We start from the raw sequence: 57,671 nt of genomic DNA, 5'->3' as shown, positions 1-57,671 counted from the left end.
GCCAAGGTCACCATCTTCCTGCCGACAAGGCGTGCCGCGCGCGTGCTGCGTTCGGAATTCGTCGATCTGCTCGGCGGTCGCTCCGCGATCCTGCCGGTGATCCGCCCGCTCGGCGAGACCGACGACGATAGCGGCTATTTCGAAGAGGCACTGCCCGCCACCGCCGATCTGGCGCAGCCGCTCGCCAATACCGCGCGGCTCCTGGAACTGGCGCGGCTGATCCTTGCCTGGCGTAACAGGCTGCCGCAGATCGTCCGTGACATTCATTCGGATTCGCCGCTCGTCGCTCCGGCAAGCCCGGCGGATGCCATCTGGTTGGCACGCAATCTGGCCGAACTTATCGATTCCATCGAGACCGAGGATCGCGACTGGGCCGATCTTGGCAATCTCAGCGCCGAAGACCATGCGCTTTGGTGGCAACTGACGGCCGAATTCCTGCAGATCGCCAGCGCCTTCTGGCCGGCACGGCTGGAAGAACTGGGCAAATCCTCGCCCGCCCGGCACCGCAATGCCATCCTGCGTGCCGAAGCGCAGCGGCTCGCCACGGTGCAGCATGCCGGACCGATCATCATCGCCGGTTCCACCGGTTCCGTGCCGGCAACGGCAGAGCTGATTGCCGCCGTCGCCTCGCTGCCGCAGGGCGTCATCGTGCTGCCGGGCCTCGATCTCACGATGCCGGAAGAGGATTGGCGGCTTGTGGCCCCGGAGACGAGCACCAGCGGAAGGGTCGATCCGACAACGCGCAGCCATTCGCAATATGGCCTGTCGCTGCTGTTGAAGCGGCTGCGCGTGGAACGAAGCGACGTGGAAACCGTCGCCGAAGCGCCGGAGAGCATGCAAATGCGCGCCGAGGTCCTGTCGCGCGCGTTGGCGCCGGCGAAAGCGACCAGCGGCTGGGGTGCATGGCAAAAAACACTGGCGCCGGACGCTATTGCACGAGCCTTCGCCGAGGTCGCGCTGATCGAGGCTACGAACGAGCGCGAGGAGGCCACGGCAATCGCCATCGCCTTGCGGCTCGCGCTGGAGAAACCGGGGCGCAACGGCGGCGAGAGCCAAGCGGCATTGATCACACCGGACCGCAACCTCGCGCGGCGGGTGACGGCGGAGCTCGCCCGCTTCGGCATCACCGCCGACGATTCGGCCGGCACGCCGCTTGCCGCCACGCCGCAAGGGGCGCTGCTGCAATTGCTGCTGGAGGCGACGCTTCGCCCGGGCGATCCCGTTGCTATCGTCTCGCTCATCAAGCATCCCCTCGCCCGTTTCGGCCTTGGCCCGGATGCGTTGCAGCTTGGCGTCGATGCGCTGGAAATCCTCGCCTTGAGAGGCGGCATCGCCGATGTCGATATCGGCACGCTGGAGTCCCTGCTCGACCGGCAGCTCACCGAACAGGCGATGGACCGTCATCCGCCGCAGTGGCGCAAATCCCTGTCCTCGGAAGCCGTAGGGCACGCACACGCGTTGGCTCGAAAGATCACTATGGCATGCGAGCCGCTGGCTTCCGCGCTATCGCCCTCATCCGCCGGACTTCCCACGCTGTCCGAATGGGCCGACCGGACGGGACGCGCCCTTGAGGCCGTTGCCGCTGATGAGCGTGGCAATCTGGCCGGACTCTGGTCCGGTGAGGCCGGCGATACGCTGGCGAGCTTACTGAAGGAGGTCATGGACACCGACGGCCAGCTCGAAGCGGATGGGCCGCAGTGGATCGATATCATGGCTGCGCTCTCCGCCGGTCAGGCAGTCAAGCCGCGGGCGCTGAGCCATCCTCGCCTATTCATCTTCGGTACGCTGGAAGCGCGCCTGCAAAGCGTCGATACGCTGATTCTCGGCGGGCTCAACGAGGGCTCCTGGCCGGGCCAGACCGCCAACAATCCCTTCATCTCCCGCACGATGAAGACCGAGATCGGCCTGGAGCCGCCGGAGCGCCGCATCGGTCAGCTCGCCCACGATTTTGAAATGGCGAACGGGACGCGCGACCTGATCTATTCGCGTGCACTGCGACAGGGCTCGACCCCGACGGTGGCGTCGCGATGGCTGCAGCGGCTGATGGCGCTGGGCGGCAAGACATTTGCCGGAGAATTGAAGGCGCGCGGAGATCAATACCGCCACTGGGCCGGCATGATCGACGAGGGCGAAAACCAGGCCCCGGCGGCAAGGCCCTCTCCGAAACCGCCGGCCGAGCTGCAGCCGAAAAGCTATTCCTTCAGCGAGGTTGGCCGCCTTCGCCGCGATCCCTATGCGATCTACGCCCGACGCGTCCTGCGGCTCGACCCGATCGCTCCCTTCAACCGCGATCCCGGCCCGGCGGAGCGCGGCACGCTCTATCACAAGATCATCGATCGCTTTATCCGTGAGGGTCATATCGCGGGAACACCGGATGCCTCGCTGGCTATGGATCGTATCGTCGCCGAGCTTTTCGATGCCGAACAACTGCCTGTTCATATCGACAGCGTCTGGCGGCCGCGTTTCCGCGAAGTGGCCCGCGCCTTCCTCGCCTGGGAAACGGAACGGCGACCGGAGATCCGCACGACGGCAACGGAAGTGCCGGCCGGCGTCGAGATCGAGCCGATCGGCATTCGCCTGACCGGCGTTGCCGACCGCATCGATTTCAAAGGCAGCAAAGCCGCCGATATCATCGACTACAAGACCGGCTATAATCCCTCCCCGGCGCAGGCCCGCGCGCTGCTCGATCCGCAATTGGCGCTGGAAGCCTATGCCCTCAAGGCTGGCGCTTTCCGCAATGTCGGCCCGCTCGTTCCGGAAAACCTGCTCTATGTCCGGCTGAGGCCTGGCGACCGCTTCAAGGTCGATCAGGTCAACAACGAACTTTCCGGCCGCGGCGGCAAGACGGAAACAAAGTCGGCTATGGATCTGGCCGAGGAGTCGATGGACCAGCTCGTCAAATTCGTCACCCTGCTACAATCCGGCGAAAAGGGCTTCTCGTCACGGCTGATCCCTGCCCAGCAATTCGAATATGGCGGCGACTACGATCACCTCGCCCGCGTCTCCGAATGGTCGACGGCGGAGACCGAGCAGGAGGGAGGCGGCGATGAATGAGCTTTCCAACGGCGAGCTGGCCGCCCTGCCCGACAGCGACGATCCCGGCGTCTGGATCGGCTGGACGACGGTGCAGCAATCCATTGCCTCCGATCCGGAACGATCCGCCTGGGTCTCGGCCAATGCCGGTTCCGGCAAGACGCATGTCCTGACGCAGCGCGTCATCCGCCTGTTGCTTGCCGGCGCGCGGCCGTCGGCCATTCTCTGCCTCACCTACACCAAGGCCGCCGCTTCCGAAATGTCGAACCGCGTCTTCGATCGGCTGGCCGCCTGGGCAACGTTGCCGGACGAAGAGCTGAAGGCGCGGATCGCCGAGATCGAAGGTGCGGAACCGGGTCTCTTGAAGCTTGCCGAGGCACGCCGCCTCTTTGCCAAGGCATTGGAGACGCCGGGCGGTCTGAAAATCCAGACGATTCACGCCTTCTGCGAGGCGCTGCTGCATCAATTCCCGCTGGAAGCCAATGTCGCCGGCCATTTCTCCGTTCTCGACGATCGGGCCGCGGCAACCCTGCTGGATGATGCCCGTCGATCGCTGCTGACGGCAACGCCGCAACATCCGAATGCCGAGCTTGCCGAGGCCTTCGCCTATGTGCTTGATCTCGGTGATGAATCAGGCTTGGAGACATTGCTTGGCGAGATCGTCGCCAACCGCAACGCTATCAGGCGCTTCACGGCGGAAGCCGAACGAAAGGGCGGCGTCGAGGCTGCGTTGCTCGCCCGGCTCGGTCTTTCTCCTGAGGATACGGAAGCCGGGATCGCGGAGCAATATTGGCCGCTGCCCGGCCTTTCCGGCTCGACGCTGGAGCTTTATCTCAGCCTTGCCGATCTGAAGGGCGGGGCTAAAGCTCAGGATATCGCCTACGGGCTACGCCTTGCCAAACGCGAGGCAAACCCGATCGCCCGCGCGGAGATCCTCGAAAAGGTCATGCTGACCGCCAAGGGCGAACCGAAGTCGGATAGCCAGTTTTTCGTCAAGGCGATGCTGGCGGATGCGCCTGAGCTGGCCGACGCCGTTGCCGCCGCCCGCGCCCATGTCGTCGCCTGTCGCGACCGGCTGAAGCTGATGCGAATGTATCGCGCCACACGGGCAGCGCTCACACTCGCCGACCGGCTGAACCGCGACTATGAGGAATTGAAGAAGCGGCGCAGCCAGCTCGATTTCGAAGACCTGATCACCCGCACCGCCGATCTCCTGACCAAGAAAGATGTCGGCCCCTGGATCCACTACAAGCTGGACCAGGGCATAGACCATATCCTCGTCGACGAGGCGCAGGACACTAGTCCTATCCAGTGGAGCGTCATCCAATCGCTGGCAGAAGACTTCTTCTCCGGCGAAAGCGCGCGCCCGACCCTCAGGACCATCTTCGCAGTCGGTGACGAAAAGCAGTCGATCTATTCCTTCCAGGGCGCGCGGCCCGAGCGGTTCTCCGAGGAAAGCGATCGCACGCGGAGGCGCGTGGATAGCAGCGGCCAGCAGTTTTCATCGATCCGCCTGCCGCTCTCCTTCCGTTCGACCGCCGATGTGCTGGCTGCCGTCGACCATGTCTTCACGGCGCCCGAGAACGCCCGCGGCCTCAGCGCCGCCGCCGAGCCGGTCGTGCACCGCTCCAGCCGCATCGGTCATCCTGGCGCCGTCGATCTCTGGGAGATGATTGCGCCGGAGCCACTGGCGAAGGAAGAAGACTGGACGGCTCCCTTCGATTCGGCGCCGGAAAGTGCGCCGGCGGCGATCCTGGCGCGGCGAATGGCTCAGACGATCGGCAACATCATTGGCCGCGAGACGATCATCGAGAAGGGAAAGGCCCGCTTCATCGAGGCCGGCGATATCCTTGTGCTGGTGCGCAAGCGCGACAGCTTCGTCAACGCGCTGACCCGAGCATTGAAGCGGCGCAACAATATCCCCGTCGCCGGTGCCGACCGTCTGGTGCTGACCAGCCACATTGCTATCCAGGACCTTTTGGCGCTTGGCCGTTTCCTGCTGCTGCCGGAAGACGATCTTTCGCTGGCGGCACTTTTGAAAAGCCCTCTGTTCGATCTCGGCGAAGACGATGTTTTCGCGGTCGCGGCCTATCGTGGCGATGATGAAAGCGTCTGGAGCCATCTGCAGAGATTCGCCGACGACGGCAATGAGCGCTTCCGCCATGCGGTCGACCGGCTGAAAACCTTCTTGGCACTGTCTAAAAGCCTGTCCGTGCATGACTTCTACGCGCGCGTTCTCGGCAGCTTCGGTGGCCGGCGGCAGTTCTTGGCGCGGCTCGGCACCGAAGTCAGCGACATCCTCGATGAATTCCTGACCTTCACACTGGACCACGAAACCTCCGGCCTGCCGGGCTTGCAATCCTTCATCTCGACGCTGGAGCTGGAAGCGCCGACCGTGAAGCGTGAGCAGGATAAGGGCCGCAACGAGGTGCGCATCATGACGGTGCATGCCTCCAAAGGCCTGGAAGCGCCGATCGTCTTCCTCGTCGATGGCGGCGGCAAAGCCTTTACCCATACGCATCTGCCCAAGCTGCGGCTGATCGAGACCGGCAAGGGCGAAATCCCGCTGCCCGTCTGGGTGCCGGTCAGCGCGCTCGCCAACTCGCTGACACAGGCCGATGCGACGAGGCTGCAAGCGCTAGCGGAGGAGGAATATCGCCGCCTGCTCTATGTCGGCATGACCCGGGCTGCCGATCGGCTGATCGTCTGCGGTTATCGCGGCATCCGCGAAAACGCCGATACATGGCATGCTATGATTTCCCGGACGCTGCGCCAGGATGGCGAGCGCTGCACCCCTGTCACCTTCTCCGGACCGGACGGCGAATGGCAGGGATTGAGCTGGCGGGTCACCCAAGTCGAGCGCAGTTTCGAGCATATGGAACAGGTGGAAGCGGCTGTGGACCGAGGAGCGTTGCCGGCGGGACTGTGCCGGCCGCTGCCGGCGCAGCGAAACCTGCCCAGACCGCTCAGCCCTTCCGGTGCCGGCACCATCATCGACGACGAGGCCGACAATCTGCTTGTCGCCTCACCCTTGTTCACCGAGAAGGCCAAATCGGATCGCTCCTTGGAGAAGGGGCGTTTCATTCACCGCATGCTGCAGACTTTGCCGGAGATCGCGCCGGCGGGTCGCGCCGATGCCGCGCGGCGCTATGCCGAGCGAGCCGCGCGCTTCTGGCCGCAGGCCGAACGCGAAGCGCTGATCGGCTCGGTGATGGCGCTGCTGTCGCACCCAGAGCTGCAGGGCGTTTTCAGCGCCCATGCCCAGGCCGAAGTCTCGATCATGGGCACGCTGACGCTCGCCGATCAGAACTACGCCGTCTCCGGCCGCATCGACCGGCTGACCGCACTCGACGACCGTGTGGTCATCCTCGACTACAAAACGAATCGCGTGCCGCCGCGTGTCGCCGAAGAGATTCCCTTCGCCCACCGCGCACAGCTTGCCATCTATCGCGAGATCCTTTCGCCGCTTTATCCCGGCAAACGCATCGATTGCGTGCTTGTCTATACCGAGAACGCCTCGATCCATACGCTCTCCCAAGAAGCGCTCGCATTGGCGCTTGCGGAGCTCAAAACAAAGTGAAATACCAAATATTGAAATTTGGGCACCGCACCATCACATATCTAGCAACCCGCAAATCCTGGTAAGGAGCAGCCTATGGCTACCGTTAAAGTCGATACCTCCAACTTCGCTGCCGAAGTCCTGCAGTCCGCAGAGCCTGTCGTCGTTGATTTCTGGGCCGAATGGTGCGGTCCGTGCAAGATGATCGCGCCTGCTCTCGAAGAGCTCGCTGTACAGTTCGAAGGCAAGGTGAAGGTCGCCAAGCTCAACATCGATGAAAACCCGGAACTGGCTGCCCAGTTCGGCGTTCGCTCGATCCCGACGCTTGCCATGTTCAAGGCCGGCGAAGTTGCCGACATCAAGGTTGGCGCCGCTCCCAAGACCGCCCTGCAGAGCTGGATTTCCAGCGCCGCTTGATCGGTATCGACTGAGAGAATGAAAAAGCCCGCTTCGTGCGGGCTTTTTGTTGGTCGGAGAACACAGACCATCCTCGCCCTTCGAGGCTTCGCACCTCAGGGTGAGGATGGAGCGGGCTCGTCGCAACGGCAACGCAGAGATGAATGATGAGCCCTAGTGCGGCTGGGCGAAAAGGTCAGCCCTCATGCCGAGGAGGCCCGCAGCGCTCGTCTCGAAGCACGAGGGCGGGTGGTTGATGACCACCTCACCGGAATCATTTTGGCGGTGTGCCGTTATCGGCAAGGACATCGCCGACGAGATAGAGCGAGCCGCCGATCAGAATGCGCGGCGCCGGCAAATCGGGCATGGCCAGCTCTCTGATTGCATCCAGCGCCTGACCGACGCTCGACATCGGCTCGGCCACCAAGCCGGCATCGTAGGCCGAGCCCGCCAGAACCACCGGGTCGATCATCGACTCGCTGCCGCGGATCGGTACGCAATAGACCTTTTCCGCCAAGCCGGTGAACGCCTTGAAATAACCGACGGGATCCTTGGTGTTGATCATGCCGGTGATCAGGAATAGCGGCCGCGGCTGACGCTCTTCGAAATTGGCCATGGCTTCGGCAATGACCTCGCCGGCGCCGGGATTGTGACCGCCATCGACCCAGATTTCCGCGCCTTGCGGCGCGTGCGGCAGCAAATTGCCCTCCGTCAACCGCTGCAGACGACCCGACCATTCGATCGACATCATCGCCTTTTCCATCATCACCTCGGTAACGATGAAGCCCGCGGCCTTGACGGCGCGGATGGCGGCGGCGGCATTGGCATATTGATGCCGGCCCAGCAGGCGCGGCAGCGGCAGGTCGGCGAGCCCGAACTCGTCCTGATAGACCAGCCGGCCATATTCCTCATGGGCGGAAAAATCCTGGCCGAAAACCGCGGTCGGGCAGCGCAGCCGCTCGGCCGTCGATATCAGCACGTCCAGGGCGGCATCATACTCCTGATGGCCGATGACGACCGGACGACCAGGTTTCATGATCCCCGCCTTCTCGGCGGCGATCAGCTCGACGCGGTCGCCAAGATAGGGCTGGTGATCGAGCGAGATCGGCATGATGACCGAAGCGGCCGGGTCGGAAATAACGTTGGTGGCGTCGAAACGGCCGCCGAGGCCGACTTCGATAATCGCGACATCTGCCGGATGCTCGGAAAACAGCATGAAAGTGGCCGCGGTCAGGATTTCGAAGACCGTGATCTTCTCGCCGGCATTGGCGTCGGCAATCCGCCGCAGCACATCGGCGAAGACCGCGTCGTCGACGAGCTTGCCGCGGCCGCCCTTGACGCCGATGCGATAACGCTCATGCCAATTGACGAGATGCGGCGAGGTATGGACATGCACGCTCAGGCCGCCGGCCTCGAGAAGCGCGCGGCAGAAGGCCGTCACCGAACCCTTACCGTTGGTGCCGGCGACATGGATCACCGGCGGCAACTTTTTTTGCGGATTGCCAAGAATGTCGAGCAGCCGGGTGACTCTGTCCAGCGAGAGATCGAAGCCTTTGGGATGCAGCCCCATCAGCTTGTCGATTTCCCGTGCCGCCTCGCTCATTGCGGATTGATCCATAGCCGTCATCCCGCACCCTCCGCCTTTCGGCCATTCCGTTTTAGGTCAGGCTCTCGCCACCATCGGCAGTGCTGCGCCGTTCAGGTCCTTGGCAGATACGTCATTCGCCGGCTTCTTGGTCAGTATCCTCAGCAGCGTTGCCAGGGTGTCGGGGATATCATGGCGCTTGACGACCATGTCGACCATACCGTGCTCAAGCAGATATTCCGAGGTCTGGAAGCCTTCTGGCAGCTTTTCGCGAATCGTCTGTTCGATGACGCGCTTGCCGGCAAAGCAGATTTCCGCACCCGGTTCCGCAAGATGGACATCGCCGAGCATGGCGTAGGAGGCCGTGACGCCGCCGGTCGTCGGATTGGTCAGCACGACGATATAGGGCTGACCGGCTTCCTTCAGCATGTCGACGGCGACCGTCGTGCGCGGCAACTGCATCAGGGACAAAATGCCTTCCTGCATGCGCGCACCGCCCGATGCAGGGAACATCACCAGCGGGCACTTTTCGGAAATGGCGCGTTCGAACGCCTTGACGATCGCTTCGCCTGCAGCGATGCCGAGCGAACCGCCCATGAAATTGAACTCATGCACGACAGCGACGAGCTTCAGGCCTTGAACCTTGCCGACGCCGGCAAGAATCGTGTCTTCCTGCTCGGTCTTGACGCGGCTGTCCTTCAGGCGGTCGGTATATTTCTTGGAATCGCGGAACTTCAGCGGGTCCTGCGCGACCTTCGGCTGCGACAGCGCTTCATATTCACCATTGTCGAAGAGATCGGCAAGGCGAGCCTTGGCCGGCATCTTCATATGAAAACCGGAAGCGGGAATGACCCACTTATTGTCTTCCAGATCCTTGTGGAAGACCATCTCGCCGGTCTCCGGGCACTTGATCCAGAGATTTTCCGGCACTTCGCGGCGGCCCAGCATGGAATTGATCCGCGGGCGGACGTAATTCGTGATCCAGTTCAATTCGAAAACTCCTGATCGACTGAATTAACCGATATGGGCATAGGCCGTTTCTTCAACCTGTTCCGGTCGAAGCTTCCGCCTATGTGGGAAAACTATTCGGCAGCAACAAGGCGCGCCGAACGCGTTCCCGTCGAGAGACCGCGCACCAGCGTCGCGACGGCCTGGATGGTGTCAGCGGTCGCCTTGCCATCCTTGGTCAGGCTGGTGGCGATCTGGTTGACGATGGCCGTGCCCACGACAACGCCATCGGCGGAAGCGCCGATCAGCTTGGCGTGCTCGGCCGTCTTGACGCCGAAGCCGACGCAGACCGGCAGGTCGGTATGCTGTTTGATGCGCTTGACGGCGCCGGAGACCAGCGACGGGTCCGGCAAAGCAGAGCCGGTGATGCCGTTCATCGAGACGTAGTAGACGAAGCCGGACGTATTGTTCAGCACGGTCGGCAGGCGCTTGTCGTCGGTGGTCGGCGTCGCGAGACGAATGAAATTGATGCCCTTGCGGATCGCCGGGATGCAGAGCTCGTCATCCATTTCCGGCGGCAGATCGACGACGATCAGGCCGTCGATCCCGGCGGCTAGCGCGTCGTCGAGGAATGTCTCGACGCCGTAGATATAGATCGGATTGTAGTAGCCCATCATCACGATCGGCGTATCGCCATCCGTCTTGCGGAAATCGGCGGCGAGCTGCAGCGTCTTCTTCAGCGTCTGCCCGGCCTTGAGGGCGCGCTGGCCGGCAAGCTGGATCGCCGGGCCATCGGCCATGGGGTCGGAGAAGGGCATGCCGAGTTCGATGACGTCGGCACCGGCTTTCGGCAGCGCCTTCATGATGCCGAGCGAGGTCTCGTAATCGGGATCGCCACCCATGAAATAGGTGACGAGTGCCGGGCGGCCTTCAGCCTTCAGAGCGGCAAAGCGTTTGTCCATACGTGCGGTCATGGTGTCTAACTCACATTCCCAGAATCTTGCCGACGGTGAAGATGTCCTTGTCGCCGCGGCCGGAGAGATTCATCAGGATGATCTCGTCCTTGCCCATCTTCGGCGCGCGCTTGATGACTTCGGCGAGCGCGTGGCTCGGCTCCAGCGCCGGGATGATGCCTTCGAGGCGCGTCAGGGTCTGGAAGGCTTCCAGCGCCTCGTGGTCCATGATCGGCACATATTCGACGCGGCCGATATCGTTCAGCCAGGAATGCTCCGGGCCGATGCCGGGATAGTCGAGGCCGGCCGAGATCGAATGTCCCTCTTTGATCTGGCCGTCGCCATCCTGCAGAAGATAGGTGCGATTGCCATGCAGCACGCCGGGCGAACCGGCGGTGATCGAAGCGCAATGCTCGTCACCTTGCAGGCCCTTGCCGCCGGCTTCGACGCCGACGATCTTGACGTCCTCGTCATCGAGGAAGGGATGGAAGATGCCGATCGCGTTCGAACCGCCGCCAACGGCAGCGACGACGAGATCCGGCAGGCGGCCCTCGGCCTCCAGCATTTGCTGCTTGGCTTCCGTGCCGATCACCGACTGGAAGTCGCGGACCATTTCCGGATAGGGATGCGGGCCGGCGGCCGTGCCGATCAGGTAATAGGTGTCGTCGACATTGGTGACCCAGTCGCGAAGGGCCTCGTTCATGGCGTCCTTCAGCGTGCCGCTGCCGGCGGTGACCGGAATCACCTCCGCGCCGAGCAGCTTCATGCGGAAAACGTTCGGCGCCTGACGCTCGACGTCGGTCGCGCCCATGTAGACAACGCAGGGGAAACCGAAGCGGGCGGCGACTGTCGCAGACGCAACGCCATGCTGGCCGGCACCGGTTTCGGCGATGATGCGGGTCTTGCCCATGCGCTTGGCGAGCAGGATCTGGCCGATGCAATTGTTGATCTTGTGCGAGCCGGTATGGTTCAGCTCTTCGCGCTTGAAATAGATCTTGGCGCCGCCAAGCTCGGCCGTCAGCCGTTCAGCGAAATAGAGCGGGCTCGGGCGGCCAATATAATGGGCGCCGAGCGATTTCAGCTCCGCCTGGAACGCAGGGTCATTCTTCGCCTTGTTCCATTCCTCCTGCAGATCCAGGATTAGCGGCATCAACGTTTCGGCCACGAAACGGCCGCCATAAATGCCGAAACGGCCGTCCTCATCGGGGCCGGCGCGGAAGGAATTCAGTTTTGGCGTCTGGTTCACTCTCTACTCCCTGCTGCCGGTTCCGGCAGACATGCTTCTGCAAAAGCGTCGAAAAACTGGTCGATCTTGTTCAGATCCTTCACGCCCGGCGCACTTTCAAGGGCGGAGGAAAGATCGATGCCCGTAGCCTTGGTGGATGCTAAGGCCTGAGCGACATTGTCCTTGTTGACGCCGCCCGACAGCATGTAATCCACCCGATCGTCGAGCCAGCTCATCAGGCTCCAATCGAAGGACATGCCGTTTCCGCCCGGCAGCTCGGAGCCGGCGGGCGGCTTGGCATCGAACAGGAAGCGGTCGGCAATGCCGATATAGGATTCCACCCGCTTCAGATCGTCGGCGGTGCGCACCGCCATGGCCTTCATGACCGGCACATTATAGACCGCTTTGATCGTCAGCACACGCTCCGGGCTTTCATTGCCATGGAGCTGCAGCATATCCGGACGCACCAGCGAGATGATCTCATCCAAATCGTCATTGCTGGGATTGACCGTCACGGCGACGATCTTTGCCTTGCCGCGCGCGCGTTCCGCCAACTGGCCGGCCACATCCGGCTCCACATAGCGCGGGCTCTTTTCAAAGAAGATGAAGCCGATATGGGTGGCGCCGCGCTCAAGAGCGCGATCTACCGCTTCCGGCGTCTTCAGGCCACAAATTTTGATATCGGGGTTCATGGCAGCGGAGTGACATGAAATTGCAAAAGAGTCGAGCCTAAAGGCAACGAACGCGGAATTTTACGCAGCTCGGCAGCGAAGCTCATCAATGGGCCTTTGACCAGCAATATAGCTGCTCCCAGCCGTTCGAACGCCACTGGTACCACGCTGCACGGAGGCGACGGCAGCGCCTGCCCATTTCGAACGATGAGCGCCGATGCAGCGGGAGACTATCGGCAACCAGAGCGATTGGTGCTATGACTCCCATGAGGCAAGACCACAGCGCAGCGGACGAACGTGCATGTCGACAGCAGTCGCCATTCTCGGCGGGGTCGGGCTGTTTCTGCTCGGCATGACCGTCATGACCGACGGCCTAAAGGCGCTGGCAGGCTCCGCTTTGCGCGTTGCCTTGGGCACTGCGGCGGCCACGCCACTCTCGGGTGCTTTCTGGGGTGCGATCGTCACGCTTCTCGTGCAGTCGTCGAGTGCGGTGACGATGACGACGATCGGCCTCGTCAATGCCGGCCTATTGACCTTTCCGCAGGGGCTTGGGATCGTTTTCGGCGCCAATGTCGGCACGACGGGAACGGGCTGGCTGGTGGCGCTGATCGGCGTGCGCGTCTCGCTTTCGACCTATGCGCTGCCGATGATCTTTATCGGCGCACTTGCCAAGCTACTGGGCGGCGGGCGGATCGCGGCGGCGGGCAGCGCGCTGGCGGGTTTCGCGCTGGTGCTTTATGGGCTGACGACGCTGCAGCAGGGCATGGGAGGTCTTGCGGAGAGCCTGCATCCCTCCGACCTGCCCGCAGTGCTCGGCGCACCGGGGGTTGGCTGGGGCGCGGGGTTCGTCGGGCTGATGGCGCTCATCGTCATCGGCTTGGCGATGACTGCGGTCATGCAATCCTCGACGGCGGCAATCGCCGTCACCATTGCGGCTTTCTACGCCGGAGCGGTCAGCTTGGAGCAGGGCGCAGCGCTTATCATCGGTCAAAATATCGGGACGGCGACGAGTTCCGCATTGGCGGCGCTCGGTGCCAGTACGACAGCCAAGCGTCTCGCCCTTGCCTATGTGCTGTTCAAGATCATCGCAGCGTTGATCGCGATCGTCGCCTTTCCGTTCACAGCCGCGCTGATGAACGGCTTCTCCACGTCGGTCGACGGAATGACGCTGCTTGCCGCCTATCATACAGCCTACAATGTGGTCGGCGTCGCGGCGCTCCTGCCGGCTACGCAATGGTTCGCCCGCATCGTCGAGCGCCTGCTACCCACAAAGCAGACAGGGCTGCAGCGCGCGCTCGATCCGAGCGTGCTCGCCAGTCCGGTGATCGCGGTCGAGACCGTGCGGCGTGTCCTGGCGGATATGCTCGCAACAAGCGCCGCTTCGGTTTCCGCGGCACTTTCGGGTGCCAAAGCAGGCCCCGCGGCGCAGGGCACTCCGGCAGGTGTCGCGCTTCGGGAAGTGCGGGATTTCCTCTCCGAATTGAAGGAGCCGCCCGAGACGGAGGCCGAACGGCTGCGCATGACGAGCACGCTGCACGCGCTCGATCACGCCTCGCGCCTTGTAGACGTTTTGGCAGAGGGCGAATTTCCCGATCTGCCGGCCGAAGCCACCCTTGATCGTCATGCCGCTGTGCTGTGCGCACGGGTCATGCGCGCGGCACAGACGGTCGGGCACTCGATCACCGCCGAATCCGCCCTCAGCGCGCAAGCCGCGCCCATTGGCTGGAGCATTTCGCCCGAGGTGATCACGGCGCTCTCTGAAGCAGAGGAGGCCGCAAGAGAGCTCAACGCTTTGAAACGGGACCATCGCGCCGCAACGCTTGCCTCCGTCGCACCGGGAAAGCTGGTCGCCACCGAAGCCTTCACGCGGATCGATACCGTCAGACGGCTCGACCGGATCGCACATCACGCCTGGCGGTCGGCAGCGCATCTTCTCGGGCATGGAGGGCCTGCGGACTAAGGTCCGGGCTCAATCAGGCCCACCAATTGCCGTGCAGCGCTATCAGTCGGGAAGCCTGCTGAACTTGCGAAGGTTCTTGTCGACGAAGGACTCCGGCAGGAAGCGGCGTATGAAGCGGACCTGCCCCGCTGCCTTTCCTGCGGTGTAGCGCCTCTTCGGCGATGCGGCGTTAGCGGCTTTGAGCACCATATCGGCAACCACTTCCGGCGCATCGCCCGTCCCAATAACGTTGCGCATCAGATCCTCCGCATTGGTGCGCGCTGTGTCGTATACCGGAAGCGGATGATCCGGTCGCGTCAGGTTCTCTTCGAAGGACGTGCGGGTGACGCCGGGCTCCACGAGCACGACGCGGATTCCCTGCGTGCGGACTTCGTGGTCAAGGGATTCGGAATAGCCCTCGACCGCGTGCTTGGTCGATGCATAGAGTGCGTTGTAGGGAGCGGGGATCAGCCCAAGGATGGAACTCATATTGATGATCCTGCCCTTTCGCTGACGTCTCATCACCGGAAGTATTGCATTGGTCATCCGCAGGACGCCGAAAAAGTTCACGTCGAACAGAGCCTTCGCCTGCGCCTCGGAGGATTCCTCTGCCGCGCCGAGCAATCCGATGCCGGCATTGTTGACAAGAAGATCGATCCGACCGGCGCGGGCCAATATCTCATCGACCGTCCTTTGCACCGAACCATCGTTGGTAACGTCGCATACCAGCATCGCAACGCCGTCCGGAGTATCCGGCATGGGCTTACGGCTGGTTCCGAATACCCGGTATCCAGCGCGTCGCAACGCGCGTGCAGTCACCAACCCGATACCGGAGGAAGCGCCCGTGACCAGGGCGACGCCGTTTTCTGTCTTGCTCATCAAGCTCTGCCTTTATTTTATCGTGGAACATTGATGAACGCTGGATTACTATCAAATCAGTAGTTAGTCACTATCAAAAAGATATCGACATGAAGAATCTTTCAAACCAACCATGTCTGATCGCCCGTAGCCTTGCATTGGTGGGCGATGCGTGGACCATGCTGATCATGCGGGATGCCCATGCGGGGCTCACTCGCTTCGACGAATTCCGCAAGAGCCTGGGTATTGCGCCGACAATGCTGACCGCTCGCCTCTCCGCGCTTACGGAACACGGGCTATTGGAGAAACGGCGCTACTCGGAACGACCGCCGCGCGATGAGTATGTGCTGACGGTCGCGGGCCAAGACTTCCTGCCGGTGCTATTTGCGATTGGGGCATGGGGGCGGAAGCATCGGTCTGTTGGTGGCGATGTGACACGCTTCTTTGACGCTGAGGCCGGTACCGAAATCGATCCCGTCACCATCGACCGCGCGACCGGCGCCCCGATCGGAACACGTCCCATCCGCGTTGCCATGCCTGAATGAACCTTAGCGCGAGAGACAACGTCGTCGCGTGCGGAAATTCAGGCGCCTTCGGTAAGTTCGGGCGTGCTACTCAATCGAAGTCGATGGCGTGTAGCTGGCTGCCATGACGCTTCAGCCAGGCCTTGGCTTCGTCCATGTCCGGGCAGAGCTTGCGGCAGAGCGCCCAGAAGCGCGGGCCGTGGTTCATTTCCCGTAAGTGCGCAACTTCATGTGCAGCGAGATAGTCGATCACCAGCGGCGGCGCCATGACGATGCGCCAGGAGAAGCTCAGATTTCCCCCCGAGGAGCAGGAACCCCAGCGGCTGCGGGTATCCTTCATACTGATGGAGGAGACGGTCGCGCGGATCGCTTTCGCATGCACCGCCACCAGCTTTTCCAGATCGGCACGGGCCTCCTTCTTGAGGAAGGTCGCGATGCGGCGGGTGGCATGTTCCGGCAGGCCGCTGACGCGCAGCACCGGCACGCCGTCGGCGATGACCGCCTCGGTCAGGCCGCGCAGGCTGCCGGTGTGCTCGATCCGATGACGGATGCCGCGCAGGAGGATTTCGCTGCCGCTCTGAAGATTTCCCTGTGTGGAGAATTTCGCAAGCTTGGTCAGCAACCAGCCCTGATGCCGGTCGAGGAAGGCATTGACCTCACGGGCCGCCAGGCCGCGCGGAATGGTCATCTTCAGCGCCCGCCCACCGGGCTCGATCCTAAGCGTGATCCGCGTCGCCCGTTCATGCTGGCGGATCGTCAGTGGCATCAGCCTACCGGCCACGTCCAACGTGCGCGTTTCCGGCGCGGGCGGCTTGGGAACAGGTCGGCGGGATCTGGACGAAAGCGGAAACATGAAAGCAGTTTTATACGATTCGCGTGGGTTTCTGGCAAAGAAAAACCGGCATCGCCGGATGCCGGTTCTGACTGGAAAAGCTGTTGCAATTACGGCGTCTTAAATTCGGAAGCCGGGCCGTTCTCATCATTGCGCTTGACGTTGTTGCGGTCGCGCATGAAACGGTCGAACTCTTCCTGATCCTTGGCGCGTCGGAGTTCGCGGACATAGGTGTCGAACTCGGCGCGCATTTCATCGAGTTTGCGGCGCTCCTCTTCGAGGCGCTCCAGCTCTGCCCGCCGCCAATCGTCGAAGGCGACATTGCCGGTGGAGAAATGCTGGCGATAACGACCGCGGTGGCGGCCGCAGCCGGCAAACATGCCGTCGGCCCTCTGGTTCACATCCCGTTTGAAATCTCTCAGGCGTTCGCCGAAGAGAATATAGGCAAGCATGGCGAGACCCAGAGGCCAGAAGACCACGAAGCCAAGTATCATCAGGGCAATGGTAGCCGGAGTCCAATCCGGGCGAAGCAATGCTGACTGGTGGTTCATCGTGAGGTATCCTCGCAGTAGAGCGGCCCGGCCACATGCCGAACCGCTGGAATCGAGATGGTAACCTCTTCGTGAGCCTTCAATGCCTTTTAGCCGGAAAATCGGACAAGCCTTTGAATCCGGCCCAATAATTCAACAAAAGCTAATTCTTTGCAATTTCAGGCGGATTTTCCGCCCTTGATCACACGTTTGACGACCGGCTTTCCGGTGCGGCTGTGTTCCCGGGTGAAAGCGACGATGCGCGGCGCGATTTCGCGACGGAAACGCGAGCCGTTGAAGACGCCGTAGTGTCCGACATCCGGCTGCAGATAGTGCATCCGCATATCCTCAGGGATATTGGTGCAGATGGTCTGCGCCGCCTTGGTCTGGCCGACGCCGGAAATGTCGTCGTTTTCGCCTTCTACCGTCAGCAGTGCCACATTGCGGATCGCCGTCGGATCGACGCGCTGGCCGCGATGCGCCAGCTCGCCCTTCGGCAGCGCATGCTTTATGAACACCTGATCGACGGTTTGCAGGTAGAATTCCGCCGTCAAATCCATGACTGCCAGATATTCGTCGTAGAAATCGCGGTGTTTCTCCGGCTCGCCGTCGTTCTTGACGAGGTGCATGAAGAAGTCCTTATGTGCAATCATGTGCCGGTCGAGGTTCATTGACATGAAGCCGGAGAGCTGCAGGAAGCCGGGATAGACCGGGCGCATGAAGCCCGGCTGCGGCCAGGGCACGTTCATGACGACATTGTCGGCGAACCATTCGAGCGGCCTGTCCTTGGCGAGCTGGTTCACGGCTGTCGGATTGATGCGCGTGTCGATCGGGCCGCCCATCAGCGTCATCGACGAAGGCGACAGCGGATCGCCGGCCGCTTCCATCACCGCGGCTGCGGCCAGAACCGGCACGGAGGGCTGACAGACGGCAATGACATGGGTGTCCGGCCCGAGATGATGCAGCATCTCGATGACGTAATCGATGTAGTCTTCCAGATCGAAGGTGCCCTCGGTCATCGGCACCATACGGGCATCGATCCAGTCGGTGATGTAGATATCGGCGCTCGGCAGCAGCGCTTCCACGGTGCCGCGCAGCAGCGTCGCATAGTGACCCGACATCGGCGCGACGATCAGGATACGCGGATCGCTGCCATGGCCGGCCGGCAGGCTGCGCTCAAAATGGATCAGATTGCAGAAGGGCTTGTTCCAGACGATCTTTTCGTGGACCGAAACCTGCTTACCCCCGATCGAGGTTTCATGCAGACCGAATTCCGGCTTGCCATAGCGCCGGGTGGTGCGCTCGAAGACTTCGAGACTTGCGGTCACCGTACGGCCGAGCATCGTATGGGACAGCGGATTGAGGGGATTGGCATAGGCCAGGCGCATCATGTCGGCAGCGGCGCGGAAAGGTGCGAGGGCGGCATGATTGAGTTCATAGAGCTGATAAAACATAAAATCATTACCTTTCGAGGTGATCAGACGAAGAACGCTCCCCCAGCGCGACCCTCATCCATGAAAAACTCTTTTATCGAGACTAGCAGCTTTTGTTGCAGGGCAACATAACCCTTTCGGAATCTTGCGCACGCAAAAATGCCGGAGAATTACGTCTCCGGCATCAATAATGGTCTCAAAACGTTAAAGTTCCTGATCGTGCACGTTCATCAAGCGTCGGCCAGGAAGGTTTGGCGCTGCGCGCCGAGACCTTCCATGCCGAGTTCGACGACGTCGCCGGGCTTCAGATATTGCGGTGGCTTCATGCCCATGCCGACGCCCGGAGGCGTGCCGGTGGAGATGACGTCGCCCGGATGCAGCGACATGAACTGGCTGAGATAGGAGACGAGATAGGCAACGCCATAGACCATGGTCTTGGTCGAGCCGTTCTGCATCGTCTTGCCGTTGACCTTCAGCCACATGCCGAGCTTCTGCGGATCGGCGACTTCATCCTTGGTGACGAGCCAGGGGCCGATCGGGCCGAAGGTGTCGCAGGACTTGCCCTTGGTCCACTGTCCCGAACGCTCGGTCTGGAAGGCGCGTTCGGAGACATCGTGGGAGACGCAGTAACCGGCGACATAATCCAGCGCATCGGCTTCGTTGACATATTTCGCCGTCTTGCCGATGACGACGCCGAGTTCGACTTCCCAATCGGTCTTTTCCGAGCCACGCGGGATCAGCACGTTGTCGTTCGGGCCGACGATGGCGGAGGTGGCCTTCATGAAGATGATCGGCTCCGGCGGTACGGTGGCGCCGGTTTCGGCGGCATGGTCGGAGAAGTTCAGGCCGATGCAGATAAACTTGCCGGTGCCGGCGACGCAGGCGCCGATACGGCCTTCGGCCAGTTCCGGCAGGCTCTTCGGATCGAGGGCGGCGATCTTCGCCAGACCGGCGGGCGAAATCGCCTCGCCGCCGATATCGGCGACATGAGCGGAGAGATCGCGGATCTTGCCGTCGCTATCCAGAAGCGCCGGCTTTTCCTTGCCGGCTTCGCCAACACGCAACAATTTCATGGGTCTTCCTTCCCTGCATTTTCAAAGACGAGATTGGTTTCACCGTATATGAACGAATTATTCACCAGTGTCACCCATCGATTTCGGAGAGCCTAGTATGGCTCTCCGCTGGAAAAACAGCGCCCCTAGCTTGTAGGCAGCGATCTAGCGATTTCGACGATGACGTCGAAGGCCGTATCGATGTCCTCCGTCGTCGCCTCGAACTGGCCGGCCTGGAAACGGATGACCAATCGACCGCCGACACGGGTCTGCGTCAGATAGATGCGGCCGTCATTGTTGATCGCCGCGATCAGGCGTTGCGTGTGCTCTTCTTGATCCATGCCGGCAGGCGCCTTGTGATCGAAGGAGAACAGCGACAGGAATGGTTGGGTGACGATCTCGAAATCCAGCTCGGCGGCCAGACGCTTAGCCAGATTCTGCGACCAGGAGACATGATTGCGGATCATCGTCCGCAACCCTTCGAGGCCATGATAGCGCAGCAGGAACCAGAGTTTCAGAGCACGGAAGCGGCGACCGAGCGGCACCGACCATTCCGAATAATTGGTAATGCCATCATGGCCATGGGTGCGCAGAAATTCCGGATGGATTGCCAGCGTACGCACCAGGGATTCCGGTTCGCGGATGAACTGGACTGAGCAATCGAACTGGGCGCCAAGCCACTTATGCGGATTGAAGACGACGGAATCGGCTTGCTCGACACCCTGCCACAGCGTCCGGAATTCCGGGCAGATCATCGCCGAACCGGCCCAGGCAGCGTCGACATGCACATAAAGCCCATAACGGTGAGCGACGTCGACGACCGCAGCGATATCGTCGCAGCCGCCGATGCTGGTGCCGCCGACGCAGGGAATCACGCCGGCCGGCAGCAGGCCCGCCGCGCGATCGCGCTCGATCGCCGCCGCCAATGCCTGCGTGTCCATCGCGCTGTTCGGGCCGCCGGAGGGAATGCGGACCAAGTTCTCCGACCCGACGCCGGATATCCAGATGGCGCGATCGATCGACGTGTGGACCTGATCGGTGCAATAGATCCGCACCGCTTTGTTCGCCGCGAGGCCTTGGCTGTTGCCCTGCCAGCCAAGCGCCCTTTCGCGCATGACCAACACGGCCGCCAGCGTCGCCGTGGAGGCGGAATCCTGGATGACGCCTGTGAAACTGTCGGGGAGGCCGAGGGCTTGGCGCAGCCAATCGACCACCTTGGTTTCCAACTCGGTGGCGGATGGCGAGGTCTGCCAGAGCATGCATTGGGCAGCGATCGCGCTGACGAGATATTCGGCAATGACCGAGACCGGGGCGGCATTGGCGGGGAAATAGGCGAAGAAGCGCGGATGCTGCCAGTGCGTCATACCGGGAACGAGGATATCCTCAAAATCCTTGAAGATATCCTCCATCGCCTCGCCGGTTTCGGGTGGAGAGCCGGCGATATGCGCGGCGATTTCGCCCGGCGCCGTCTGGGCCCGCACAGGCCGGTCGCGGAGCGATGCGCGATAGTCCGCACCCCAATCCGCCGCCTTTTCCGACCAGCGCCGAAATTCCTCCCAGTTCATGACCGCCTCCTGGCTCCGTCAGACAGAGGCTGACCTTAGACCGGTTTTCGGAGCCGGTCGAGTATCAGAAAAGCTCGTCGAGCGCCGGGCCTGCCGGCACAATTCCCGTCGGATTGAGCGCGGCGATCGAATAGTAACCGCGCTTGATATGATCGAAGCTGACGGTCTCGGCAACGCCCGGCCAGTCGAGCATGCGACGGCAGAAGGCCTGGAGATTGGCATAGTCCGACAGCCGGTGGAGATTGCATTTGAATAGGCCGTGATAGGCAACATCAAAGCGAACGAGCGTGACGAAAAGCCGGATATCGCTTTCGGTCGGGTGACCGGCAAAGAGGAAATCCTTGCCTTCCAGCTCGCCTTCGACCCGATCGAGGCAATCGAAGACATCGCGGAAGGCTTCCTCATAGGCGATCTGTGTCGTCGCAAAGCCGGCGCGGTAGACGCCATTGTTGAGGACCGGATAGATGCGGGCGTTGAAAGCATCGATGGCTTCACGCTGACCGGCCGGATAAAGATCGATCGCATGGCGGGCGAGATCGCCGAAACCGTCGTTCAACATGCGCAGGATATCGGCGGATTCGTTGTTGACGATCGTGCTCTTCCGCTTGTCCCAAAGCACCGGCACGGTGGCACGGCCAGAGAAGAGCGGATCGGCCTTCGTATAGATTTCATGCATATAGCTGGCATCGTTGACCGGATCGTCGGTCGCGCCGGGGTAATTGCCGAAGCGCCAGCCTTGCTTGCTCAAGGCCGGCTCGACCACCGATACGGAAATGGCATCTTCCAAGCCCTTCAACTTGCGGCCGATGAGCGTGCGAGAGGCCCAGGGGCAGATGAGAGCGACGTAGAGATGATAACGGCCGGCTTCGGCAGCAAAACCACCCTCACCCGTCGGGCCCGGCCGCCCATCTAATGTCACCCAATTGCGGAAGCTTGAGGTCTGGCGAACGAAGCCGCCCTTTTCATCCTTGGCCTGGACCGGCTGCCAGTCTTCCATCCACTTTCCGCTCACCAGCACGGTTCTGTCTCCAATTCGCGCGCGTTTTGACGCCGGGGATCATAGCGAAATCGGGTTTCACCGAAATAACGCAATGTTGAAACAGACTGTCTACCGGGCGAGACCTGATGCGACTATAAACTTGCCTGACAAATTCCAGTTATTGGAGCGCCCTATGCCTACTTCCGTTTCTTCCGTGAAAACCGAGCATGCCAGCCGCTATCTGCAGCAGCTTTGCAAGCACTGGAGCCACCGATTCACCGTCGAATTCAACGAAACCGCCGGCAAAGTGCCGTTCAGCCCTGAAACCTCTGTCGAATTCGCGGCCGATGCCTCCGTTTTGCGAATGACCCTGCACGTCGAAAATCCGCAGGATCTCGAGCGCATGCAGAATGTGGTGACCGATCACCTCAAGCGATTTGCCTTCCGCGAAGAACTCGACGTGGTCTGGACTGCGGATGCAAGCCGGGTATAGGTTCGCCTCGTATCCGCCAAGGCCGGTCGCCTTTCCGCTCCCAACGGTCCGCGACTGCCTTCCTCAGATGGAAAGAATCTTATGACGTCCAGCAATTCCCGCGAATCGCAATATCCGATCGACAAGCTCTTTCTCGACCGTTGGTCGCCGCGTGCCTATTCCAACGAAACCATGCCGGAGGCCGATCTCCTGACCATATTGGAAGCCGCCCATTGGGCGCCGTCCGCCTCCAATATGCAGCCCTGGCGCTTCGTCTACGCGCTGCGCGGCTCGGAGAACTGGGAGAAATTCCTCGATCTGCTGATCGAGTTCAACCAGGGCTGGGCGAAATCCGCCGCAGCGCTGCTTTTCGTCGTTTCGCGCACCCATAACGGCGAACTCGGCTCGGCCGAACAGAAGCCCAACTACAGCCACTCCTTCGACACTGGTACAGCTTGGGGCTTCTTGGCGCTACAGGCGCACCTAGCCGGCTACGCAGCTCACGGCATGGGTGGTTTCCATGTCGAGAAATCCTATGAGGTTCTTGGTATCCCGGAAGGCTTCCGCGTCGAGGCTGCCGTTGCGATCGGCAAGATTGGCGACAAGGATCAGCTTCCGGAGAAGCTGAGGGAACGCGAAGTGCCGAACCATCGCAAGCCGCTTTCCGAAGTTGCCTTTAACGGCACCTTTATCGCCAAGTAGTTGATCTTGAAATGCAAAGGCCCGCCCGATGTTTCAGGCGGGCCTTTTTTAATTTCTGAAATCAGCGATCAGATATCGAGGTTGGCGACGCTCAGTGCGTTGTCCTGAATAAATTCGCGCCGGGGCTCGACCTCGTCGCCCATGAGCCGGGCAAACAAACCGTCGGCATCGGTCGCATCGGTGACCTTGACCTGCAGCAGCGAACGGACGTTCGGATCGAGTGTCGTTTCCCAAAGCTGCTCGGCATTCATCTCGCCGAGACCCTTGTAGCGCTGCATGGTAAGACCCTTGCGGCCGCCGGCGAAGATGGTTTCCAGCAGCATGCGCGGACCGGAAATCTCGGTTTCGCCGTCGCGACGAGCGAGCTTCGGCGGCAGGTCGTAGGTCTCCTTGAGGCGCGAAGCGAGCTGATCGATAAGACGTGCGTCCTGCGAACCGATCAGCGCCATGTCGAGAACGACAACTTCCTTGACGCCCCGCACCATGCGCTCGAAACGCAAGCCGCCTTCGCTGGTGAGACCACCGCTCCAACCGCGTTCAGTTTCCTCGGCAATGATGTCGAGCCGCTTGGCAACATCATTCACCAGGCTTTCGGCCCGTGCCGGGTTGCTGACCAACTCGGCATTCAGGGCGCCGGCAATCGCCGCCTGTTCGACGACGGCGCGGTTATAGCGAGAATGCAAATTGTCGATCAGCGTGCGCAGGCGCAGCGCATCGGCAATGACCTCGCGCAGATCCTGGCCGGCGCGGACTTCACCGGTGCCGAGACGCAGGCTGGCATCCTCGAGACCCTGGCCGATCAGATATTCTTCCAGCGCCTTCTCATCCTTCACATATTGCACGGATTTGCCGCGCGTCACCTTATAGAGCGGCGGCTGTGCGATATAGAGATGACCGCGCTCGATGAGATCGGGCATCTGGCGGAAGAAGAAAGTGAGCAGCAGCGTGCGAATGTGAGCGCCGTCGACGTCGGCGTCCGTCATGATGATGATCTTGTGGTAGCGCAGCTTGTCGGCGTTGAACTCGTCCTTGCCGATGCCGGTGCCAAGGGCGGTGATCAGCGTGCCGATTTCCTGGCTCGACAGCATCTTGTCGAAGCGGGCGCGCTCGACGTTGAGGATCTTACCGCGCAGCGGCAGGATGGCCTGGTTTTCGCGCGAACGGCCCTGCTTGGCCGAACCGCCTGCCGAATCGCCCTCCACAAGGAAGACTTCGGACTTGGCCGGATCGCGTTCGGAGCAGTCGGCAAGCTTGCCGGGCAAAGACGCAATATCGAGAGCGCCCTTGCGCCGGGTCAGTTCACGCGCCTTGCGGGCGGCTTCGCGGGCGGCGGCGGCTTCGACGACCTTGCCGACTAGCACCTTCGCATCGGCCGGATGTTCTTCAAGCCAGGTGCTCAGCGCTTCGTTGACGAGGCTTTCGACCACCGGACGCACTTCCGACGACACCAGCTTGTCCTTGGTCTGCGAGGAAAATTTCGGGTCCGGAACCTTTACCGAAAGCACCGCCGTTAGGCCTTCGCGGCAATCATCACCCGTCAGCGTCACCTTTTCCTTCTTGGTGATGCCGGAAGTGTCGGCATAGGAGGTGATCTGGCGCGTCAGCGCGCCACGGAAGCCGGCCATATGCGTGCCGCCATCGCGCTGCGGGATGTTGTTGGTGAAGCAGAGCACGTTTTCGTGGTAGCTGTCGTTCCACCACATCGCCACTTCGACGGTGATGCCATCCTTTTCGCCGCGGATGGAAACCGGCTTGTCGACCAGCGGCTTCTTGGCGCGATCGAGATAAGAGACGAAAGCTTCGAGGCCACCGTCGTAGATCATTTCTTCCTGCCTGATGTCCGAATGCCGCTTGTCGGTCAGGAGAATACGGACGCCGGAATTCAGGAACGCCAGTTCGCGCAGGCGATGCTCCAAGGTCGCGTAGTCGAATTCCGTCATCGTGAAGGTCAGCGAACTCGGCATGAAGCTAACTTCCGTGCCCGTCTCGTTGCCGGCATCGCCGGTCTCCCTGAGCGGCGCATCGGCGACGCCGTGGGTGAAGCTCATTTCATGGATCTTGCCCTGGCGGCGGATCTTCAGTTTCAGCCAGACGGACAGCGCGTTGACGACGGAGACGCCGACGCCATGCAGACCGCCGGAAACCTTATAGGAGTTCTGGTCGAACTTACCGCCGGCGTGGAGCTGGGTCATGATGACTTCGGCCGCGGAAACACCTTCGCCGGTGTGGATGTCCGTCGGGATGCCACGACCGTTGTCGGTGACGGTCACCGAACCATCGGGATTCAGCGCCACCGTGACGATGTCGGCATGACCGGCCAGCGCCTCGTCGATGGCGTTGTCGACCACCTCATAAACCATGTGATGCAGGCCCGAGCCGTCATCCGTGTCGCCGATGTACATGCCGGGGCGCTTGCGCACCGCATCAAGGCCCTTCAGAACCTTGATGGAATCTGCGCCATACTCGGCATTGCCGCCGTTTTCGGTTACGGATGTGTCGGTCATTTATTGAAGTCTTTCCAGTGTTTTAGAGAACCCTGCCGATCACTGCCGAATCAGCGGTTTTTCTTTCCCTGAATATAGGATGTTTCGCCCCGAACTTCCAAATGGAAGGCCCCTCATATCAGGCATAAAGCAGGGGATTAAGGCGGTTTTCAGCCGCTTTTACCGGCATTTTCGAGAAGCTGGGACAGCTCCCTGATCGTTGCTGCATCGAGACCGCGAATCTGGCCTGCCAACCGATTGACAAAGGCCGTATATTCGGGCGCCAGGCCAGAGGTATCGACGACGACGCGCGGGTCGGAAAAGCGCGCCAGCAGGAACAATTCCTCGGCCTCATCCCAGATGATGTTGAAGTATCCGGCGATACGCTGCAGCAGATCGAAGGTCGGCGTACCGCGCTTTCCATGTTCTAAGGCGGATAAATAAGCCGGAGTCACATTCAAGGCCGCGGCCATTTCCTTCTGCGAGACACCCTTGCGCGCCCTGAGTTTTCTCACCGCTTCGCCGAAGGGGGTCACAGCCTCTCCCCCTTCAGCCGCGACAGGCGGATATAGAGAGCGCCATCACCGCCATGATGCTGCGCCGCCGTCTCATAGGACGAAATCAGGAACCGGAATTCCGGCTTGGAAAACCACATCGGCACGGCACGCTTCAAGGCGCCCTCGCTGCCCATGGAGCTGCCCTTGCCAGTGATGACAAGCACATGGCGAAGGCCGCGCTGATGCGCCCGCAGCAGAAAATCGAGGAGCATGGCGTGCGCCTCGCTCTGGATCAGCCCGTGAAGGTCGATCCGTGCTTCCAGCGCCAGCCGGCCCTTGGCGATCTTGCGCTTGACCGGGCGTTCCAGCGGATGATGCGTGCCGGAGGGTTGTTTGGCTGGTACCGGCGCAGTTTGCGGATCGGCAGAGACCGTCGCCTTCGCGGCGCGTGCGGTCTCTTCGGCCTGTGCCTCCGCCGCCAGAACCTCGTCGAAAGCTTCGATATCGGCGAGCCGTTCCGGCATCGGCCGGGTGCTTTTCGCCACCTTGCCCCAGAGGATGCGTTCGTCCGTACTGAGCTTTCGTTCCTTGGTCTGTCGTTCTGAAGCCATCAGCCGAACCTCTGAGCTGCCGCCTTCGGAACCAATATATAAAAATCCGCATCATTGCGCACGGTGCCGGCAAGCTCTCCGGCATCGTAGCCGGAACCGGTAAAGATATCCCCACGCGCCGGGCCAACGATCGCCGAGCCGGTATCGAGCGCCAGCATCAGCCGCCCAAAAGGCTTGCCGCCATCGAGATGGGTCAGGCTTTCCGACTGGATGAAGAAGGGAAAGCCAAAGGTGTGGATCAACCGGTCGACCGCCAGCGAGCGGCCGGCAACCAGCGGCACCTTCGCCGCTGCGATCGGACCGAGCGAGGCATCGCTGACATCGGCCTCACGAAAGAAGATGTAGGACCTGTTGTGCCACAGCACCTCATCGACTTCCTGCGGATGGGCATAGAGCCAATCGCGGATCGTCTGCATCGAAATCGTCGTCCTGTCGAGCACGCCGCGCTCGATCAGCAGACGGCCGACGGCCGAGAAGGGATGACCGGCCTTGGCGGCATAGGTGATGCGACCCATCCGCCCATCGGGATAGAGCAATCGCGCCGCTCCCTGGACATGCACGAAGAAGACATCGACCTCGGACTTCGCCCAGGCGATCTCCAGGCCCCTGCCCTTCAGATATCCTCGATCGATCTCGCCACGATCGGGATAAGCGGAGATGATCCCATCCTTGAGGCGGCCGAACATATAGGACGGATCGAGATCCGTAGGCCGGTTGGTGTCGTCGAGGTCGATCAGATCGTCCGGCCGGCGATAGAAGGGGTAGCGATAGGTCTCGTCCGGCGTTGCGGAGACTGCGATCTCCGGCTCGTAGAAAGCAGTGACGAAACCTCTGGCGCCGTCGCCTCGGCGAATGAAGAAGGGCTGGCAGCGTTCTTCGAAGAAGGCTCGGGCCTCGGCGGCATCCCTGGGCTCATAACCCTTGGCCTCGTCGAGCAGGGCCAGAAGGTCATTTGCGGTCAGCCCGGCTGCGCCGGTGCGATAGGGCTTTACATCTCTGATATGGGCTCGACAGTCTTCCATGGCGCGAAAAAGGCCGGAAGGATCGTCATCCTTCCAGCCCTTCAGATCGGCGAAGGTTGCCGGCTCAAGCCTGAAATCCTGCGATGGGGTCGTCATTGTTCGGATTCGGTCGCCACGAGTTTCCAGTTCGGATCACGCGAACGGCTGTCGCGGGCAAAGGTCCAGAGATCGCTGATCTCGGCAACGGCTTCGGCATCGCCGTCGATCAGCGTGCCGGCCTTGTCATAGGTCGCCGAAATCATCTGGCTGACGATGCGCATCGTCACAAAGGCTTCCGTGCCCTTCATCTCGGCGCTGAGGATATCGGCCTTATCAATGCCGACAAAGGTAGACTTCACCTTTTCGCCCCTGGTTTCGCGCTCGGTAATGGCGGCATCGAAGCCTTCATAGACCTCGCGCGACAACAGGCCCTTCAGCGCCTTGCGATCACCATCGGCAAAGGCCATGACGATCATCTCGTAGGCCATGCGGGCGCCGTTGACGAATTCCTTCGGATTGAAGTTGGGATCGGCCTTGCTCAGTTCGCGCAGCGAATCGTTGAGCGGCGTGCCTGCTGCCGTGAAGGCGTCGATGGCAGCAAAGCGATCCTCATCCTCTGTCGCATCGCGTCGCGGCAGGGTCACCACCTTGCCGGCATCCGGTACGGTCGGACCCGTAGCAGAATCGGGAGAACCATAGAGATCGCGCGGCGGCTTCTCATTCCCCGTGCGGCGGCCAAGGACGCTCCGGAGCTGAAAGAAGATCAGCACCGCTGCCACCAGGAAAAAGATCGTCACAAAGTCGTTTGCACCCATCTCGTATCGGAACCGCCGTTAAAATTAAGAGTTTCAATCCCCATATAGTCCGCATCGATCTATCATTCAAATAGCGGACCGGTATCTTTATTATACGCGATAGACTAACGCTAAGCGTATAAGACCGCTTCCAGGATACGTTAACATGCGCATATCCCTCGTTCCTATCCTCGTCTTTCTGATGCCGCTTGCGGAAATCGCCGGATTCGTCATCGTCGGCAAGATGGTCGGCGTCTGGGCGACATTGGGCCTCGTGATCCTTAGCGCCCTCTTAGGTGCTGCTCTCCTTAGAATCCAGGGCATCGGTATCCTGCAGCGCATTTCCGCCGAGAGCCGCAATGGCGGTGATCCGGGACGCGAGATGGTGCATGGCGCTATGATCGTCGTTGCCGCATTCCTGCTGATGCTGCCTGGCTTCATTTCTGATATTATCGGTTTGCTGCTCTTCATTCCGGCGATCCGTGAGCTCGCCTGGAAGGTTCTGCGGAAGCGCATCGTCGTTCTGGGCAGCTCGCGCGCCTTCAGACGTGGCGCCGGACAAGGCCCGAACTCAGGTCCCGGCCCTCAAACCCGGCCGCGCGGACCCGGGAATGTCGTCGATCTGGACGAAACCGATTTTCATCGCGAGCCCAATCGCAACTCGCCCTGGTCTGACAAAAAGCGCCTTGAAGAGTAGGCAAAGCGGCCAAGGACGGCCAAAGCCTCAAGGGTTGTAAGCCCTTATTCGAAATGCTAGATGGCGACACCCATTGACGTCAGAGGAAACCCCCATGGCCAACGAGAACAGCGGTAACGGCGCAGCCAGCCCGAGCCTTTCCATCCTTGCTCAATACACCAAGGATCTTTCCTTCGAAAATCCTGGTGCTCCGCGCTCGCTGCAGGCCCGGGAAAACGCCCCCGATATCAACATCAATGTCAACGTCAACGCCAACCCGCTGTCGGAATCGGATTTCGACGTCGTGCTGACGCTGAATGCCGAAGCCAAGGATGGCGACCGCGTTCTCTTCCACACCGAGCTGGTCTATGGCGGCGTCTTCCGCGTCACCGGTTTCCCGCAGGAACACATGCTGCCGCTGCTCTTCATCGAGTGCCCGCGCCTGCTGTTCCCCTTCGCCCGTCAGATCATCGCCGACGTCACCCGCAATGGCGGTTTCCCGCCGCTGATGATCGACCCGATCGATTTCGCGCAGATGTTCACCCAGCGCGTTGCGGAAGAACAGGCCCGCGCCCAGGTCGAAGCAGTTCCGAACTAAGCCTTCGATTTTTTCCATCGATGGAAACAAAAATGCCCGGATTTCGATCCGGGCATTTTCTTTTGGAGCTTGGACTATGTCTTCAATTCACGGTGCGGTATTTCGACCAGATGCCCTTTTCGCCCATCTTGGCGATCAGCGCGGCGTGATCTTCCAGCTCGGCCTCGCTCAATCTGCTTGCCAGAGGCTTCGGTCGCACCAGGATATCCGCAGCGATCTCTTCGATATCGTCGGCCTGCCGGGACCGTGCAGATGAACCATTGATGCTGCCGAGACCAAGGGCCGTCTGCCGGCCACCGATCATCTCGATGTAGACTTCAGCCAGCAATTCGGAGTCGAGAAGCGCGCCGTGTTTGGTGCGGTGGGAATTGTCGATGCCGTAGCGACGGCAAAGTGCATCCAGCGAGTTCGGCCCCATCGGATGTTTGCGCCTAGCCATGGCAAGCGTATCGGTCACCATGTCGGGCAGGATCGGCGGACGGCCAAGCCGTGCGAATTCGGCATTGACGAAGCCCATGTCGAACGTCGCATTGTGGGCGATCCACTTCGCTTCGCCGAAAAAGGCAAGAATCTCGTCGGCAACATCGGCAAAGGACGGCTTGTCCTTCAGGAATTCGTCGGTAATGCCGTGCACGGCAAGCGCGTCCGGATGGACCTTGCGGTCGCCGGGATTGATATAGATATGGATGGTCTTGCCGGTCGGGAAGTGATTGAAGAGTTCGATACCGCCGATTTCGATGACACGGTCGGCTCTATTATCGAGGCCGGTCGTTTCCGTATCGAAAATGATTTCACGCATATCAGGGCTCTCCGCCTGTCGATCCATTGTCTGCCGGCCGCTGCCGCAGATCGGCTATGATGTCTTTTATCTGCTTCCGCGCCGCATCGATGCTGCCGCCGGTGTCGATGATATAATCGGCCCGTGCCCGCTTCTCCGCATCCGGCGTCTGGCGGGAGAGAATCATGTTGAATTTTTCCTCAGTCATGCCCGGCCTGGCAAGCACTCTTTCCCGTTGAATCTGCGGATCGCAACTGACGACGACGATCTTGTCCACCCTTTCGTCGGCGCCGGTCTCGAACAGCAGGGGGATGTCGAGCACGACGATATCGGCGCCGGCGGCAGTCTGTTCATCCAAAAACTCCCGCTCGCGCTGCCGCACCAGCGGATGGACGATGGCTTCCAGTCGCTTAAAACCGGATGGATCGGAGGCGAGTTTGCGGCCAAGTTCCTGGCGGTCAACAGCTCCATCTTTCGTCGTTCCGGGAAAAGCGGCTTCGACCAGGGGCACGGCTTCGCCGCTATAGAGATCATGCACCACGGCGTCGGCATCATTCACAGGGATGCCGGCTTCGGCGAAGAGTTTTCCCGACGTCGATTTTCCCATGCCGATCGATCCGGTGAGGCCAACGCGGATCATCAATGTTTGTCCATATCGGCGATGATCAGTGCCCGCAGCGCCTCATCCACCACCGGACGCTTGCCGAACCATTTTTCGAAACCCGGCACAGCTTGGTGCAACAACATGCCAAGGCCATCGACAATGGCGAAGCCCTGTTCTTCTGCCTGAGTCAACAGCGGCGTTTTCAGCGGCACATACACAATGTCGGTGACGACGGCATTTTCAGCAAGCGGCGAAAAATCGATCTGTGGTGCCGCCTCGCCATCCATGCCAAGCGAGGTCGTGTTGACGAGGAGGCCGGCACCTCGCATCACCTCGTTCAGCGCTGCCATCGGATGGGCATGCACACGCTCGCCGAACCGACCCGCCAGTTCCCGCGCCCGCTCGACAGTGCGGTTGACGACATGAATTTCCCCAATACCACGATTGCGCACCGCCTGGATGATGGCCCGGCTGGCGCCGCCGGCACCCATGATCACCACGCGGTCGGTACGATCCCAACCGGGATGGCGCTCATCCAGATTGGCCGTGAAACCGCGGCCATCCGTGTTCGTCGCATGCAGCAATCCGTCCTGAAGCCAGAGTGTGTTCGAAGCCCCGAGCTCTTCAGACAACTCATCCGGCCGGTCCGCCAGCTTAAATGCCGTCTCCTTGTGCGGGATCGTCACGTTACCGCCGACGAAGCCGCTTGAGCCATCTTTCAATGAAGCAATGAAGGCCGGAAAATCATCCGGCGAGACTTCATGGGCGCGATAGCTGCCTGCAAGATCGAGCGCGCGCAGCCAATGGCCATGGATCAAGGGTGAGCGGGAATGCTTGACGGGAAAGCCCGTAACGAAGGCGTTGGGGCCGAATGTTTCACGTGAATCACCCATCAATCACTCCCAGTTCGCGAAGCTGCTGAAGGAGCGGCAGCATCGGCAACCCGACGATGGTAAAATAATCGCCGTCGATTTTCGAGAAAAGCTGTATCCCCTCCGCCTCGAGCTGATAGGCACCGACGCTCGACAGCGCCTTGTCGCCGACACGGCTCAGATGGCGATGGATAAAATCGGATGAGAGATCGCGCATGGTCAATTCGGCGTGGGACACATGTTCCCAGATGATGTCGCCATTGCGCGCCAGTGCGATGGCACTGTTCAGACGATGGGTCTTGCCGGATAGCGTTCGCAGATGGTTTTCCGCATCCGCCATCGTCTTCGGTTTGTGGAAGACTTCATCGCCAAGCGACATTGTCTGATCTGAACCGATGACGAGCGAGTCGGGGAAACGATCGCTCACCTCTTTCGCCTTGGCCTTGGCGAGCACCAGTGCCACGGCATCCGGCCCGGCGCCATCCTGCTCCAGCGGTGCTTCGATCGCACGTTCATCGATATTAGCCGCGATCGCCTGGAAATGCAGGCCGGCATTTTGCATCAGCATCCACCGGAATGGGCTGGAAGAAGCAAGGATGAGCGGCGCTGTCATATCAAACGAACCTCGGAAATCATGGAATTCAGCGCTTAGCGCAGCTTCGGGCGCAGGGCAACAATGGCGGCGGCGGTCTCTTCGATCGAGCGGCGAGTGACGTCGATGACCGGCCAATTGTGCCGGGCACAGAGCGAGCGGGCATATTTCAGCTCCTCGGAGATGGTCGCGCGATCGATATAGTCACCGCGATCAAAACCGGCTGTTGCACCGAGGATACGATTTTCGCGAACCTGCGATATCCGGTCGGTGGTCGCCACCAGCCCGACGATCAGCGGCTTCGTCGCCCGGATCAAACTTTCGGGCAACGGCACGCCATGGACGATGGGAATGTTGGCCGTCTTGATGCCTCTGTTGGCAAGATAGATGCTGGTCGGCGTCTTCGATGTCCGGCTGATGCCGACGAGGACGACATCGGCATCATTATAGTCATCCTGCATCTGCCCATCGTCGTGATCCATCGTGAAGTTCAACGCTTCGATGCGCGCGAAGTAATCGGCATTCATGACATGCTGGGCGCCGACCCGGCGGCGCGACGCCGTGCCGAGGTAGGTCTGAAAGACATTCATGACTGGTTCAAGGACATTGACGCAGGGCACGCCCATTTCGCGGCAGCGCTCGTCGATGAAATCGGCAAGCTCGCGGTCAACGATCGTATAAAGGACAATACCCGGACTGTGGTCGATCGCTTCCAGAACCGGCAGGAGCTGTTTGCGATTCCGGATCAGCGGATAAACATGTTCGAGCGGCTGGCTGGCATGGAATTGCACCGAGGCGGCGCGGCCGGCGGAAATCAGAGTCTCGCCCGTTGAGTCAGAAATCAGATGCAGATGAAAGAAGCTTGTCCGGTTTTCCACGCTACTTTCCATCACCTGTTGATATCTCGGGAGAGAAGAGAGGTACGGGAACCGACCGCTCTGGGGCAAGTGGAAAACCGCCGACTTTTCCACATTTCGAATTTTGACGAGGGCGCTTCTTTGGGTTTGTGGGCAATGTGGATAATTTGCATTCGTTAGCAAGGCTCCCCACTTTATCCCCAGTCTGGACTGAAATGAAATAGGAGCCAAGTCCTTCAAAAGATTGCCGTAACGTTTCGCTTTTCCACATATCCAGCACTTATGCTGAACTCTTTGCCGGATATTGACGGATGCGCGACATTTTGGATCAGTCGTGGATGGATTTTAATCCTTGATAGTCACCGACTCTAAGAAATAGAAACCTTAGATATATGTTTGGTTTTATATGGGGTGATGTCTGTGAGCGATGAACGCCGGAAGATTATGAGGGTGCTGGGTGGAGAAACGCTGACCCCTCCCCCTCTCTGGCTAATGCGCCAAGCTGGCCGCTATCTTCCGGAATATAGAGAGACACGGGCAAAGGCCGGAAGCTTTCTCGAACTCTGTTATAGCCCGGAGCATGCGGTCGAAGTGACCATGCAGCCGATCCGGCGATATGGCTTTGATGCTGCGATCCTGTTTTCCGATATCCTGGTGATCCCCGACGCGCTGAAGCGCAATGTCCGTTATACCGAAGGGCATGGCCCGGAGATGGATCCCATTGATGAAGCCGGCATTCAGGCGCTGAAGGGCGGTGGCGTGGTCGATTATCTGGCCCCGGTCATGGAGACGGTGCGGCGGCTGCGCAGCGAGCTGCCTGAGGAAACGACGCTGCTCGGATTTTGTGGAGCACCCTGGACGGTTGCGACCTATATGATCGCTGGCCACGGCACTTCGGATCAGGCCCCTGCTCGGCTTTTCGCCTATCGGCATCCAAAGGCATTCGAGCATCTGTTGATGCTGCTTGCCGATATTTCCGCCGACTATCTCTTGGCGCAGATTGATGCCGGTGCCGATGCCGTGCAGATCTTTGATTCCTGGGCTGGCGTTCTCGGCGAAAAGGAGTTTGAGGCTTTTGCGGTCAAGCCGGTTGCCAGAATCATCGCTTCGGTCAAGGCACAGAGGCCGAAAGCAAAGGTCATCGCCTTTGCCAAGGGCGCTGGATATATGTTGAAGACCTACCGGCAGAAGACGGGGGCCGATGCAATCGGTCTCGACTGGTCCGTGCCGCTCGCCTTTGCCAAGGAACTGCAGCAGGAAGGACCGGTGCAGGGCAATCTCGATCCGATGCGTGTCGTTGCCGGCGGCAAGGCCCTCAGGGATGGAATTGACGACGTCCTGCAGCATCTCGGCCATGGTCCGCTGATCTTCAATCTTGGCCATGGCATTACCCCTCAGGCCGATCCATCTCACGTCACCGCTCTGGTCGAGCATGTGCGTGCATGGAAGGGGTGACGAGGTGAACGCGGAAAAGCAGATAGACCCTCGTCCAGGCGCCTACGCCAGCCGGCGCGCCTATTTCATGATCCTCCTATTCGCAGCGTTGGCGATTGGCCTGTTTGCCTGGCATCCGGACAATCTCTACCTCTGGATCAAGGCGTTCCATATCATCGCTGTGATCTCGTGGATGGCCGGGCTCTTCTATATGCCGCGGCTTTTCATCTATCACACCGACGCCGAGCCCGGCTCGCAGCAGTCTGAGACCTTCAAGGTGATGGAGCGGCGGCTATTGCGGGTGATCATGACGCCGGCAATGATGCTGACCTGGATTTTCGGGCTCTATCTCGCCTGGTCGGTCTATGATTTCCACGGCGGATGGCTGCATGCCAAGATCGGCCTGGTCGTGCTGCTGACGGGTGTCCATATGTTCTTCAGCCGCGCCGTTCGAGCCTTTGCGCGCGATGAAAACCGTCATTCGGCCCGCTACTGGCGGTTCATGAACGAGGCGCCGACGGTGTTGATGATCCTGATCGTCATTCTCGTCGTGGTGAAGCCGTTTGCATGAAATAAGAAGCAAAACTTAGCACTGACGTTAAATTTCTTTCATTTTGTCAGCCCCCCTTGCGGGGCACAAAGTGAATCGCTATTTTCCCGCCATCTCTTCTTCGTGGCATGTATCAGTTCTGTCGCCCGCGAACACCCTCATCGCGGTTCTGAATACGACCAACATTGCCTTTCCCCTTTCTAAAACAGAGTAAATCCCTTCATGGCTGAAATGAAGCTTCAAGAACTTAAGAATAAATCCCCGACCGATCTCCTGGCCTTTGCCGAATCGCTCGAGGTCGAAAATGCAAGCACGATGCGCAAACAGGAATTGATGTTTGCCATTCTGAAGGTGCTTGCCAGCCAGGACGTGGAAATTATCGGCGAAGGCGTTGTCGAGGTTCTGCAGGACGGATTTGGTTTCCTGCGTTCTGCCAATGCCAATTATCTGCCGGGTCCGGACGATATCTATATCTCCCCGTCGCAGATCCGCCGTTTCTCGCTGAAGACGGGCGATACGGTCGAGGGGCCGATCCGCGGACCGAAGGAAGGCGAGCGTTATTTCGCGCTGTTGAAGGTCAACACCATCAATTTTGACGATCCGGAAAAGATTCGTCACAAAGTCCATTTCGACAATCTGACGCCGCTTTATCCGAATGAACGCTTCCGTATGGAACTCGACGTTCCGACCTCCAAGGACCTGTCGCCGCGCGTCATCGATCTCGTAGCGCCGCTCGGCAAGGGCCAACGCGGTCTGATCGTGGCGCCGCCGCGTACCGGTAAGACAGTGCTGCTGCAGAACATTGCCCATTCGATCACCGCCAATCACCCGGACTGCTATCTGATCGTTCTGCTGATCGACGAACGTCCGGAAGAAGTGACGGATATGCAGCGTTCGGTGCGCGGCGAGGTCATTTCCTCGACCTTCGATGAACCGGCCGTTCGCCACGTACAGGTTGCCGAGATGGTCATCGAAAAGGCCAAGCGCCTAGTCGAGCATGGCCGTGACGTTGTTATCCTGCTCGATTCGATCACCCGCCTCGGCCGCGCCTACAACACCGTCGTTCCTTCCTCCGGTAAGGTTCTGACTGGTGGTGTCGACGCCAACGCCTTGCAGCGTCCGAAGCGCTTCTTCGGTGCCGCGCGTAATATCGAAGAAGGTGGTTCGCTGACCATCATCGCGACCGCGCTGATCGATACCGGCAGCCGCATGGATGAAGTGATCTTCGAAGAGTTCAAGGGCACTGGTAACTCGGAAATCGTTCTTGACCGTAAGGTTGCCGATAAGCGCATCTTCCCGGCCATGGATATTCTCAAGTCCGGCACTCGTAAGGAAGACCTGCTCGTGCCGCGCCAGGATCTCCAGAAGATTTTCGTTCTCCGCCGTATCCTTGCACCGATGGGTACGACCGATGCGATCGAATTCCTCATCGACAAGTTGAAGCAGACGAAGAACAATCCGGACTTCTTCGACTCGATGAACACGTAATCCTTAGCCGGATTTATCCTCACTCCAGAGTGAGGCAAGTCGAAAGAAACCGATCGGGTCGCTTTTATGCGGCCCGATTTTGTTTGTGAGCGTGACTTTTAAGAGATGTCGCGCAAAAGTGTGCAGCGGTTTTGCGAGACGACAGGCGACCGAAGATGCGGGAAGCGAATCCAAATGGTCGCGATGCGTTTTAGGTTTTGAAAATCGATCTCGGCCAAAACGATTCGGACGCGGATCAATCCCATGCAGAATTTTAACGACACGATCTTTGCGCTATCGAGCGGCGGTCTGCCGGCTGGGGTCGGAGTCGTGCGCATCAGCGGGCCGGAGGCTCTGGTCGCGACAAAGACGCTCGTTGGATCGCTACCAAAGCCACGGCAAGCGGCGTTAAAAACGATTCGGACTCGAAACGGTCTTGTTGTCGACCGTGGACTGGTTCTTATTTTTCCTGCTCCGGCTTCCTTTACCGGCGAGGATTGCGCCGAGATTCACATTCACGGGGGCAAAGCTGTTGTTGCCGCCCTCCTCAAAGAGCTGGCGTCCTTCCAGGGATGTCGGATGGCCGAACATGGCGAATTTTCGCGCCGTGCCCTTGAGAATGGCAAGATGGACCTCGTGGAAGTGGAAGGCTTGGCAGATCTCATTGCCGCCGAGACGGAAATGCAGCGGCGATTGGCCGTGGAACACACAGCGGGTGGCCTTTCGGAGCTCTATGAGGGATGGGCCGACCGTTTGACGCGTGCTCGTGCTCTCATCGAGGCTGAATTGGATTTTGCCGATGAAGACGATGTTCCAGGCTCAGTGTCCGATATGGTCTGGGCGGATATGGCGAAGCTGCAGTCCGAATTGTCGGATCATCTCGCTGGCGCCGATTTTGGTGAGATCGTCAGGGACGGGTTGAAGGTTGTCATTGCTGGCGCGCCCAACGCCGGCAAGTCGAGCTTGATGAACGCACTGGCGCGGCGAGAAGTGGCGATCGTGACGGATATTGCCGGGACGACGCGCGATGTTCTGCATATTGATCTCAATATCGAGGGATATGCGGTTAGACTCTATGATACCGCCGGACTGCGAGACACGGATGAAGTCATCGAACGCGAGGGGATCAAGCGGGCTCTGAAGACGGCGGCAGAAGCGGATATCATCCTCTCGCTTGCTGAAATTGGTGTTACCGCACAAACGGACTTTGCCGGGTTCAATGGGAAAGTCTTTCGGATTGGCACCAAATCGGATATTCATCCGATCGAAGCTGGAAGCTACGATCTCTGCATTTCCTCTACGACTGGGACTGGTCTGACGGAATTGCACCAGTTGTTGGTTAACGATTTGCTAATGCGGTCTGCAGCTCTATCGCTGGCGTTGCCAAGTCGTTTGAGACATCGGACGCTTTTGGCGGATAGCCTTGAATCACTGGGGTGCGCCGTAAGCTCCGTTTCTGCTGGACTGGATATACGAGCGGAATTCCTGCGGCAGGCGGCGCATAGTTTGGGCCGCATTACCGGAAGGGTTGATGTCGAGGATCTGCTCGATGTCATCTTCTCCGAATTCTGCATCGGCAAATGATTCACGTGAAACACGGCGCGGACATGCCGTAGAAAACGTTTCACGTGAAACCTTCTTGACTCCTAAATTTGGTGTGCCAAAGAGACGGCAATACCGAGGTTCTGACAATGCTCGATAAGACATATGACGTGATAGTCGTGGGTGGTGGACATGCGGGCAGCGAAGCTGCGGCTGCGGCTGCCCGCTGGGGCGCGCAAACAGCCCTGGTCACTCATAAGCGCGATACGATTGGTGTGATGTCCTGTAATCCGGCAATTGGTGGTCTGGGCAAGGGTCATCTGGTTCGCGAGATTGACGCGCTTGACGGCTTGATGGGTCGGGTCGCAGATGCGGCAGGCATCCAGTTCCGTATGCTGAATCGGAAGAAGGGTCCGGCCGTTCGCGGCCCCCGTACACAGGCGGATCGCAAGCTTTATCGTCTCGCCATGCAAGCCGAAATTAATGCGATCGAAAATCTGGACGTGGTCGAAGGCGATGCCTTTGATCTCGCTATCGAGAACGATCGCGTTTCAGCGGTGGTTCTGAAGGACGGCCGCGTTCTCCGCTGCGGTGCTGTCGTCCTGACGACCGGCACGTTTCTCCGCGGCCTGATCCATATTGGTGACAAAAAGATTCCGGCCGGCCGTGTCGGCGAGGAACCCTCGATGGGGCTGTCCGCCACGCTGCAACGCTACGGCCTGGCGCTTGGCCGCCTGAAGACTGGCACGCCGGCGCGCCTGGATGGCACGACCGTTGATTGGGATTCTGTAGGACGCCAAGGTGCCGATGATGAGCCAGTGCCGTTTTCCTTCATGACGGATACCATCGTCAATCCGCAAATCGAATGTGGCGTGACGCGGACAACCTCAGAAACCCATAAGATCATCGCTGACAATCTCATGCGGTCGGCGATGTATTCTGGCCAGATCGAAGGTGTCGGGCCGCGCTACTGCCCGTCAATCGAGGACAAGATCGTCAAATTCGGCGAACGCGACGGCCACCAGATTTTTCTGGAACCCGAGGGACTGGACGACACCACCATCTATCCGAATGGAATATCGACGTCGCTTCCAGAGGAGGTTCAGGACGCCTTTATCCGAACCATTCCGGGCCTGGAACGAGTTCGGATTCTGCAGTGCGGCTATGCGATTGAATATGACCATGTTGACCCACGCGAGTTGAAGCCATCACTTGAAGTGATGAAGATTCCCGGGCTGTTTCTGGCAGGGCAGATCAATGGGACGACCGGATACGAGGAAGCCGGAGCGCAGGGCTTAATTGCCGGCCTGAACGCAGCTCGTTTGGCCGCTGGTGGCGAGGCTATACAGTTCAGCCGCACGGAATCCTATATCGGTGTGATGATTGACGATCTCACGTCGCGCGGCGTAGCTGAGCCCTATCGCATGTTCACATCGCGCGCCGAATATCGTTTGTCGCTGCGGGCAGACAACGCCGATGTTCGGCTGACACCTCTCGGTATCTCCATTGGCTGCGTCGGCGCAAATCGCGCTGAACGGTTTAATGGATATATGGAGAAGCTAGAGCAGGCACGGACTCAATTGAAGGGCTTGAGCGTCACTCCGACAGAAGCGGCGAAAGCCGGGCTGCATTTGAACAAGGATGGCCAGCGCCGATCGGCATATGATCTGCTGTCCTATCCGGGCCAATCCATCGAATCGCTGTCTGCTTTGTGGCCGGAGTTGAGCTCGATTGAGGGGCGCGTTGTCGAAGCTGTCGAGATCGAGGCTGCTTATGCGGTCTATATGGATCGCCAAACCTCCGACATCGTGCAGGTGCGTCGCGAAGAGGAACGTCTGATTCCGTTGAACTTTGATTTCTCAGGACTATCCGGCCTATCGAATGAGCTGAAACAGAAGTTGACCGTGTCACGACCAAAAAATATTGCGCAGGCGTCGCGGATCGACGGGATGACGCCGGCGGCGATATCGCTCTTGCTAGCCCACCTGCGGAAGCAGATTGGACCGGAAGAGCGGAAGCTTGTTTCCTGAGATTGCAAGGTGTGAGAGTCCTGCCATGGAATTAAACGGTGTGCGTGTTTCACGTGAAACACAAGGACGTCTGCAGCACTTTGCTGAGCTCTTTCAGAAGTGGGCGAAGACTATCAATTTGGTTGCACCCTCTACTATCAACGACCTCTGGCAAAGACATATCGCCGATAGCGCCCAGATCTTTCAACTTCATCCGAAGCCAGCTCGATGGGTTGACCTCGGAAGCGGCGGCGGGTTTCCCGGTATCATCACCGCGATTCTCCTTGCGGAACAGGCGGATGGGCATGTCGATCTGGTGGAGAGCAATCAGAAAAAGGCTGCGTTTTTGCGAGTCTGCCTCAGGGAATGTGAGGCCCGCGGCGCTGTCCATGCCGTCCGCATTGAAGAGGCGGTGAAGGTCATTCCCTACTGCGACGTGATTTCAGCAAGAGCGCTCGCCGAGCTGGATGTGCTGCTGGACTACGCAGCACCGTGGGCGGAGCGCAATGAAAATATCCGGTTGCTGCTGCATAAAGGCCGGGATTACGAGCGCGAGGTCGAGAAAGCCCGTGGTCGGTGGGAATTTGGTCTGGTAAAACACAACAGTGTTGTCGAGCGAGATTCTGTTGTTTTGGAGTTAAATCGCCCTCGACGTCGAATTTAACCATAATGGATATGCGGCAATGATCGGCGAGCGAAACCGGATTATTACTATCGCAAATCAAAAGGGCGGTGTCGGCAAGACAACCACTGCGATCAACCTGGCCACGGCGTTGGCTGCGATCGGCGAACGTGTTCTGATCGTCGATCTCGATCCGCAAGGCAACGCCAGCACCGGCTTAGGCATTGAGCGGCGGGATCGAAAAGTATCCTCCTATGATCTTCTGGTCGGGACCCATACGATTCTCGATACGGTCCAAGAAACGGCGGTTCCGAATCTCTACATCGTTCCCTCGACGATGGATTTGCTCGGCATCGAGATGGAAATCGCCCAGCAGGCCGACCGCGTCTTCCGGCTACGCCGCGCTCTGAATGGTGCAGGCGCTACAGCCTTCTCCTATATCCTGGTCGATTGCCCTCCCTCGTTCAATCTGCTCACCATGAACGCCATGGCGGCAGCCCATTCGGTTCTGGTGCCGCTGCAGTGCGAGTTTTTTGCCCTGGAGGGTCTGAGCCAGTTGCTAGAGACCGTCGATCAGGTGCGGCGCACCGTCAATCCTCTGCTCGATATCCAGGGGATTGTCTTGACCATGTTTGATTCCCGCAACAACCTTGCACAGCAGGTCGTCAACGACGTGCGGACGCATTTGGGTGAGAAGGTCTACCACACGTTGATCCCGCGCAATGTTCGCGTGTCTGAAGCGCCGTCTTATGGCAAACCTGCAATCCTTTACGATCTGAAATGCGCCGGCAGCCAAGCCTATCTGCAACTGGCGTCGGAAGTGATCCAGCGGGAGCGGCAGCGCAAGGCGGCGGCTTGATTCACTATTTGTTCTGGAGTGAGTAATTGCGATGAATGATGATCTTTCGAAACGGCGCCTTGGCCGCGGTTTGGCCGCCCTCATCGGAGAGATGGACCAGCCGACACCGGTGGATGCCGGCAGGCCAAGCGTCAATCCGGATCGCATGGTGCCGATCGAATTCATCAGTCGCAACCCGAAGAACCCCCGTCGCTATTTCGACGAAACCGAGCTGCACGATCTTGCCAGCTCTATCCGACAGCACGGCATCGTTCAGCCGGTGGTCGTGCGTACGGTTTCGACCGATCGCTATGAAATCATAGCCGGAGAAAGGCGCTGGCGCGCCGCGCAACTGGCCGGTCTGATCGAAATTCCGGTGATCGTGCGCGATGTCGATGATAAAACCGCTCTGGAAATCGCCATTGTCGAAAACGTTCAGCGTGCGGACCTCAATCCTCTGGAAGAAGCGCTTGGCTACGAACAGTTGATTGCAGAACATGGTTATACGCAAAACGATCTTGGCGAGATCATCGGCAAAAGCCGCAGCCATGTCGCCAATTCGCTGCGCCTGCTAAAGCTGCCGGAACCGGTTCGCGACATGCTTGCCGGCGGCAGCCTTTCGGCCGGTCATGCGCGTGCCCTGGTTTCCACCTCCGATCCGGCCGCACTTGCCCGGACGATCGTTTCCAAGGGCATGTCGGTGCGGGATGCCGAGCGCCTGGCGCAGAATGATATCAAGGCGCAAAACGATCCCCGGCCCGCGGGCGCCCGCAAGGACGAGAAGGATTCCGATACGCTGGCGTTGGAAAGAACATTGTCCGACACGCTGGGCCTGGATGTCTCGATCAACCATCGTGGCAGGGGCGGTCAGGTCAAGATCTCCTACAAGACCCTGGAGCAGCTTGAAGAGATTTGCCGGTTGCTGGAGCGGCGTTGATCTGTTGGCGTGAGTCAGCCCTTGCGGGCCGATTGTAGCGTGGTCGCCAGCAGCGTCTGTGTGGCGATCGTGTCTTCCAGACTGGCGCGCTGCCGCGTTTGAAGAATGGCAGCCTGCAATCGGTTCATTTCCCGCGCAATTGCCGGGGCCGTCCAGCTTTTCAGAGCCTGCTCGATGATCGGTTTGCGTCGAAAATGCAGATGCCGGCCGAGAGTCTGCATGACCTGTGCCGGCGGCACGCGCTTCTCGTCCATTTCGGTGCGCATGACGTCCAATAGCTGAAATTGTCTGAGGCAGCCCTGCAAGACCAGAAACATCGGTGTCTTGGAGGATGCGATCTTTTGCATGGCATGCAGAAAGGCTTCGGAATCGCCCTTGAGAATGGCGTCCACGGCGTCGTCCGCCGAAATGGCGCTGGCATCGCCGATAATATCGGTGACATGGTCCTCTTCGATCGTCCCCTGCCCCCGGCAATAAAGCGCCAGTTTGCGGACCTCATTGCGCGAAGCGATACGATCGCCGCCTAGAAACTCCAATAGGACCTGCCGCGCCGCCGGTGTAATGCGCAGATTTTCATTGGCGAGTTCGGTATCAATGAGAGCATTCAGTGCGCGAATATCATCGGGATAGCAAGGGATAGTTGCGACAGCTTTGGAGCTTTCAGCTACCTTACGAAGGCCGGAGCCCTTTTTCAGATCGCCGGCTTCTACGATGACAAAACTGGCATCCGGCGGATTGTCGGCAATGATCTGTAGCGATTCGACAAGAGCCTTTTCATTGGCCGCACCGCGGATCCACACCAGCTTTTCGCCGCCGAACAGGCCAATAGCGTTGACTTCGTCGAGCAAGCGGCCGGGATCGTTCTGAAGATCGCCTACATCGAGTTTGATCAGGGAAAAAGGGTCGTTCAAATCGACGCCGATCTTGCCGGCGATCTGTCCTGCCCGCTCGGACACAAGGCCGCGGTCAGGACCATAGATGACAAAAAGGCGGTAATTGCGCGCGGCGTTTTGAAGAAATCCGTCAAACTCGTGAGATTTGATTTCCGCCATGCCGCGCGCTCATATCAGCGGCTAAGCGCGGCAGCGATGTCGGCGCCCACCAGTTCGGCGACTTCGCGCGCGGCGCGGTCTTCCGAATCGCGGATGGCGCGCGCCTTGGCAAATTCCTGGGTCGGGAAGTCCACCAGAGACGTGACCGAACGGCTGCCGGATTTCAGAACCTTGCCATCGGTAACATTCTTCAGCGTGAAGGATGCTGTCACGGTCGTGCGGCCTGCGGCGGAGGTGTCAGAGGACGGCAGGTAGAGAACGCCGCCCGTGCCGGAGCTGACGCTCAGATCGACGGTGTATTTCGGGGTTTTCGTTTCGCCGGCGCCACGGCCGGCGATGAAGATCAATTGATTGCGAACCTGCTGACCCACGCGCGTGCCGGCGTCGGAAAAAGCAACGTCAGCGAGCTTCTGGGTGACGCCGGTGCTTTCCGCGTAAAGCGGCCGGACCTGGCAGGAAGACAAAAGACCGGCAACGGCAACCAGAGACGCAACGCCTGCAGCGCGAGCGAGCTTGAAAAGATTATCAGACGACAATGTTCACGATCCTCTGTGGAACGACAATGATCTTCTTTGGCGCCTGACCATTCAATGCGCTTCCGACGGCATCCAGGGCGAGTACAGCCTCTTGCACGGCATTCTGATCTGCATCGCGCGCAATTGTCAATTCGGCGCGCTTCTTGCCGTTGATCTGCACCGGATACACGATCTCATTCTCGATGACGAGCACTTCGTCGTAGCTCGGCCAAGCGCTCATGGCGACCAGATGCATGTTGCCAAGTGCTGTCGAGCATTCCTCGGCCAGATGCGGCGTGATCGGTGCGACCAATGCGATGAGGATCTCAACCGCTTCACGGACTGCGGAACGATAGCTGGCATCCGTGTCGCCGGCGGCAACCTTGGCCAGAGGCGCAGCCAGTGCATTGACGAATTCATAGATGCGCGCGACGGCCTTGTTGAAGGCGAGTTTGTCGTAATCGCCCTGAACCGCCTTCAGCGTCCGGTGCGCGACCTGTGAAATCGCCAGCGCTTCGCCTTCCTTAGCCGGAGTCGCATCAACGGCTTTCAATGCCTCTGCCGCTTCAGACACCAGGCGCCACATGCGCTGCGTGAAACGATGCGCGCCTTCAACGCCCGCTTCCGACCAGATCACGTCACGATCGGGCGGCGAATCGGACAGCACGAAGAAACGAGCCGTATCGGCGCCGTAGGAAGCGATGATATCATCGGGGTCGACGACGTTCTTCTTCGACTTCGACATCTTCTCGATGGCGCCGATGGCAATCTCTTCGCCGGTCGACAGCAAAGTCGCGCGACGATGACCGTCGGTTTCCTCGATGCGGATGTCGGCCGGCGACACCCATTCACGCGTCAGCCCGTTGCCGCGGCTATAGGTCTCGTGAACCACCATGCCCTGCGTGAACAGGCCCTTGAAGGGTTCCTTCGCCTCGACATGGCCGGTTTCGCGCATGGCACGGGTGAAGAAGCGGGAATAGAGCAGATGCAGGATCGCATGCTCGATGCCGCCGATATATTGATCGACGGGCAGCCAGCGATCGGCCGCGGCCTTGTCGGTCGGTTCGTTTTCCCACGGTGCAGTGAAGCGGGTGTAATACCAGCTCGAATCGACAAAGGTATCCATGGTGTCGGTTTCGCGGCGGGCATCCTTGCCGCAATGCGGGCAGGCGACATGCCGCCACGTCGGATGGCGGTCGAGCGGATTACCCGGCTGATCGAAGGTGACATCATCCGGCAGCTTGACGGGCAGATCCTGCTTCGGCACCGGCAGCACGCCGCAGTCGTCGCAATGGATCACCGGGATCGGGCAGCCCCAATAGCGCTGGCGCGAAATGCCCCAGTCGCGCAGGCGGAAATTCACCTTGCGTTCGGCCTGCGGCGCATTGCCAAGGTTTGTCGCCGACAATTTCGTTGCCACCGTCTCAAAAGCTTCCTCAATGCTCATGCCGTCGAGGAACCGGGAATTGATCATGACGCCGTCGCTGTCATAGGCGACATCGCCGATGGCGAAGCTGGCTGCGTCACCATCCCTGGGCATGACGACTGGCACGACGGGCAGGCTGTATTTGCGGGCGAAATCCAGGTCGCGCTGGTCGCCGGAGGGGCAGCCGAAGATGGCGCCCGTGCCGTAATCCATCAGGACGAAATTGGCGATATAGACCGGCAGCTCCCAGGACGGGTCGAGCGGATGGCGGACGCGGATACCCGTATCCATGCCCTTCTTCTCGGCAGTCTCAAGTGCTGCAAGCGAGGTGCCGGCGCGGCGGCATTCTTCGCAGAAGGCATCGATAGCCGGATTCACGGCCGCCGCTTCCTTCGCCAGCGGGTGGTCGGCCGAAATCGCCAGGAAGGAGGCGCCGAAGAGCGTATCCGGACGAGTCGTATAGACGGTGATTTCACGGTCCGCGTTCGGCGAGGTCTCCGGCACGATCTCCCAGCGGATCGTCAGGCCTTCGGAACGACCGATCCAGTTCTTCTGCATCAGCCGCACTTTTTCCGGCCAGTGGTCGAGCGTATCCAGCGCGTCCAGCAGTTCCTGGCTGAATTCGGTGATCTTGAAGAACCATTGCGTCAGCTCGCGCTGTTCGACCAGTGCACCGGAGCGCCAGCCGCGACCGTCGATGACCTGCTCGTTGGCAAGCACGGTGTTGTCGACCGGGTCCCAGTTGACCTTGGACTTCTTGCGGTAGACCAGGCCCTTCTCCATCATGTCGATGAAGAGCATCTGCTGGCGATGGTAGTAGTCGACATCGCAAGTGGCGAATTCGCGGCTCCAGTCCAGCGACAGGCCCATGGCCTTCAACTGCTCCTTCATCGAGGCGATGTTCTGGTAGGTCCATTCCTTTGGATGCACCCTGTTGTCGCGGGCAGCGTTTTCTGCCGGCATGCCGAAGGCGTCCCAGCCCATGGGATGCAGGACATTATAGCCGCGGGCGCGCTTGTAGCGGGCGACGACGTCGCCCATGGCATAGTTGCGCACATGGCCCATATGGATGCGGCCCGACGGATAGGGAAACATCTCGAGGACGTAATATTTCTCGCGCGGATCGGCGTTGTCGGTGAGGAAGACGTTTTCCTCGTTCCATTTCTGCTGCCAGCGAGGCTCGGCATCGCGCGGATTATAACGTTCGGTAGCCATCTGATCTTGTATTCCGGAAAATCATGGGGAGTTGGCCGTGACCTTCATCACGAAACCAACCAAGCGTCAAGTTTAGTGGGTGCGGCAAGTGCCTTATCTTGCAAAGCAAAGCCGGATTCGACGGCATCGGCCCTTGGCAAAGGCCGGTTGCCTCATTACTGCAAAGTGTCAGGAACAGTCGCAAATATCGAGGCGAAAAGATGGAACTTCAAGAGCGATTGAACGCGGTTCGTGCCCATATCTCGGCGGCGGAGCGTCAGGCCGGCCGGCCGGCGGGCGCCGTGCAGCTCGTCGCCGTTTCCAAGACCTTCGATGCGGAAGCGATCCGCCCCGCGATTTTGGCCGGCCAGCGAGTGTTTGGCGAAAACCGCGTGCAGGAAAGCCAGGGCAAGTGGCCGGAGCTCAAGGCCGAAACACCGGGAATCGAGCTGCACCTGATCGGGCCGCTGCAATCGAACAAGGCGGCGGATGCCGTGGCGTTGTTCGACGTTATCGAAACTGTCGATCGGGAAAAGATCGCCCGCGCCTTGGCTGATGAGATGAAACGCCAGGGCAAGATGCTGAGGCTCTATGTGCAGGTCAATACCGGCCTGGAGCCGCAGAAGGCGGGAATCGCGCCTGACGATACGGTCACCTTCGTCGACTTCTGCCGGAAGGAGCTTGGACTTTCGATCGAGGGGCTGATGTGCATTCCGCCAGCGGATGAGAATCCTGGGCCGCACTTCGCGTTGCTCGCCAAGCTCGCAGCCAAGGCCGGTATTGAAAAACTCTCCATGGGCATGTCGAGCGACTATGAGATCGCCGTGGCTTTTGGCGCTACCAGCGTTCGCGTTGGCTCGGCAATTTTCGGCGCGCGGTGAAGGCCAAAAAATAAGCCCCGGCTTTCACCGGGGCTTCGAATCACGGAATCGGTCGTGTCTTAGTAGCGGTCGTCGTCGTCATCGTCCGGCGTCGTGGACTTCAGCGACTTCAGCTTGGCGAAGACGGCGTCGGCGTCGATTTCCTTTTCCTTCTCGTCATCGCGATCATAGCTGAAGCCGAGCTTCTCGGTTTCCTGTGCCGGCTGCAGCGTCGCGCCGAGTTCGGCGGCGGTCGGCAGCGGACGGCCCTTGGAGGCCTTTTCGACTTCCATGTCGAGGTCGATCTGGCTGCAGAGGCCGAGGGTCACCGGATCCATCGGCGTCAGGTTCGTTGAGTTCCAGTGCGTGCGGTCGCGAATCTGCTCGATGGTGGATTTGGTGGTGCCGACGAGGCGGGAAATCTGCGCGTCCTTCAGTTCCGGATGGTTGCGGACCAACCAGAGAATGGCGTTCGGACGATCCTGGCGCTTGGAGACCGGCGTATAGCGCGGGCCACGACGCTTGGATTCCGGCACGCGAACCTTCGGTTCGGAAATCTTCAGCTTGTGGTTCGGATTGGCTTCGGCGCGTGCGATTTCATCGCGGGAGAGCTGGCCGGTAGCAATCGGGTCGAGGCCCTTGATGCCCTGAGCGGCTTCGCCATCGGCAATTGCCTTGACTTCGAGCGGATGCAGCTTGCAGAACTGTGCAATCTGATCGAACGACAAGGCCGTATTGTCGACAAGCCAGATGGCTGTTGCCTTCGGCATGAGCAATTGTTGAGCCATGGATATAGTCCTTCTGTCAGTCCGCGCCGGTGTCGCGGTCCGGGGTGTAACACCACATTGTCCGGGAAATATGGCCCTATATAACCGCAGTGTTGCGGAATTGCAATTCTTTGCGGATGAAATGCGCTTTGTCTAATTGCTGTCGTAACTTGAGCTGCTATTGATTGCGTGGAATGAGCACCCATGATCTCGATGGCGGGTGCCAAGGTTGAGGAGGAAACCATGTCGGAAAAGATTCATCCGGTCACCAAGCCGGTTCAAGCGCGCGCTTTGATTGATGCCGCGAAATATCAGAAATGGTATAGGCAGAGCGTCGAGGATCCCGACTATTTCTGGGGCAAACACGGCCAGCGGATCGACTGGTTCAAGCCCTACACTAAGGTCAAGAACACGTCCTTCAGAGGGAAAGTCTCGATCAAATGGTTCGAAGACGGGCTGACCAACGTTTCCTACAACTGCATAGACCGTCACCTGAAGAAGCATGGCGAAGACGTGGCCTTCATCTGGGAAGGCGACAATCCCTATATCGACAAGAAGGTCACCTATAACGAGCTCTACGAGCATGTCTGCCGGCTGGCGAATGTCCTGAAGAAGCAAGGCGTCAAGAAGGGCGATCGCGTCACCATCTATATGCCGATGATCCCCGAGGCTGCCTATGCGATGCTCGCCTGCGCCCGCATCGGCGCGGTGCATTCCGTCGTCTTCGGCGGTTTCTCGCCCGAGGCGCTGGCCGGCCGCATCATCGATTGCCAGTCGACCTTCGTCATTACCTGCGACGAGGGCCTGCGCGGCGGCAAGCCGGTGCCGCTCAAGGACAATACCGATACGGCGATCCATATTGCCGGCCGGCATTATGTCACCGTGGAAAAGGTCCTGGTCGTGCGCCGCACCGGCGGCAAGACCGGCTGGGCACCGGGCCGTGACCTCTGGTATCACGAGGAAACCGCCAAGGTGAAACCGGATTGCCCGCCTGCGAAGATGAAGGCGGAGGACCCGTTGTTCATCCTCTATACCTCCGGTTCGACCGGCAAGCCGAAGGGCGTGCTGCACACGACGGGCGGCTATCTCGTCTATGCGGCGATGACGCATGAATATGTCTTCGACTATCACCCCGGCGATATCTACTGGTGCACAGCCGATGTCGGCTGGGTGACCGGCCATTCCTATATCGTCTACGGGCCGCTGGCGAACGGCGCGACCTCGCTGATGTTCGAAGGTGTGCCGAATTTCCCGGATCAAGGCCGCTTCTGGGAGGTCATCGACAAGCACAAGGTCAATATCTTCTATACGGCGCCGACGGCGATCCGCTCGCTGATGGGCGCCGGCGATCACTTCGTCAAGCGCTCGTCGCGCTCCAGCCTGCGCCTACTCGGCACGGTCGGCGAGCCGATCAATCCGGAAGTCTGGGAGTGGTACTACAACGTTGTCGGCGACGGTCGCTGCCCGATCGTCGATACCTGGTGGCAGACGGAGACCGGCGGCCACATGATTACGCCACTGCCGGGCGCCACCGATCTGAAGCCGGGTTCGGCGACCCTACCTTTCTTCGGCATCCAGCCGGAACTGGTGGACAGTGAGGGCAACCTGCTGGAAGGGGCGGCCGACGGCAATCTCGTCATCGCCGATAGCTGGCCTGGACAGATGCGGACGGTCTATGGCGACCACGAACGGTTCATCCAGACCTATTTCTCCACCTATAAAGGCAAATATTTCACCGGCGACGGCTGCCGGCGCGATGCGGACGGCTATTACTGGATCACCGGCCGCGTCGACGACGTGCTCAATGTCTCCGGCCACCGTCTTGGCACGGCCGAAGTCGAATCGGCGCTCGTCTCGCACCAGCATGTCTCGGAAGCCGCCGTTGTCGGCTATCCGCATTCGATCAAGGGTCAGGGCATCTATTGCTATGTGACGCTGATGGCGGGCCAGGAAGGTTCGGATACGTTGCGGCAGGAGCTGGTCAAGCACGTTCGCGCGCAAATCGGCCCGATCGCCTCGCCCGACAAGATCCAGTTCGCCCCCGGCCTGCCGAAAACCCGCTCCGGCAAGATCATGCGCCGCATCCTGCGCAAGATCGCCGAAGACGATTTTGGCGCGCTCGGCGATACGTCGACGCTGGCCGATCCGGCTGTTGTCGATGATCTGATCGCCAACCGGCAGAACAGGGCTGATGCGGCTTGATGCCAGGCTATCTCGCTCCTTTTGCGGGGGTGAGATGGCGATTTCTTAGGATTAGGCGAGCGTTTCTCCCTCGCCTAATCCTCACTTCGCCCAGAAGCGTTGAAAAAGGCGACCGCCGCGCGGGCAATCCGATCGTGCACGCTCTTTCGCTCCAGGCCAATTGCGTCTCGAAAGATGTCTGGGTCCGCTTCAATGCCTTGAGGCGTGGGTTCCGGCAAGAAGGTGTAGTGGCCTACTCCTCCCTCCATGATATCCAGGCAGCTCGACCGCATCTTGTTGTGAAGCCAAGAACAGCATTCGGCGGCTGGCGCGATGGTGTCCGCGTCGCCTCCGATGATGTGAACCGGTGTCTTTATCTGCTCGAGGCTTTCTTCGGCAAAGCCAAGGACCGAACGACCCGGCGCGATCGCTAAGGCAGCTTTGAATCTATCATCCTTGAAGCTGTTCCTTCGCCGGCTCCATGATTCCAGAAAAATTCTGTTCTGAAGCAGCGAGGGAATATGATCGGCGAGATCCGGGAACTCTCTCGGACCTCGTATGGGGCTCTTTTGAGGGTTATCCGGCTCGAACTGTGAGTAGGCAATCCGCGCACCTAAGACCAGCATGGCGGTGTGGGCGCCAGCAGAGAAGCCCGCGACATAGGCACGGCTCTCGAATGTCCCGCCTAGAGCCTCTTTACAATCATTGGCATCGAGCAAGGCGCTCAAGTCGGTTGCCCGCTCCCAAAGGCACAGGAAGCCTTCAGGCCTGCAGGGCTCGCTGCCGGTATGGCCATGATGGTTGACGCCCAGGGCTACAAAGCCGGATTGCGCCAAATAATGGCCGAGCCATTCCAATCCGGTGGCGACGCCACCCGAGCCATGGGATAAGAGCACCACAGGTCGCGGATTGGGAGATAGTTTGATCGGCGCGTCGAACGCAATGGCCTGGCGTTTAAACCAGGAAGGCGCGGACGGCGGAATCTCGATCGCTTCATCGATCGCAGGATACCAGGCGGACCAAGCGAGCGGGCGCGGACCGGTGCTGTCCCAGTTCGTTCGATTTGCATCGAAAGACAGACCCTGACGAAAGCCTACGGGCATTGCTTTCCCTTACGGCGGCACCCCGATTGTTGGCGCGAGGGCAGTTCGTGAAGAATGGCCTTTAGAGCCGCTCTCAAAAATCGATTGCGCGCCCATTGATCTCCCAATCGCCGAATCGCGAGGGCTCGGCGCCGCCGCGGCCGCCGGTTTCGGGGGGAAGATCGGATTGCGTTTGGGCGTTACGGCGCTCCTCGGCTTCCGCGAGCGCTCGTTTGGCGGCTGGCGAGAGCGGTTTGCAAGGCGCCGCATGGGTGTCGACGTCGTTTTTATTATCGTTATCTGCAGTCTGCATGGTGTGAAGCGGCCCGGAACCGTTGAAATAGGCGGGTGAATAGCCAAATCATAGTGCGTCCGGCCGCAAAGAGAAAGGTTCGGACTGACGATGTGATGGAGACATCAGATGAACCTTATGCGCACAGCCATGCTGCTTGCCTTCATGACCGCCCTGTTCATGGGCGTCGGCTATTTGATCGGCGGCCAAGCCGGCATGATGATTGCGCTCGTCGCCGCTGCGGGCATGAATTTCTTTTCCTATTGGAATTCCGATCGCATGGTGCTTTCCACCTACAACGCCCAGGAAGTGGACGAGCGCAGCGCGCCGGAATTCTATCGCATCATCCGCGACCTCGCGCGCAATGCAGGCCTGCCAATGCCGAAAGTCTATCTCTATGACAGCCCGCAACCGAACGCCTTTGCCACCGGCCGCAATCCCGAAAATGCCGCCGTCGCCGCCTCGACAGGTCTGCTCAATGCGCTAACACCGGAGGAAGTCGCCGGCGTCATGGCGCATGAGCTGGCGCATGTGCAGAACCGCGATACGCTGACGATGACGATCACGGCGACGCTGGCCGGCGCCATTTCCATGCTCGGCAATTTCGCCTTCTTCTTCGGCGGGCGCCGCGACAACAACAATCCCCTTGGCATGATCGGCGTGCTGGTGGCGATGATCGTCGCTCCGCTAGCCGCCATGCTGGTGCAGATGGCGATCAGCCGCACGCGCGAATATTCGGCCGACCGCCGCGGTGCGGAAATCTGCGGCAATCCTCTTTGGCTCGCCTCGGCGCTCGGTAAGATCGCCCGTGGAGCGGAGCATATCCCCAATGAAGAGGCCGAAGGGCATCCGGCGACGGCGCATATGTTCATCATCAATCCACTCTCCGGTGCGCGCATGGACAATCTGTTCTCCACGCACCCGGATACGGAAAACCGCATCGCGGCGCTGCATAAGATGGCGCGCTACGGCGGTGGTGGCGGCCCTGCTGCCGACATGCAGCCCGGCTTTGGCTCGACGGGACCGATCTTGACTGCTAATCCGGAGCGCAAATCGCGCTCCGTGCCGAATACGGGTCGCGGTGGTTCGCAACCGCCGAAGGGACCCTGGTCTTGAATACCAACAATAAGAAGCCTTTCAACAAAGACAGAAGTCAATCCGGCAATCGCCCGCCGCATGATTCGGGTCCCGCCAAGCCGGGATTTGCGGCGCGCGCCGCCGCAACAAAGATCCTGGCCGCGGTCATCGATCGCAGAACGCCGCTCGATGGCATGCTGGATGCCGAAGGCGGCAATCCCGCCTATAAGGCGCTTGGTGAGAGCGACCGGGCACTGGTGCGTGCCATTCTGAATTCGGCGCTACGGCATTTGCCGCGCATCGACGCGGCGATTGCTTCACTGCTGGATTCGCCACTGCCGGAAGGCGCCCGCGCCCTGCATCATGTGTTGGTGGTCGGGGCCGCGCAGATGCTCTATCTCGACGTGCCGGATCATTCCGCTGTCGATATCGCCGTCGAGCAGGCCAACCAGGATCCGCGCAATCGCCGTTTTGCCAAGCTGGTTAACGCCATTCTCAGGCGAATCGGGCGGGAGAAGCAGGAGATTCTGACCCGGGTTGCCAATGTGCCCGCCATGCCGGCCTGGTTCCTGACGCGTCTCGAAGCTGCCTATGGCGCTGAAGCCGCGTCCAGGATTTCGGATACGCAACTGGAGCCGGCGGCGATCGACGTCACGGTGAAATCCGATGCCGAAGGCTGGGCGAAGCGCTTGAATGGCGTCGTTCTGCCGACCGGTGGCGTGCGGCTCGCCGCCTTCGAAGGCTCCATTCCCTCGCTCGACGGATTTTCAGAAGGCGAATGGTGGGTCCAGGATGCCGCCGCCAGCATTCCGGCAAAATTGTTCGGTTCGCTTGCCGGCCGCAACGTCGTGGATCTCTGTGCCGCGCCGGGCGGCAAGACGGCGCAGCTCATCCTCGCCGGCGGCAAGGTGACCGCACTCGACCAATCCGCCAATCGCCTCAAGCGACTTTCCGCCAATCTGGCACGGCTTGGGCTGGAGGCGGAAACCATCGTCGCCGACATGGCCAAGTTTCAGCCCGACGATCTCTTCGAGGCGGCTCTTCTTGATGCCCCCTGCTCTTCCACAGGGACGACGCGCCGTCATCCGGATGTGCTTTGGACCAAGCGGCCGGAGGATATCGCCAAGCTTGCCGGCCTGCAGGAGCGCTTGCTTCGTCACGCGCTGACCCTGGTCAAGCCTGGCGGGCTTGTGGTCTTCTCCAACTGTTCGCTCGATCCGGAAGAGGGCGAGGATCTTGTTGCCCGCGTTCTAGCTGAGACGGACACGGTTGAGCGTGTGCCGATCAAGCCCGAGGATTGGCCCGGTCTCGAAGCCGCGATCTCGCCTCTCGGCGCTTTCCGCACTACGCCCGACATGCTGCCGCTTGCCGGCGGTTTTGCTTCCGGACTGGATGGGTTCTTCGCCGTGGTGCTACGGCGCACGCGATAGTGGCGAGCTTTGAACGCTTACGCTCGAGCTGATCAAAAGTAGGGCACAATGTCCTTATTTGGCATATTCCTAACCTCTTCTTAACCACCGAGATAGAGAGTAAGCATAAGCAAATATGCAGTTTTCCGGCAGGGTTCGGTGAGTTTACACATGCGGGAAGCATGGCGGCGAATGTCGCGCCGCGCGGCGTTGACGCGATTGCGTCTCACCCGCCACACGATGCGTGTGCCGGAACGATTGATCGTGGCCCCGACGGACCTGCGCAGCATCGATCCTTTTTTCGTCGAAGAGCTTTTGAACGGCCGGATTCTGTTGGCCGGCCGGGTGCTGGAGACGGAGGGGAAATCGCCCTTCGCCCTGGAGCTGCCGTCGCAGGCCTTTGCCGCGCGCCTGCACAGCTTCCGCTGGCTGCGGCATTTGCGGGCGGAGAAAAGCGATCAGGCCTCGGCCCTGGCGCGCGCCATCCTCAATGACTGGATGGCCGTGCACGGCCGTCGGCTGCATGGGATAGCCTGGTCGCCCGATATTGCGGCACAGCGGTTGATCGCCTGGTTGTCGCATTCGCCCGTGGTCCTGCAGGGCACCGATGGCGGCTTTTATCGCCGTTTCATGCGCATGCTGGTCTTCCATGTCCGTTATCTCCGCCGCGTGGCAGCAACGACGCGTGACGGCGAGACACGGTTTCGGGTGCGGATCGCGCTTGCCATGTCCTCGGTCGCCATGCCGAATGGCGCCTCGACGCTGAAGCGCGCCGGCCAGGCACTCGACCGCGAAATCGACCGGCAGATCCTTCAAGATGGCGGGCATATCTCGCGCAATCCGCGCGTGGCGCTGGAGCTGCTGCTCGATCTGTTGCCGTTGCGCCAGACCTACGTCAATCTCGGCCATGATGCGCCGCCGCGGCTGATCCCCGGCATCGACCGCATGTATCCCGCCCTGCGTTTCTTCCGGCATCAGGATGGCGATCTCGCGCTGTTCAATGGCGCGACGTCGACGCTTGCCAACGAGCTGATGTCCGTCCTGCGCTATGACGAAACCGCCGGCCAGGTGTTCAAGGCGCTACCGCATACGAAATACCATCGGCTGGCAGCCGGACAGGCCGTGGTCATCATCGATACCGGGGCGCCCGCTTCTGCGGATCTCAGCCGCACGGCGCATGCGGGCTGCCTGTCCTTCGAAATGTCTTCCGGCAAATACCGCTTCATCGTCAATTCCGGCTCGCCGAATTTTGCCGGTGACCGCTATCTTCAGGCAGCGCGCGCCACGGCGGCGCATTCGACGGTGACGCTCGACGATACCTCGTCGAGCCTGTTTTCCAAGTCGAAATCTCTCGGTCCCGTTATGGTCAGCGGGGTGAAGAAGGTCATCGTCGACCGCGCCGAGACGGAAGATGGCCGTGACTATGTCCGGGCGGTGCATGACGGCTATCTCTCGACCTTCGGTTATGCCCATGAGCGCGAGCTGAGCCTGAATGCCAGCGGCACTATTCTTGCCGGTCGTGACCGCTTTTTCGTGCCGGAGGGCAAGAAATCGCTGCTGAAGAGCGACGGTCTGGCCTCTGCCCGCTTCCACGTTCATCCCTCCATCAGTTTGCTGCAGACCGAAACCGATGCGGCGTTGCTGATTGCACCTGACGGCGAGACCTGGGTATTCTCCTCACCGGGCAACGAGGTGTTGGTGGCGGAGGATATCTTTTTTGCCGACGCTTCCGGCATGCGCTCCTCCGACCAGCTCGAGATCGTTTTCCCGATCGCCGAAAAGCCGGAAATCCGCTGGTTTTTATCCCATCGGCCATAGGCTAAGTGCTTAAGCTGTGTTAACGGGGCGGGCATATTGTCCCGCGCCGTTCTTGCCGGACATCTCCTCACGCTAGACTGGAGAAAGCCATGGCCGTCGTTTCCAAAAAAATCCCAGCCCCCGACAAAGTGAAGGTAAAGACCGCGCTTCTGTCCGTCTCGGACAAGACCGGCATTGTCGAGCTTGCCCGGGCACTCAGCGAAAAGGGTGTGCGCCTGCTGTCGACCGGCGGCACGCACAAGACGATCGCGGCCGCCGGCCTTGCCGTCACCGATGTGTCGGAAGTGACGAATTTTCCGGAGATCATGGACGGCCGCGTCAAGACGCTGCATCCGAAGGTGCATGGCGGTCTGCTTGCCATTCGCGATGACGCCGAGCACCAGGCGGCGATGAAGGAGCACGGCATCGAGGGCATCGACCTCGCCGTCATCAATCTCTATCCCTTCGAAGATGTCCGCAAGGCCGGCGGCGATTATCCGACGACTGTCGAGAATATCGACATCGGCGGTCCCGCCATGATCCGCGCTTCGGCCAAGAACCATGCCTATGTGACGATCCTCACAGATCCGGCCGACTATCCGGAGCTGCTGGAGCAGCTTTCGGCCGATGCCGGTCAGACGGCCTATGCCTTCCGTCAGCGCATGGCCGCCAAGGCTTTCGCCCGCACCGCTGCCTATGACGCGATGATCTCCAACTGGTTTGCCGAAGCTCTCGATATCGCCACGCCGCGCCACCGCGTCATCGGCGGCATATTGCGCGAGGAGATGCGTTACGGCGAAAACCCGCATCAGAAGGCGGCGTTCTACGTCACCGGCGAGAACCGTCCCGGCGTTTCAACGGCGGCGCTGCTCCAGGGCAAGCAGCTTTCCTATAACAACATCAACGATACGGACGCCGCTTATGAACTCGTTGCCGAGTTCCTGCCGGAAAATGGTCCGGCCTGCGCGATCATCAAGCATGCCAATCCCTGCGGCGTTGCC

At 60.1% G+C, this 57,671-nt stretch carries 51 protein-coding genes (1 of these 51 running past the window's edge); 23 read left to right on the top strand and 28 right to left on the bottom strand.

The features are described 5' to 3' along the window. The 3 genes from addB to trxA all read left to right on the top strand — a co-directional run. A protein-coding gene (gene addB, locus C9E91_RS00255; protein WP_107106399.1) for a double-strand break repair protein AddB crosses the window boundary here: on the top strand, nt 1–3,054 show its 3' portion. The gene continues 135 nt to the left of window position 1, outside the view; only the last 3,054 of its 3,189 coding nucleotides appear in the window; its start codon lies beyond the left edge, outside the window; it ends in the stop codon at nt 3,052–3,054. Next, nucleotides 3,047–6,613 (top strand): double-strand break repair helicase AddA, encoded by a 3,567-nt coding sequence (addA, locus tag C9E91_RS00250; protein ID WP_107106398.1) that lies wholly within the window; start codon nt 3,047–3,049, stop codon nt 6,611–6,613. The genes addB and addA overlap by 8 nt, the downstream gene beginning before the upstream one ends. Before the next feature lie 75 nt (nt 6,614–6,688). Then, a complete protein-coding gene (gene trxA / locus C9E91_RS00245) occupies nt 6,689–7,009 on the top strand; it encodes a thioredoxin (protein ID WP_028753820.1) in 321 nt (106 codons plus the stop codon). A 253-nt stretch (nt 7,010–7,262) separates the two neighbouring features. Here the strand turns inward: trxA and C9E91_RS00240 are convergent, their stop codons facing one another. The 5 genes from C9E91_RS00240 to C9E91_RS00220 all read right to left on the bottom strand — a co-directional run bounded on the left by C9E91_RS00240 (nt 7,263) and on the right by C9E91_RS00220 (nt 12,391). Beyond that, entirely contained in the window at nt 7,263–8,591 is a 1,329-nt protein-coding gene (locus C9E91_RS00240) for a bifunctional folylpolyglutamate synthase/dihydrofolate synthase (RefSeq protein WP_181315980.1), read from the bottom strand. A 60-nt stretch (nt 8,592–8,651) separates the two neighbouring features. Continuing rightward, the gene (gene accD, locus C9E91_RS00235; protein ID WP_107106397.1) at nt 8,652–9,563 is read right to left on the bottom strand and encodes an acetyl-CoA carboxylase, carboxyltransferase subunit beta; all 912 of its coding nucleotides are present in this window, start codon (nt 9,561–9,563) and stop codon (nt 8,652–8,654) included. A gap of 92 nt (nt 9,564–9,655) precedes the next feature. After that, entirely contained in the window at nt 9,656–10,495 is an 840-nt protein-coding gene (gene trpA, locus C9E91_RS00230) for a tryptophan synthase subunit alpha (protein ID WP_107106396.1), read from the bottom strand. A 10-nt stretch (nt 10,496–10,505) separates the two neighbouring features. After that, entirely contained in the window at nt 10,506–11,720 is a 1,215-nt protein-coding gene (trpB, locus tag C9E91_RS00225; protein WP_107106395.1) for a tryptophan synthase subunit beta, read from the bottom strand. Continuing rightward, nucleotides 11,717–12,391 carry a phosphoribosylanthranilate isomerase gene (locus C9E91_RS00220; RefSeq protein ID WP_107106394.1) on the bottom strand — a complete coding sequence of 225 codons (675 nt, stop codon included), beginning with the start codon at nt 12,389–12,391 and terminating at the stop codon, nt 11,717–11,719. The genes trpB and C9E91_RS00220 overlap by 4 nt, the downstream gene beginning before the upstream one ends. A 280-nt stretch (nt 12,392–12,671) precedes the next feature. Between C9E91_RS00220 and C9E91_RS00215 the strand changes: the two genes are divergently transcribed. Next, a complete protein-coding gene (locus C9E91_RS00215) occupies nt 12,672–14,330 on the top strand; it encodes a Na/Pi cotransporter family protein (protein WP_107106393.1) in 1,659 nt (552 codons plus the stop codon). Nucleotides 14,331–14,372: 42 nt separating this feature from the next. Here the strand turns inward: C9E91_RS00215 and C9E91_RS00210 are convergent, their stop codons facing one another. Then, on the bottom strand, nt 14,373–15,188 hold the full coding sequence (locus C9E91_RS00210; protein ID WP_107106392.1) for an oxidoreductase: 816 nt from the start codon (nt 15,186–15,188) through the stop codon (nt 14,373–14,375). Between the two features lie 89 nt (nt 15,189–15,277). Here C9E91_RS00210 and C9E91_RS00205 point away from each other — a divergent pair, with 89 nt between their 5' ends. Further along, a complete protein-coding gene (locus C9E91_RS00205; protein ID WP_107106391.1) occupies nt 15,278–15,712 on the top strand; it encodes a winged helix-turn-helix transcriptional regulator in 435 nt (144 codons plus the stop codon). A gap of 70 nt (nt 15,713–15,782) precedes the next feature. Here C9E91_RS00205 and C9E91_RS00200 read toward each other — a convergent pair whose 3' ends face one another. The 6 genes from C9E91_RS00200 to C9E91_RS00175 all read right to left on the bottom strand — a co-directional run bounded on the left by C9E91_RS00200 (nt 15,783) and on the right by C9E91_RS00175 (nt 22,121). Then, on the bottom strand, nt 15,783–16,544 hold the full coding sequence (locus tag C9E91_RS00200; RefSeq protein ID WP_107106390.1) for a M48 family metallopeptidase: 762 nt from the start codon (nt 16,542–16,544) through the stop codon (nt 15,783–15,785). An 89-nt stretch (nt 16,545–16,633) separates the two neighbouring features. Then, nucleotides 16,634–17,074 (bottom strand): DUF2852 domain-containing protein, encoded by a 441-nt coding sequence (locus C9E91_RS00195; RefSeq protein WP_107106389.1) that lies wholly within the window; start codon nt 17,072–17,074, stop codon nt 16,634–16,636. 158 nt (nt 17,075–17,232) lie between these two features. After that, nucleotides 17,233–18,507 carry a polyhydroxyalkanoate depolymerase gene (gene phaZ, locus C9E91_RS00190; RefSeq protein ID WP_107106388.1) on the bottom strand — a complete coding sequence of 425 codons (1,275 nt, stop codon included), beginning with the start codon at nt 18,505–18,507 and terminating at the stop codon, nt 17,233–17,235. Nucleotides 18,508–18,716: 209 nt separating this feature from the next. After that, complete coding sequence (locus C9E91_RS00185) at nt 18,717–19,559, bottom strand: fumarylacetoacetate hydrolase family protein (RefSeq protein ID WP_107106387.1); 843 nt, start codon at nt 19,557–19,559, stop codon at nt 18,717–18,719. A gap of 125 nt (nt 19,560–19,684) precedes the next feature. After that, entirely contained in the window at nt 19,685–21,103 is a 1,419-nt protein-coding gene (locus C9E91_RS00180) for a pyridoxal phosphate-dependent decarboxylase family protein (RefSeq protein ID WP_107106386.1), read from the bottom strand. Between the two features lie 64 nt (nt 21,104–21,167). Next, on the bottom strand, nt 21,168–22,121 hold the full coding sequence (locus C9E91_RS00175; RefSeq protein WP_107106385.1) for a glutathione S-transferase family protein: 954 nt from the start codon (nt 22,119–22,121) through the stop codon (nt 21,168–21,170). Between the two features lie 154 nt (nt 22,122–22,275). Here C9E91_RS00175 and C9E91_RS00170 point away from each other — a divergent pair, with 154 nt between their 5' ends. Together C9E91_RS00170 and C9E91_RS00165 are read left to right on the top strand one after the other, a co-directional pair. Further along, on the top strand, nt 22,276–22,575 hold the full coding sequence (locus C9E91_RS00170) for a DUF2218 domain-containing protein (RefSeq protein ID WP_107106384.1): 300 nt from the start codon (nt 22,276–22,278) through the stop codon (nt 22,573–22,575). A gap of 81 nt (nt 22,576–22,656) precedes the next feature. Beyond that, on the top strand, nt 22,657–23,256 hold the full coding sequence (locus C9E91_RS00165) for a nitroreductase family protein (protein ID WP_107106383.1): 600 nt from the start codon (nt 22,657–22,659) through the stop codon (nt 23,254–23,256). 68 nt (nt 23,257–23,324) lie between these two features. Here the strand turns inward: C9E91_RS00165 and gyrB are convergent, their stop codons facing one another. The 5 genes from gyrB to C9E91_RS00140 form a co-directional block, all read right to left on the bottom strand. After that, complete coding sequence (gene gyrB / locus C9E91_RS00160) at nt 23,325–25,760, bottom strand: DNA topoisomerase (ATP-hydrolyzing) subunit B (RefSeq protein WP_107106382.1); 2,436 nt, start codon at nt 25,758–25,760, stop codon at nt 23,325–23,327. A 149-nt stretch (nt 25,761–25,909) separates the two neighbouring features. After that, nucleotides 25,910–26,275 (bottom strand): helix-turn-helix domain-containing protein, encoded by a 366-nt coding sequence (locus C9E91_RS00155; protein WP_107106381.1) that lies wholly within the window; start codon nt 26,273–26,275, stop codon nt 25,910–25,912. Further along, nucleotides 26,272–26,847: a Smr/MutS family protein gene (locus C9E91_RS00150; protein ID WP_107106380.1), complete on the bottom strand. Its 576-nt coding sequence runs from the start codon at nt 26,845–26,847 to the stop codon at nt 26,272–26,274. The genes C9E91_RS00155 and C9E91_RS00150 overlap by 4 nt, the downstream gene beginning before the upstream one ends. Further along, nucleotides 26,847–27,965: a murein transglycosylase A gene (gene mltA / locus C9E91_RS00145; protein ID WP_107106379.1), complete on the bottom strand. Its 1,119-nt coding sequence runs from the start codon at nt 27,963–27,965 to the stop codon at nt 26,847–26,849. The genes C9E91_RS00150 and mltA overlap by 1 nt, the downstream gene beginning before the upstream one ends. Further along, a complete protein-coding gene (locus tag C9E91_RS00140) occupies nt 27,962–28,663 on the bottom strand; it encodes a Tim44/TimA family putative adaptor protein (protein ID WP_107106378.1) in 702 nt (233 codons plus the stop codon). Before C9E91_RS00140 ends, mltA begins: the two co-directional genes overlap by 4 nt. Nucleotides 28,664–28,808: 145 nt before the next feature. Here C9E91_RS00140 and C9E91_RS00135 point away from each other — a divergent pair, with 145 nt between their 5' ends. Together C9E91_RS00135 and secB are read left to right on the top strand one after the other, a co-directional pair. Beyond that, nucleotides 28,809–29,339 carry an FxsA family protein gene (locus C9E91_RS00135; RefSeq protein WP_107106377.1) on the top strand — a complete coding sequence of 177 codons (531 nt, stop codon included), beginning with the start codon at nt 28,809–28,811 and terminating at the stop codon, nt 29,337–29,339. A gap of 94 nt (nt 29,340–29,433) precedes the next feature. Next, on the top strand, nt 29,434–29,916 hold the full coding sequence (gene secB, locus C9E91_RS00130; protein WP_107106376.1) for a protein-export chaperone SecB: 483 nt from the start codon (nt 29,434–29,436) through the stop codon (nt 29,914–29,916). Nucleotides 29,917–29,998: 82 nt separating this feature from the next. On the opposite strand, the gene dnaQ is transcribed toward secB, so the two are convergent. Genes dnaQ through C9E91_RS00105 form a run of 5 tightly spaced genes read right to left on the bottom strand, consistent with a single transcriptional unit; the run spans nt 29,999 to nt 33,640 of the window. Continuing rightward, nucleotides 29,999–30,715, bottom strand: a complete 717-nt coding sequence (gene dnaQ / locus C9E91_RS00125; protein WP_107106375.1) for a DNA polymerase III subunit epsilon — start codon at nt 30,713–30,715, stop codon at nt 29,999–30,001. Between the two features lies 1 nt (nt 30,716). Further along, nucleotides 30,717–31,334, bottom strand: coding sequence for a dephospho-CoA kinase (coaE, locus tag C9E91_RS00120; RefSeq protein WP_107106374.1), 618 nt, complete (start codon nt 31,332–31,334; stop codon nt 30,717–30,719). Further along, nucleotides 31,334–32,191, bottom strand: a complete 858-nt coding sequence (locus C9E91_RS00115; protein WP_107106373.1) for a shikimate dehydrogenase — start codon at nt 32,189–32,191, stop codon at nt 31,334–31,336. The genes coaE and C9E91_RS00115 overlap by 1 nt, the downstream gene beginning before the upstream one ends. Continuing rightward, nucleotides 32,184–32,783, bottom strand: coding sequence for a Maf-like protein (locus C9E91_RS00110; RefSeq protein ID WP_107106372.1), 600 nt, complete (start codon nt 32,781–32,783; stop codon nt 32,184–32,186). The genes C9E91_RS00115 and C9E91_RS00110 overlap by 8 nt, the downstream gene beginning before the upstream one ends. Nucleotides 32,784–32,818: 35 nt before the next feature. After that, entirely contained in the window at nt 32,819–33,640 is an 822-nt protein-coding gene (locus C9E91_RS00105; RefSeq protein ID WP_107106371.1) for a pyruvate, water dikinase regulatory protein, read from the bottom strand. Between the two features lie 399 nt (nt 33,641–34,039). Here C9E91_RS00105 and hemE point away from each other — a divergent pair, with 399 nt between their 5' ends. From hemE to C9E91_RS00065, 8 genes are all read left to right on the top strand, one after another. Next, on the top strand, nt 34,040–35,074 hold the full coding sequence (gene hemE / locus C9E91_RS00100; protein WP_107106607.1) for a uroporphyrinogen decarboxylase: 1,035 nt from the start codon (nt 34,040–34,042) through the stop codon (nt 35,072–35,074). 4 nt (nt 35,075–35,078) lie between these two features. Continuing rightward, complete coding sequence (gene hemJ, locus C9E91_RS00095) at nt 35,079–35,624, top strand: protoporphyrinogen oxidase HemJ (protein WP_511458101.1); 546 nt, start codon at nt 35,079–35,081, stop codon at nt 35,622–35,624. Between the two features lie 201 nt (nt 35,625–35,825). Next, nucleotides 35,826–37,091 (top strand): transcription termination factor Rho, encoded by a 1,266-nt coding sequence (gene rho, locus C9E91_RS00090; RefSeq protein ID WP_004127423.1) that lies wholly within the window; start codon nt 35,826–35,828, stop codon nt 37,089–37,091. 243 nt (nt 37,092–37,334) lie between these two features. Further along, nucleotides 37,335–38,654, top strand: a complete 1,320-nt coding sequence (mnmE, locus tag C9E91_RS00085) for a tRNA uridine-5-carboxymethylaminomethyl(34) synthesis GTPase MnmE (RefSeq protein WP_107106369.1) — start codon at nt 37,335–37,337, stop codon at nt 38,652–38,654. Between the two features lie 107 nt (nt 38,655–38,761). Continuing rightward, a complete protein-coding gene (gene mnmG, locus C9E91_RS00080; RefSeq protein ID WP_107106368.1) occupies nt 38,762–40,642 on the top strand; it encodes a tRNA uridine-5-carboxymethylaminomethyl(34) synthesis enzyme MnmG in 1,881 nt (626 codons plus the stop codon). Nucleotides 40,643–40,667: 25 nt separating this feature from the next. Beyond that, entirely contained in the window at nt 40,668–41,285 is a 618-nt protein-coding gene (gene rsmG, locus C9E91_RS00075; protein ID WP_107106367.1) for a 16S rRNA (guanine(527)-N(7))-methyltransferase RsmG, read from the top strand. 19 nt (nt 41,286–41,304) lie between these two features. Next, complete coding sequence (locus C9E91_RS00070; protein ID WP_107106366.1) at nt 41,305–42,102, top strand: ParA family protein; 798 nt, start codon at nt 41,305–41,307, stop codon at nt 42,100–42,102. Nucleotides 42,103–42,133: 31 nt separating this feature from the next. Continuing rightward, nucleotides 42,134–43,018 carry a ParB/RepB/Spo0J family partition protein gene (locus C9E91_RS00065; RefSeq protein ID WP_107106365.1) on the top strand — a complete coding sequence of 295 codons (885 nt, stop codon included), beginning with the start codon at nt 42,134–42,136 and terminating at the stop codon, nt 43,016–43,018. A gap of 14 nt (nt 43,019–43,032) precedes the next feature. Here the strand turns inward: C9E91_RS00065 and holA are convergent, their stop codons facing one another. Genes holA through leuS form a run of 3 tightly spaced genes read right to left on the bottom strand, consistent with a single transcriptional unit; the run spans nt 43,033 to nt 47,226 of the window. Continuing rightward, the gene (gene holA / locus C9E91_RS00060) at nt 43,033–44,070 is read right to left on the bottom strand and encodes a DNA polymerase III subunit delta (protein WP_107106364.1); all 1,038 of its coding nucleotides are present in this window, start codon (nt 44,068–44,070) and stop codon (nt 43,033–43,035) included. A gap of 14 nt (nt 44,071–44,084) precedes the next feature. After that, nucleotides 44,085–44,606: an LPS assembly lipoprotein LptE gene (lptE, locus tag C9E91_RS00055; RefSeq protein ID WP_107106363.1), complete on the bottom strand. Its 522-nt coding sequence runs from the start codon at nt 44,604–44,606 to the stop codon at nt 44,085–44,087. Next, complete coding sequence (gene leuS, locus C9E91_RS00050; RefSeq protein ID WP_107106362.1) at nt 44,596–47,226, bottom strand: leucine--tRNA ligase; 2,631 nt, start codon at nt 47,224–47,226, stop codon at nt 44,596–44,598. The genes lptE and leuS overlap by 11 nt, the downstream gene beginning before the upstream one ends. 200 nt (nt 47,227–47,426) lie before the next feature. Here leuS and C9E91_RS00045 point away from each other — a divergent pair, with 200 nt between their 5' ends. Further along, nucleotides 47,427–48,086, top strand: coding sequence for a YggS family pyridoxal phosphate-dependent enzyme (locus C9E91_RS00045; protein WP_107106361.1), 660 nt, complete (start codon nt 47,427–47,429; stop codon nt 48,084–48,086). Nucleotides 48,087–48,145: 59 nt separating this feature from the next. Here the strand turns inward: C9E91_RS00045 and C9E91_RS00040 are convergent, their stop codons facing one another. Beyond that, nucleotides 48,146–48,853 carry a DUF1013 domain-containing protein gene (locus C9E91_RS00040; protein WP_028753780.1) on the bottom strand — a complete coding sequence of 236 codons (708 nt, stop codon included), beginning with the start codon at nt 48,851–48,853 and terminating at the stop codon, nt 48,146–48,148. 222 nt (nt 48,854–49,075) lie between these two features. On the opposite strand from C9E91_RS00040, the gene acs reads away from it, so the two are divergent. After that, nucleotides 49,076–51,034: an acetate--CoA ligase gene (acs, locus tag C9E91_RS00035; protein ID WP_107106606.1), complete on the top strand. Its 1,959-nt coding sequence runs from the start codon at nt 49,076–49,078 to the stop codon at nt 51,032–51,034. Between the two features lie 74 nt (nt 51,035–51,108). Here acs and C9E91_RS00030 read toward each other — a convergent pair whose 3' ends face one another. Both C9E91_RS00030 and C9E91_RS00025 read right to left on the bottom strand, forming a co-directional pair. Beyond that, nucleotides 51,109–52,116 (bottom strand): alpha/beta hydrolase family protein, encoded by a 1,008-nt coding sequence (locus C9E91_RS00030; protein ID WP_107106360.1) that lies wholly within the window; start codon nt 52,114–52,116, stop codon nt 51,109–51,111. A 73-nt stretch (nt 52,117–52,189) separates the two neighbouring features. Further along, complete coding sequence (locus C9E91_RS00025) at nt 52,190–52,408, bottom strand: DUF1674 domain-containing protein (protein WP_107106359.1); 219 nt, start codon at nt 52,406–52,408, stop codon at nt 52,190–52,192. Nucleotides 52,409–52,516: 108 nt separating this feature from the next. On the opposite strand from C9E91_RS00025, the gene htpX reads away from it, so the two are divergent. From htpX to purH, 4 genes are all read left to right on the top strand, one after another. Then, on the top strand, nt 52,517–53,503 hold the full coding sequence (gene htpX / locus C9E91_RS00020; protein ID WP_107106358.1) for a zinc metalloprotease HtpX: 987 nt from the start codon (nt 52,517–52,519) through the stop codon (nt 53,501–53,503). Beyond that, nucleotides 53,494–54,894 carry an RsmB/NOP family class I SAM-dependent RNA methyltransferase gene (locus C9E91_RS00015; protein ID WP_107106357.1) on the top strand — a complete coding sequence of 467 codons (1,401 nt, stop codon included), beginning with the start codon at nt 53,494–53,496 and terminating at the stop codon, nt 54,892–54,894. Before htpX ends, C9E91_RS00015 begins: the two co-directional genes overlap by 10 nt. Nucleotides 54,895–55,044: 150 nt before the next feature. Next, nucleotides 55,045–56,691 (top strand): heparinase II/III family protein, encoded by a 1,647-nt coding sequence (locus tag C9E91_RS00010; protein ID WP_107106356.1) that lies wholly within the window; start codon nt 55,045–55,047, stop codon nt 56,689–56,691. Between the two features lie 89 nt (nt 56,692–56,780). Further along, nucleotides 56,781–57,671, top strand: an 891-nt coding sequence (gene purH, locus C9E91_RS00005; RefSeq protein ID WP_107106355.1) for a bifunctional phosphoribosylaminoimidazolecarboxamide formyltransferase/IMP cyclohydrolase, incomplete at its 3' end; no start/stop codon positions are given.

This window comes from Rhizobium sp. SEMIA4064 (assembly GCF_003025035.1).
Lineage (GTDB): Bacteria > Pseudomonadota > Alphaproteobacteria > Rhizobiales > Rhizobiaceae > Rhizobium > Rhizobium paranaense.
This window is presented reverse-complemented; position numbering and strand designations above follow the sequence as displayed.

What these genes read in the sequence shown, in the direction of transcription:
- addA (WP_107106398.1), top strand. Translation starts at nt 3,047, where the DNA reads ATGAATGAGCTTTCCAACGGCGAGCTGGCCGCCCTGCCCGACAGCGAC.
- trxA (WP_028753820.1), top strand. Translation starts at nt 6,689, where the DNA reads ATGGCTACCGTTAAAGTCGATACCTCCAACTTCGCTGCCGAAGTCCTG.
- C9E91_RS00240 (WP_181315980.1), bottom strand. Translation starts at nt 8,591, where the DNA reads ATGAGCGAGGCGGCACGGGAAATCGACAAGCTGATGGGGCTGCATCCC.
- trpA (WP_107106396.1), bottom strand. Translation starts at nt 10,495, where the DNA reads ATGACCGCACGTATGGACAAACGCTTTGCCGCTCTGAAGGCTGAAGGC.
- C9E91_RS00220 (WP_107106394.1), bottom strand. Translation starts at nt 12,391, where the DNA reads ATGAACCCCGATATCAAAATTTGTGGCCTGAAGACGCCGGAAGCGGTA.
- C9E91_RS00215 (WP_107106393.1), top strand. Translation starts at nt 12,672, where the DNA reads ATGTCGACAGCAGTCGCCATTCTCGGCGGGGTCGGGCTGTTTCTGCTC.
- C9E91_RS00210 (WP_107106392.1), bottom strand. Translation starts at nt 15,188, where the DNA reads ATGAGCAAGACAGAAAACGGCGTCGCCCTGGTCACGGGCGCTTCCTCC.
- C9E91_RS00205 (WP_107106391.1), top strand. Translation starts at nt 15,278, where the DNA reads ATGAAGAATCTTTCAAACCAACCATGTCTGATCGCCCGTAGCCTTGCA.
- C9E91_RS00200 (WP_107106390.1), bottom strand. Translation starts at nt 16,544, where the DNA reads ATGTTTCCGCTTTCGTCCAGATCCCGCCGACCTGTTCCCAAGCCGCCC.
- C9E91_RS00195 (WP_107106389.1), bottom strand. Translation starts at nt 17,074, where the DNA reads ATGAACCACCAGTCAGCATTGCTTCGCCCGGATTGGACTCCGGCTACC.
- phaZ (WP_107106388.1), bottom strand. Translation starts at nt 18,507, where the DNA reads ATGTTTTATCAGCTCTATGAACTCAATCATGCCGCCCTCGCACCTTTC.
- C9E91_RS00185 (WP_107106387.1), bottom strand. Translation starts at nt 19,559, where the DNA reads ATGAAATTGTTGCGTGTTGGCGAAGCCGGCAAGGAAAAGCCGGCGCTT.
- C9E91_RS00180 (WP_107106386.1), bottom strand. Translation starts at nt 21,103, where the DNA reads ATGAACTGGGAGGAATTTCGGCGCTGGTCGGAAAAGGCGGCGGATTGG.
- C9E91_RS00170 (WP_107106384.1), top strand. Translation starts at nt 22,276, where the DNA reads ATGCCTACTTCCGTTTCTTCCGTGAAAACCGAGCATGCCAGCCGCTAT.
- C9E91_RS00165 (WP_107106383.1), top strand. Translation starts at nt 22,657, where the DNA reads ATGACGTCCAGCAATTCCCGCGAATCGCAATATCCGATCGACAAGCTC.
- gyrB (WP_107106382.1), bottom strand. Translation starts at nt 25,760, where the DNA reads ATGACCGACACATCCGTAACCGAAAACGGCGGCAATGCCGAGTATGGC.
- C9E91_RS00150 (WP_107106380.1), bottom strand. Translation starts at nt 26,847, where the DNA reads ATGGCTTCAGAACGACAGACCAAGGAACGAAAGCTCAGTACGGACGAA.
- mltA (WP_107106379.1), bottom strand. Translation starts at nt 27,965, where the DNA reads ATGACGACCCCATCGCAGGATTTCAGGCTTGAGCCGGCAACCTTCGCC.
- C9E91_RS00140 (WP_107106378.1), bottom strand. Translation starts at nt 28,663, where the DNA reads ATGGGTGCAAACGACTTTGTGACGATCTTTTTCCTGGTGGCAGCGGTG.
- C9E91_RS00135 (WP_107106377.1), top strand. Translation starts at nt 28,809, where the DNA reads ATGCGCATATCCCTCGTTCCTATCCTCGTCTTTCTGATGCCGCTTGCG.
- secB (WP_107106376.1), top strand. Translation starts at nt 29,434, where the DNA reads ATGGCCAACGAGAACAGCGGTAACGGCGCAGCCAGCCCGAGCCTTTCC.
- dnaQ (WP_107106375.1), bottom strand. Translation starts at nt 30,715, where the DNA reads ATGCGTGAAATCATTTTCGATACGGAAACGACCGGCCTCGATAATAGA.
- coaE (WP_107106374.1), bottom strand. Translation starts at nt 31,334, where the DNA reads ATGATCCGCGTTGGCCTCACCGGATCGATCGGCATGGGAAAATCGACG.
- C9E91_RS00115 (WP_107106373.1), bottom strand. Translation starts at nt 32,191, where the DNA reads ATGGGTGATTCACGTGAAACATTCGGCCCCAACGCCTTCGTTACGGGC.
- C9E91_RS00110 (WP_107106372.1), bottom strand. Translation starts at nt 32,783, where the DNA reads ATGACAGCGCCGCTCATCCTTGCTTCTTCCAGCCCATTCCGGTGGATG.
- rho (WP_004127423.1), top strand. Translation starts at nt 35,826, where the DNA reads ATGGCTGAAATGAAGCTTCAAGAACTTAAGAATAAATCCCCGACCGAT.
- mnmE (WP_107106369.1), top strand. Translation starts at nt 37,335, where the DNA reads ATGCAGAATTTTAACGACACGATCTTTGCGCTATCGAGCGGCGGTCTG.
- mnmG (WP_107106368.1), top strand. Translation starts at nt 38,762, where the DNA reads ATGCTCGATAAGACATATGACGTGATAGTCGTGGGTGGTGGACATGCG.
- rsmG (WP_107106367.1), top strand. Translation starts at nt 40,668, where the DNA reads ATGGAATTAAACGGTGTGCGTGTTTCACGTGAAACACAAGGACGTCTG.
- C9E91_RS00070 (WP_107106366.1), top strand. Translation starts at nt 41,305, where the DNA reads ATGATCGGCGAGCGAAACCGGATTATTACTATCGCAAATCAAAAGGGC.
- C9E91_RS00065 (WP_107106365.1), top strand. Translation starts at nt 42,134, where the DNA reads ATGAATGATGATCTTTCGAAACGGCGCCTTGGCCGCGGTTTGGCCGCC.
- holA (WP_107106364.1), bottom strand. Translation starts at nt 44,070, where the DNA reads ATGGCGGAAATCAAATCTCACGAGTTTGACGGATTTCTTCAAAACGCC.
- leuS (WP_107106362.1), bottom strand. Translation starts at nt 47,226, where the DNA reads ATGGCTACCGAACGTTATAATCCGCGCGATGCCGAGCCTCGCTGGCAG.
- C9E91_RS00045 (WP_107106361.1), top strand. Translation starts at nt 47,427, where the DNA reads ATGGAACTTCAAGAGCGATTGAACGCGGTTCGTGCCCATATCTCGGCG.
- C9E91_RS00040 (WP_028753780.1), bottom strand. Translation starts at nt 48,853, where the DNA reads ATGGCTCAACAATTGCTCATGCCGAAGGCAACAGCCATCTGGCTTGTC.
- acs (WP_107106606.1), top strand. Translation starts at nt 49,076, where the DNA reads ATGTCGGAAAAGATTCATCCGGTCACCAAGCCGGTTCAAGCGCGCGCT.
- C9E91_RS00030 (WP_107106360.1), bottom strand. Translation starts at nt 52,116, where the DNA reads ATGCCCGTAGGCTTTCGTCAGGGTCTGTCTTTCGATGCAAATCGAACG.
- C9E91_RS00025 (WP_107106359.1), bottom strand. Translation starts at nt 52,408, where the DNA reads ATGCAGACTGCAGATAACGATAATAAAAACGACGTCGACACCCATGCG.
- htpX (WP_107106358.1), top strand. Translation starts at nt 52,517, where the DNA reads ATGAACCTTATGCGCACAGCCATGCTGCTTGCCTTCATGACCGCCCTG.
- C9E91_RS00010 (WP_107106356.1), top strand. Translation starts at nt 55,045, where the DNA reads ATGCGGGAAGCATGGCGGCGAATGTCGCGCCGCGCGGCGTTGACGCGA.